The sequence below is a fragment of the Zunongwangia sp. genome (genome assembly GCF_048269745.1).
Classification (GTDB): domain Bacteria; phylum Bacteroidota; class Bacteroidia; order Flavobacteriales; family Flavobacteriaceae; genus Zunongwangia.
In genome coordinates this window covers 173,015-220,057 of sequence record NZ_JBLXIB010000005.1, presented here as the reverse complement: position 1 = coordinate 220,057, position 47,043 = coordinate 173,015, and the positions used below count along the sequence as shown (strand labels likewise).

At 31.6% G+C, this 47,043-nt stretch carries 53 protein-coding genes, 1 other RNA gene and 1 pseudogene (1 of these 55 running past the window's edge); 26 read left to right on the top strand and 29 right to left on the bottom strand.

All coding sequences use genetic code 11. The annotated features are described in order from the left end of the window. Positions 1-290, bottom strand: a 290-nt coding sequence (locus tag ACN0WI_RS08595; protein ID WP_417886283.1) for a hypothetical protein, incomplete at its 3' end; no start/stop codon positions are given. A gap of 159 nt (positions 291-449) precedes the next feature. Between ACN0WI_RS08595 and ACN0WI_RS08590 the strand changes: the two genes are divergently transcribed. Genes ACN0WI_RS08590 through ACN0WI_RS08580 form a run of 3 tightly spaced genes read left to right on the top strand, consistent with a single transcriptional unit; the run spans position 450 to position 2,970 of the window. Further along, on the top strand, positions 450-929 hold the full coding sequence (locus ACN0WI_RS08590) for an SRPBCC family protein (protein WP_417886282.1): 480 nt from the start codon (positions 450-452) through the stop codon (positions 927-929). A gap of 29 nt (positions 930-958) precedes the next feature. Then, on the top strand, positions 959-1,657 hold the full coding sequence (locus tag ACN0WI_RS08585) for an SDR family NAD(P)-dependent oxidoreductase (protein ID WP_417886281.1): 699 nt from the start codon (positions 959-961) through the stop codon (positions 1,655-1,657). Further along, the gene (locus tag ACN0WI_RS08580) at positions 1,657-2,970 is read left to right on the top strand and encodes a cryptochrome/photolyase family protein (RefSeq protein ID WP_417886280.1); all 1,314 of its coding nucleotides are present in this window, start codon (positions 1,657-1,659) and stop codon (positions 2,968-2,970) included. Before ACN0WI_RS08585 ends, ACN0WI_RS08580 begins: the two co-directional genes overlap by 1 nt. Positions 2,971-3,015: 45 nt before the next feature. On the opposite strand, the gene kdsB is transcribed toward ACN0WI_RS08580, so the two are convergent. After that, complete coding sequence (kdsB, locus tag ACN0WI_RS08575; RefSeq protein WP_417886279.1) at positions 3,016-3,771, bottom strand: 3-deoxy-manno-octulosonate cytidylyltransferase; 756 nt, start codon at positions 3,769-3,771, stop codon at positions 3,016-3,018. Positions 3,772-3,821: 50 nt separating this feature from the next. Next, on the bottom strand, positions 3,822-5,261 hold the full coding sequence (locus ACN0WI_RS08570) for an ATP-dependent DNA helicase (protein ID WP_417886278.1): 1,440 nt from the start codon (positions 5,259-5,261) through the stop codon (positions 3,822-3,824). Positions 5,262-5,381: 120 nt separating this feature from the next. Between ACN0WI_RS08570 and ACN0WI_RS08565 the strand changes: the two genes are divergently transcribed. The 4 genes and pseudogenes from ACN0WI_RS08565 to ACN0WI_RS08550 form a co-directional block, all read left to right on the top strand. Then, entirely contained in the window at positions 5,382-6,032 is a 651-nt protein-coding gene (locus tag ACN0WI_RS08565; protein WP_417886277.1) for a hypothetical protein, read from the top strand. After that, complete coding sequence (locus ACN0WI_RS08560; protein ID WP_417886276.1) at positions 6,019-6,837, top strand: DUF3822 family protein; 819 nt, start codon at positions 6,019-6,021, stop codon at positions 6,835-6,837. The genes ACN0WI_RS08565 and ACN0WI_RS08560 overlap by 14 nt, the downstream gene beginning before the upstream one ends. Then, on the top strand, positions 6,838-7,383 hold the full coding sequence (locus ACN0WI_RS08555) for an RsmD family RNA methyltransferase (RefSeq protein WP_417886275.1): 546 nt from the start codon (positions 6,838-6,840) through the stop codon (positions 7,381-7,383). After that, a pseudogene (locus tag ACN0WI_RS08550) lies at positions 7,286-8,128 on the top strand (glycoside hydrolase family 16 protein); the annotation flags it as partial. The gene ACN0WI_RS08555 and the pseudogene ACN0WI_RS08550, both read left to right, overlap by 98 nt. Before the next feature lie 68 nt (positions 8,129-8,196). On the opposite strand, the gene rnpB reads toward ACN0WI_RS08550, so the two are convergent. Beyond that, positions 8,197-8,520, bottom strand: an RNA gene (gene rnpB, locus ACN0WI_RS08545) — RNase P RNA component class A. A 136-nt stretch (positions 8,521-8,656) separates the two neighbouring features. On the opposite strand from rnpB, the gene ACN0WI_RS08540 reads away from it, so the two are divergent. Continuing rightward, entirely contained in the window at positions 8,657-10,501 is a 1,845-nt protein-coding gene (locus ACN0WI_RS08540) for a DNA polymerase III subunit gamma/tau (RefSeq protein WP_417886274.1), read from the top strand. Positions 10,502-10,503: 2 nt separating this feature from the next. After that, a complete protein-coding gene (locus ACN0WI_RS08535) occupies positions 10,504-11,085 on the top strand; it encodes a tRNA-(ms[2]io[6]A)-hydroxylase (protein ID WP_417886273.1) in 582 nt (193 codons plus the stop codon). Positions 11,086-11,195: 110 nt separating this feature from the next. Here the strand turns inward: ACN0WI_RS08535 and ACN0WI_RS08530 are convergent, their stop codons facing one another. The 8 genes from ACN0WI_RS08530 to pyrR all read right to left on the bottom strand — a co-directional run bounded on the left by ACN0WI_RS08530 (position 11,196) and on the right by pyrR (position 18,223). Next, positions 11,196-12,086 (bottom strand): exopolyphosphatase, encoded by an 891-nt coding sequence (locus ACN0WI_RS08530; protein WP_417886272.1) that lies wholly within the window; start codon positions 12,084-12,086, stop codon positions 11,196-11,198. A gap of 7 nt (positions 12,087-12,093) precedes the next feature. After that, positions 12,094-14,190, bottom strand: coding sequence for a polyphosphate kinase 1 (gene ppk1 / locus ACN0WI_RS08525; RefSeq protein ID WP_417886271.1), 2,097 nt, complete (start codon positions 14,188-14,190; stop codon positions 12,094-12,096). 5 nt (positions 14,191-14,195) lie between these two features. Continuing rightward, positions 14,196-14,690, bottom strand: a complete 495-nt coding sequence (locus tag ACN0WI_RS08520; RefSeq protein WP_417886270.1) for a SixA phosphatase family protein — start codon at positions 14,688-14,690, stop codon at positions 14,196-14,198. A 2-nt stretch (positions 14,691-14,692) separates the two neighbouring features. Beyond that, entirely contained in the window at positions 14,693-15,337 is a 645-nt protein-coding gene (pdxH, locus tag ACN0WI_RS08515) for a pyridoxamine 5'-phosphate oxidase (protein WP_417886269.1), read from the bottom strand. Positions 15,338-15,445: 108 nt separating this feature from the next. Next, positions 15,446-16,354, bottom strand: a complete 909-nt coding sequence (locus ACN0WI_RS08510; protein ID WP_417886268.1) for a ribonuclease Z — start codon at positions 16,352-16,354, stop codon at positions 15,446-15,448. Between the two features lie 26 nt (positions 16,355-16,380). Beyond that, the gene (locus ACN0WI_RS08505; protein WP_417886267.1) at positions 16,381-16,713 is read right to left on the bottom strand and encodes a ribonuclease Z; all 333 of its coding nucleotides are present in this window, start codon (positions 16,711-16,713) and stop codon (positions 16,381-16,383) included. 32 nt (positions 16,714-16,745) lie between these two features. Continuing rightward, complete coding sequence (locus ACN0WI_RS08500) at positions 16,746-17,675, bottom strand: aspartate carbamoyltransferase catalytic subunit (protein WP_417886266.1); 930 nt, start codon at positions 17,673-17,675, stop codon at positions 16,746-16,748. Positions 17,676-17,683: 8 nt separating this feature from the next. Next, complete coding sequence (pyrR, locus tag ACN0WI_RS08495; RefSeq protein ID WP_417886265.1) at positions 17,684-18,223, bottom strand: bifunctional pyr operon transcriptional regulator/uracil phosphoribosyltransferase PyrR; 540 nt, start codon at positions 18,221-18,223, stop codon at positions 17,684-17,686. A 252-nt stretch (positions 18,224-18,475) separates the two neighbouring features. On the opposite strand from pyrR, the gene ACN0WI_RS08490 reads away from it, so the two are divergent. Continuing rightward, the gene (locus tag ACN0WI_RS08490; protein ID WP_417886264.1) at positions 18,476-18,880 is read left to right on the top strand and encodes a hypothetical protein; all 405 of its coding nucleotides are present in this window, start codon (positions 18,476-18,478) and stop codon (positions 18,878-18,880) included. Between the two features lie 104 nt (positions 18,881-18,984). Next, on the top strand, positions 18,985-19,461 hold the full coding sequence (locus ACN0WI_RS08485; protein ID WP_417886262.1) for a nucleoside deaminase: 477 nt from the start codon (positions 18,985-18,987) through the stop codon (positions 19,459-19,461). Positions 19,462-19,482: 21 nt separating this feature from the next. Here the strand turns inward: ACN0WI_RS08485 and ACN0WI_RS08480 are convergent, their stop codons facing one another. From ACN0WI_RS08480 to ACN0WI_RS08455, 6 genes are all read right to left on the bottom strand, one after another. Beyond that, positions 19,483-20,289 carry a sugar phosphate isomerase/epimerase family protein gene (locus tag ACN0WI_RS08480; RefSeq protein WP_417886261.1) on the bottom strand — a complete coding sequence of 269 codons (807 nt, stop codon included), beginning with the start codon at positions 20,287-20,289 and terminating at the stop codon, positions 19,483-19,485. A gap of 109 nt (positions 20,290-20,398) precedes the next feature. After that, positions 20,399-20,833, bottom strand: a complete 435-nt coding sequence (locus ACN0WI_RS08475) for a MarR family winged helix-turn-helix transcriptional regulator (protein WP_417886260.1) — start codon at positions 20,831-20,833, stop codon at positions 20,399-20,401. Then, positions 20,833-21,312, bottom strand: a complete 480-nt coding sequence (locus ACN0WI_RS08470; RefSeq protein WP_417886259.1) for a glutathione peroxidase — start codon at positions 21,310-21,312, stop codon at positions 20,833-20,835. The genes ACN0WI_RS08475 and ACN0WI_RS08470 overlap by 1 nt, the downstream gene beginning before the upstream one ends. Positions 21,313-21,523: 211 nt before the next feature. Further along, complete coding sequence (locus tag ACN0WI_RS08465) at positions 21,524-21,940, bottom strand: organic hydroperoxide resistance protein (protein WP_417886258.1); 417 nt, start codon at positions 21,938-21,940, stop codon at positions 21,524-21,526. Between the two features lie 106 nt (positions 21,941-22,046). Further along, the gene (locus ACN0WI_RS08460) at positions 22,047-23,150 is read right to left on the bottom strand and encodes an L-dopachrome tautomerase-related protein (RefSeq protein ID WP_417886257.1); all 1,104 of its coding nucleotides are present in this window, start codon (positions 23,148-23,150) and stop codon (positions 22,047-22,049) included. A gap of 106 nt (positions 23,151-23,256) precedes the next feature. Then, complete coding sequence (locus ACN0WI_RS08455) at positions 23,257-24,762, bottom strand: transglycosylase SLT domain-containing protein (RefSeq protein ID WP_417886256.1); 1,506 nt, start codon at positions 24,760-24,762, stop codon at positions 23,257-23,259. A gap of 638 nt (positions 24,763-25,400) precedes the next feature. Between ACN0WI_RS08455 and ACN0WI_RS08450 the strand changes: the two genes are divergently transcribed. Both ACN0WI_RS08450 and ACN0WI_RS08445 read left to right on the top strand, forming a co-directional pair. Continuing rightward, positions 25,401-26,087: a hypothetical protein gene (locus ACN0WI_RS08450; protein ID WP_417886254.1), complete on the top strand. Its 687-nt coding sequence runs from the start codon at positions 25,401-25,403 to the stop codon at positions 26,085-26,087. Between the two features lie 12 nt (positions 26,088-26,099). Beyond that, positions 26,100-27,656 (top strand): hypothetical protein, encoded by a 1,557-nt coding sequence (locus ACN0WI_RS08445; RefSeq protein WP_417886253.1) that lies wholly within the window; start codon positions 26,100-26,102, stop codon positions 27,654-27,656. 183 nt (positions 27,657-27,839) lie between these two features. Here ACN0WI_RS08445 and ACN0WI_RS08440 read toward each other — a convergent pair whose 3' ends face one another. From ACN0WI_RS08440 to ACN0WI_RS08430, 3 genes are all read right to left on the bottom strand, one after another. Further along, positions 27,840-28,037: a hypothetical protein gene (locus ACN0WI_RS08440; RefSeq protein WP_417886252.1), complete on the bottom strand. Its 198-nt coding sequence runs from the start codon at positions 28,035-28,037 to the stop codon at positions 27,840-27,842. A 128-nt stretch (positions 28,038-28,165) separates the two neighbouring features. Next, on the bottom strand, positions 28,166-28,966 hold the full coding sequence (locus ACN0WI_RS08435) for a TIGR00266 family protein (protein WP_417886250.1): 801 nt from the start codon (positions 28,964-28,966) through the stop codon (positions 28,166-28,168). A 70-nt stretch (positions 28,967-29,036) separates the two neighbouring features. Further along, complete coding sequence (locus ACN0WI_RS08430) at positions 29,037-29,504, bottom strand: DUF4442 domain-containing protein (RefSeq protein ID WP_417886249.1); 468 nt, start codon at positions 29,502-29,504, stop codon at positions 29,037-29,039. 269 nt (positions 29,505-29,773) lie between these two features. On the opposite strand from ACN0WI_RS08430, the gene ACN0WI_RS08425 reads away from it, so the two are divergent. From ACN0WI_RS08425 to ACN0WI_RS08405, 5 genes are all read left to right on the top strand, one after another. Beyond that, the gene (locus tag ACN0WI_RS08425) at positions 29,774-30,238 is read left to right on the top strand and encodes a DUF4870 domain-containing protein (RefSeq protein WP_417886248.1); all 465 of its coding nucleotides are present in this window, start codon (positions 29,774-29,776) and stop codon (positions 30,236-30,238) included. 39 nt (positions 30,239-30,277) lie between these two features. Next, positions 30,278-31,150, top strand: coding sequence for a DUF5694 domain-containing protein (locus ACN0WI_RS08420; RefSeq protein WP_417886247.1), 873 nt, complete (start codon positions 30,278-30,280; stop codon positions 31,148-31,150). 71 nt (positions 31,151-31,221) lie between these two features. Then, positions 31,222-31,566, top strand: a complete 345-nt coding sequence (locus ACN0WI_RS08415) for a PadR family transcriptional regulator (RefSeq protein WP_417886246.1) — start codon at positions 31,222-31,224, stop codon at positions 31,564-31,566. After that, positions 31,559-33,238, top strand: coding sequence for a PspC domain-containing protein (locus ACN0WI_RS08410; protein WP_417886245.1), 1,680 nt, complete (start codon positions 31,559-31,561; stop codon positions 33,236-33,238). Before ACN0WI_RS08415 ends, ACN0WI_RS08410 begins: the two co-directional genes overlap by 8 nt. Positions 33,239-33,325: 87 nt before the next feature. Then, complete coding sequence (locus tag ACN0WI_RS08405; protein WP_417886244.1) at positions 33,326-34,147, top strand: GIN domain-containing protein; 822 nt, start codon at positions 33,326-33,328, stop codon at positions 34,145-34,147. A 74-nt stretch (positions 34,148-34,221) separates the two neighbouring features. On the opposite strand, the gene trxB is transcribed toward ACN0WI_RS08405, so the two are convergent. Further along, positions 34,222-35,199 carry a thioredoxin-disulfide reductase gene (trxB, locus tag ACN0WI_RS08400; protein ID WP_417886242.1) on the bottom strand — a complete coding sequence of 326 codons (978 nt, stop codon included), beginning with the start codon at positions 35,197-35,199 and terminating at the stop codon, positions 34,222-34,224. A gap of 165 nt (positions 35,200-35,364) precedes the next feature. On the opposite strand from trxB, the gene ACN0WI_RS08395 reads away from it, so the two are divergent. Continuing rightward, positions 35,365-35,997 (top strand): trimeric intracellular cation channel family protein, encoded by a 633-nt coding sequence (locus ACN0WI_RS08395; RefSeq protein ID WP_417886240.1) that lies wholly within the window; start codon positions 35,365-35,367, stop codon positions 35,995-35,997. Position 35,998: 1 nt separating this feature from the next. On the opposite strand, the gene ACN0WI_RS08390 is transcribed toward ACN0WI_RS08395, so the two are convergent. From ACN0WI_RS08390 to ACN0WI_RS08375, 4 genes are all read right to left on the bottom strand, one after another. Then, complete coding sequence (locus ACN0WI_RS08390; RefSeq protein ID WP_417886287.1) at positions 35,999-36,412, bottom strand: DUF6691 family protein; 414 nt, start codon at positions 36,410-36,412, stop codon at positions 35,999-36,001. A gap of 2 nt (positions 36,413-36,414) precedes the next feature. Further along, entirely contained in the window at positions 36,415-36,972 is a 558-nt protein-coding gene (locus tag ACN0WI_RS08385) for a YeeE/YedE family protein (protein ID WP_417886239.1), read from the bottom strand. A gap of 67 nt (positions 36,973-37,039) precedes the next feature. Next, on the bottom strand, positions 37,040-37,945 hold the full coding sequence (locus tag ACN0WI_RS08380) for an NAD(P)-dependent oxidoreductase (RefSeq protein WP_417886238.1): 906 nt from the start codon (positions 37,943-37,945) through the stop codon (positions 37,040-37,042). A gap of 87 nt (positions 37,946-38,032) precedes the next feature. Then, positions 38,033-39,340 (bottom strand): NAD(P)/FAD-dependent oxidoreductase, encoded by a 1,308-nt coding sequence (locus ACN0WI_RS08375; RefSeq protein ID WP_417886286.1) that lies wholly within the window; start codon positions 39,338-39,340, stop codon positions 38,033-38,035. A 129-nt stretch (positions 39,341-39,469) separates the two neighbouring features. Between ACN0WI_RS08375 and ACN0WI_RS08370 the strand changes: the two genes are divergently transcribed. Both ACN0WI_RS08370 and ACN0WI_RS08365 read left to right on the top strand, forming a co-directional pair. Beyond that, positions 39,470-39,964: an RNA polymerase sigma factor gene (locus tag ACN0WI_RS08370; protein ID WP_417886237.1), complete on the top strand. Its 495-nt coding sequence runs from the start codon at positions 39,470-39,472 to the stop codon at positions 39,962-39,964. Positions 39,965-39,968: 4 nt separating this feature from the next. Continuing rightward, positions 39,969-40,604, top strand: a complete 636-nt coding sequence (locus ACN0WI_RS08365) for a hypothetical protein (RefSeq protein WP_417886235.1) — start codon at positions 39,969-39,971, stop codon at positions 40,602-40,604. 11 nt (positions 40,605-40,615) lie between these two features. Here the strand turns inward: ACN0WI_RS08365 and ACN0WI_RS08360 are convergent, their stop codons facing one another. Further along, positions 40,616-41,428, bottom strand: a complete 813-nt coding sequence (locus ACN0WI_RS08360) for a lysophospholipid acyltransferase family protein (RefSeq protein ID WP_417886233.1) — start codon at positions 41,426-41,428, stop codon at positions 40,616-40,618. 90 nt (positions 41,429-41,518) lie between these two features. Then, positions 41,519-42,157 carry an NUDIX hydrolase gene (locus ACN0WI_RS08355; protein WP_417886231.1) on the bottom strand — a complete coding sequence of 213 codons (639 nt, stop codon included), beginning with the start codon at positions 42,155-42,157 and terminating at the stop codon, positions 41,519-41,521. Between ACN0WI_RS08355 and ACN0WI_RS08350 the strand changes: the two genes are divergently transcribed. Then, positions 42,156-42,908, top strand: coding sequence for a peptidylprolyl isomerase (locus ACN0WI_RS08350; protein ID WP_417886230.1), 753 nt, complete (start codon positions 42,156-42,158; stop codon positions 42,906-42,908). The two genes, ACN0WI_RS08355 and ACN0WI_RS08350, sit on opposite strands and share 2 nt — an antisense overlap. Positions 42,909-42,995: 87 nt before the next feature. On the opposite strand, the gene ACN0WI_RS08345 is transcribed toward ACN0WI_RS08350, so the two are convergent. Beyond that, positions 42,996-43,709 carry an RDD family protein gene (locus ACN0WI_RS08345; protein ID WP_417886229.1) on the bottom strand — a complete coding sequence of 238 codons (714 nt, stop codon included), beginning with the start codon at positions 43,707-43,709 and terminating at the stop codon, positions 42,996-42,998. Between the two features lie 38 nt (positions 43,710-43,747). On the opposite strand from ACN0WI_RS08345, the gene ACN0WI_RS08340 reads away from it, so the two are divergent. The 4 genes in view from ACN0WI_RS08340 to ACN0WI_RS08325 are tightly spaced (each overlapping or abutting the next) and all read left to right on the top strand, a layout consistent with a single transcriptional unit that may run on beyond the window. Continuing rightward, positions 43,748-44,710, top strand: a complete 963-nt coding sequence (locus tag ACN0WI_RS08340; protein ID WP_417886227.1) for a stage II sporulation protein M — start codon at positions 43,748-43,750, stop codon at positions 44,708-44,710. Next, positions 44,700-45,575 (top strand): glycerophosphoryl diester phosphodiesterase membrane domain-containing protein, encoded by an 876-nt coding sequence (locus tag ACN0WI_RS08335; protein ID WP_417886225.1) that lies wholly within the window; start codon positions 44,700-44,702, stop codon positions 45,573-45,575. The genes ACN0WI_RS08340 and ACN0WI_RS08335 overlap by 11 nt, the downstream gene beginning before the upstream one ends. Beyond that, positions 45,575-46,327, top strand: a complete 753-nt coding sequence (locus ACN0WI_RS08330) for a DUF4129 domain-containing protein (protein ID WP_417886224.1) — start codon at positions 45,575-45,577, stop codon at positions 46,325-46,327. The genes ACN0WI_RS08335 and ACN0WI_RS08330 overlap by 1 nt, the downstream gene beginning before the upstream one ends. Continuing rightward, positions 46,320-47,043: the 5' portion of a DUF4350 domain-containing protein gene (locus tag ACN0WI_RS08325; RefSeq protein WP_417886223.1), read on the top strand. The gene runs 503 nt beyond the window's last position; the window shows 724 of its 1,227 coding nt (coding positions 1-724); it begins with the start codon at positions 46,320-46,322; the stop codon falls past the right edge of the window. The genes ACN0WI_RS08330 and ACN0WI_RS08325 overlap by 8 nt, the downstream gene beginning before the upstream one ends.

Below are 47,043 nucleotides of genomic sequence, written 5' to 3'. Positions count from 1 at the left end.
TCATCTACAACATTATATTTTAAAAGTATGTTTTTAAAAAGATGATTTCTATATATGATATCTCCATTAGAAAAATCATTACTTTTTTTTAAAAACTTATTATTATCATTAATAGTAGCTTCTTTATCTAAGTATTCTTTACCATAAAACAATGCAGTATTTTCAAGACCAACTTCTTTATAATAAGATTGATAAATAGAATCTATTTTCTCTTGGCTATAAATTGAGTTTCTAGAGTAAAAAAACGTTATTAACACAAATATCAACAACACTTTACAATATTCATTCATAAAAAAATATGATTTAAGCCAAAATAACACTTTTTCATCAACAAAACATACAATTACTTAAAAGAATTAGCACATAATATTTTTTTACAACTTGTTTAACTATTTAAATTTTAAGCTAAACAAATATACTCGTAGTTTTAGCCTAATTAAATTACGGAAATGCATCAACTACACACGTTCCAAAAATTGCCCATTTCAAAAGAGAAAGCATGGGAATTCTTATCAGATCCTAAAAATTTAAAAATTATCACACCCGACTATATGGGTTTCGATATTACTTCTGGTGCTGACCGCCCTATGTTCGAGGGGCAAATTATTCAATATATTGTTACTCCACTTACAGGTATCAAAACAAAATGGGTTACCGAAATTACTCATGTAAGGGATGGAGAATATTTTGTAGATGAACAACGTTTCGGACCATATGCGCTATGGCATCATAAGCACTTTATTAAAGAAATTGAAGGTGGTGTAGAAATGGAAGATATTGTGGATTATAAACTTCCAATGGGAAAATTAGGTGATTTAGTGCATCCATTTATGGTTAAACCAAAACTCAAGGAAATTTTCGAATACAGAAAACAAAAACTGGAAGAACTCTTTGGAAGATACAAAGAACCTAATACTAACGCTTACTAGTCTTAAATAATATTTTTTAATTTTAAATTATGGGAAAAAATATCCTACTTATTGGTGGTTCTACCGGTATTGGTTTAGAAATTGCTAAAAACTTATCTTCTGAACATACTGTTTTTATAGCATCTAGAAATAGCACTAATTTGTCTGATTTATCGGTAACTCATTTAAAATTTAATGTATTAGAAGATGATATTTCCCAATTAGATTTACCAAACTGCATCGACGGATTAATATATTGCCCTGGAAGCATTAATCTAAAACCGTTTAAAATGCTTAAACCAAAAGATTTTGAAGAGGAAATGCGATTGAATTTCTTTGGTTTAGTTGACGTAGTAAATGCATTACTTCCAAATTTAAAACAATCAGAACAAGCTAGCTTAGTTTTTTTTAGTACTGTCGCTGTTAAAGTTGGCATGCCTTTTCACACTAGTGTTGCAGCGGCTAAAGGAGCTATTGAAGGTTTTGCAAAATCTTTAGCAGCAGAGTATTCGCCAAGCTTCAGGGTTAATGTTATCGCTCCGTCTTTAGTAGATACTCCTATGGCTGAAAAACTCCTAAACAACGATAAGAAAAAAGAAAAAATGAATGAAAGACATCCACTTAAACGAGTAGGAAATGTAACCGATATTGCTGCTATTACAGCCTTTTTATTAAATGATAAAAGCAGTTGGATTACCGGTCAGATTTTTGGTGTAGATGGCGGACTTTCAACTTTAAATATTTCCTAATGAGTAAACAAACTGTTACTGTTTTTTGGTTCCGAAGAGATTTACGCTTAGACGATAATGTAGGATTTCTAGAGGCTTTAAAAGGTAACCATCCAGTACTTCCCCTTTTCATATTTGATTCTGAAATATTAGATAGTTTAGCAGAAGACGATGCACGAGTAACTTTTATTTTTGAAACTTTACAAAAAATGAGAACCGAACTTCAAGACAACAACGGAAGTTCTCTGGCAATATATCATGGTAAACCGGAAGAAGTATTTAACGAGTTGCTTGATCAGTACACAATTAGCGCGGTTTTTACTAATCGCGATTACGAACCTTATGCTAAAGACCGTGATGAAAAAATTAAAGAGTTATTAGAAGAAAATAAAATAGGTTTCGAAACCTTCAAAGATCAGGTTATCTTCGAAAAAGATGAAGTCACAAAAAGTGATGGAGATCCTTACAAAGTATATACTCCTTACATGAGAACTTGGATGGATCAATTTAAAAATATTGATCTTAAAATTCATTATACCAGTCAACATATTGATAATCTTATTCAAAATACAAGATTACCAAATTTAAGTTTAAGCGATATCGGTTTTAAGAAATCTTCATTAAAAGTACCCGATTACGATGTTACGCCAACCTTAATCAGTAAATATGAAGATACCCGCAATATACCTTCTAAAGAAGGAACTAGCCGTTTAGGTGCACATTTGCGGTTCGGTACTGTTAGTGTTCGAAAAATGGTTAAGAAAGCCGATCAGGAAAAGAATAAAACTTTTTTGCAAGAATTAGTTTGGCGCGAATTTTTTATGCAAATTCTATATCATTTTCCGCACACAGTAACCGAAGCTTTTAAAAAGAAATACGATACTATTAATTGGCGAAATAACAAAGAAGAATTTGAAAAATGGAAACAAGGTAGAACAGGGTATCCGCTTGTTGATGCTGGGATGCGACAATTAAACCAATCCGGATTTATGCATAATCGAGTAAGAATGCTTGTTGGTAGTTTTTTATGCAAACATTTATTGATTGATTGGCGATGGGGTGAAGCATATTTTGCTGAAAAATTATTGGATTATGAAATGTCGTCGAATGTAGGGAATTGGCAATGGATAGCCGGTAGCGGTGTAGATGCTGTTCCGTATTTCAGAATTTTTAATCCAACCACCCAAATTGATAAATTCGATAAAGAAGAAAAATATATTAAAGAATGGATTGAAGAATATGGAACCGATAAGTATCCGGAAAAAATGGTAGATCATAAAGAAGCCCGAGAACGTGCATTATCGATTTATAAAAAAGCGGTAAGCAGTAACTAAACATAAAAAACGGACTACACTAAATCTAGTCCGTTTTTTATGTTACTATTTATTCTCTAAAGATTTTAAATACTTTCGAGCCTTTTCTAAATCTTCTTGAGTATCGATACCTATAGTTTGCACATCGGTTTCTACCATTTTTATATTTTTACCATACTCTAAATACCTAATACACTCAATTTTTTCAGCATCTTCCAATGGAAGCATCGGTAAATTATAAAAATCTAACAATGCTTGTTTTCTAAAAGCATAAATACCTATGTGCTTGTAATAAACAACCGTGGTATCTGTATTTCTTGGGTAAGGGACAGGAAATCTTGAAAAATATAAAGCAAAACCGCGATTATCAGTTATTACTTTTACATTATTCGGGTTGGTAATTTCATCACTATCACCAATCCCTACTTTTAAAGAAGCTAAATCTATACTAGCAGCATCATCCTCAGCAAAAACATTCAGCAATTTTATAAGGCTATTTTCATCAATAAAAGGCTCATCTCCTTGAACATTCACAACGATATCTATATCCATATCGTAAACGGCTTCCGCTAAACGATCGCTTCCGCAGTGATGTTCCTTTTTACTTTTTATGGCTTTTCCTCTAAATTTAGCGACTTCATTCATTATTTTATCGCTATCAGTCACCACGTAAACTTCTTGAAATAAATTTGTATTCTTTGCGGCTTCATAGGTACGTTGGATTACGGTTTTTCCATGCAAATCTTCCATTAATTTTCCAGGGAAACGCTGTGCCTCGTAACGCGCAGGAATCATAGCTATTATTTTTAGCGGTTCACTCATCAGATCGTTCAATTTATTTTTTCAAATCTAAGTTTTTATTATCGTATTTGTTATTCGTTCTCCAGAAAAAAACTATCCTTAAAACCAATTAAATATAATTTATCGGTAGCACGGGTAACGGCAGTATACAACCATCGTAAATACTCTTTACCTACTCCATCTGGTAAATAAGGTTGCTCTATAAAAACAGTATTCCACTGTCCACCCTGACTTTTGTGACAGGTTATCGCATACGAGAATTTCACCTGTAAAGCATTAAAATATTTATTATTCTTCACCTTTAAATACTTTTTATACTTCGCCGTTTCATCTTCGTAATCTTTCATAACTTCTTGATAGAGCATGTTCGATTCTTCAAAAGTTAATGAAGGTAAGTTGCTGGTTAAGGTATCTAGCATAATTACCGTTTCAAATGGTCTCATTTTAGGATAATCGACCATTTGCACCGAAACTTCAGCAAAACGGAAACCATATAATTCTTTTATTTTGAAAATCTCTAGTACTTTAACAATATCTCCGTTTGCGATAAATCCGGCTTCGGAGGCGGGTTTCACCCAAAAATAATTGTTCTTTACAACCATTAAATAATCCCCTACCGAAATTTCTTCTTCTTGAAATAAAATTCGATTTCGAATTTGTTGATTATATAAATTTGCCCGTTTATTAGAACGAACAATTATACTTGTTTCTTCGTTTCCTAAAGTACTATAAGCCTGCTCTATAGCTTCCATAATTTCGTAACCATCTACTAATCGAACAACATCAGCTTTTTTAGGGATTTCAAACTGGAAACTCTCGTAAAATTCATCCTGAAGACTTTCTCGTATTAAAGTAGCGTTATGTAAAATTGCACTTTCTTCTTTTTGACGCATCACTTCATCTAACAAAATATGTTGAATATCTTTAAAATATGCTCGACCTAATTTATCTTCTTCTAAAGCCGGACTAACATCCATTTTCACTGGTGGTAACTGGGCGGTATCTCCAATAAATATTAATTGGCAATTATGCCCACTATATACATATTCTATTAAATCGTCTAATAAAGATCCAGTATCAAAATTTTTAGAATCCGCAGGTCTATCGGCAATCATGGAAGCCTCATCCACTATAAAAATAGTATTCTTGTGTTTATTGGGTTGCAAAACAAATTGCACACCACCTCCACCCGACTTTTTAGGAAAATAAATTTTTTTATGAATAGTGAAAGCTTCACGTTTGGAATAATTAGCAATTACTTTAGCCGCACGGCCTGTTGGAGCCATTAGGACACCGGTTTTTTTAATCTTCCACAAATTTTTAACAAATGTACTAATGATAGTTGTCTTCCCTGTTCCGGCAAAACCTTTTAGCACAAATAACCCATCTCGATTATTTGAAACCGCAAAATTTGCTAATTGCTGAAGTGCAATATCCTGTTTATGACGGGGTTGAAATTCTAAATCGTCTACTAAAATTTTATGAAAGGCAGGTCCATTTACTGTTACCATAAGTTGAGCTTCAAAAAATCAAAGATAAACATGGATTTTTAGTGTAGAAACTTTTACGAATAAAAAAAAATCGTAGATTTGTCGTATAACTCTAATAACTTAAATAAAACTACTTAAAACATGAGACTTGTAATTCAATTACTCTTATGGGCGGTAATAGCTTTCTTGGCTTGGTTAACCTTTGATGCTGTATACCGACCAATTCAATTCAATCAGGTTAAAGATCAACGTTACCCCAAAGTAATTGAAAACTTAAAAGATATTCGTGATGCCGAAATGGCACACAAAGAAATTACTGGTAAATTCACAGGTGACTTTAACAATTTGGTGAAGTTTATAGATACTGCAGAATTTGCAATTACACAACGTAGAGATACAACTGTTCTTGATGAAGAGTACAAAAAAGCATATGGCGTAGATGAATATCTTGAAAAAGTAATTATCGATACTTTAGGCTTTGTTCCTGTTAAAGATTCTTTGTTTAAAGGAGATAAAGATTATTACACTAATCTTATCAATGTTCCTGTTGAAGGGTCTAATGCTAAGTATGAATTAGAAGCTGGCACTATTACAAAAGGAAAAAGTAAGATTCCGGTTTTTGAAGCTAAAGTTGCTAAAAAAGATGTTCTTTTTGATCAAGATAAGGAATTAATCATGAGAGAAAATCAAGCATTATCTGTAGATGAAGTAAACGGTGCTTACATTAGCGTTGGCTCTATGGAAGATGTGAAAACTACAGGAAACTGGCCAAAAACATATGGCGACGAATAAAAGTGAAAAAAATACATTTTTAGAACTGTCCATTCAGATAAATCTGGATGGACTTTCTTTTTGTATTCTAAACAGAACTGAAAATAAAATTGTTTTTTATCATCAAAAACAATTAAATTCTGCCTTAGATCCTGTAAATCTATTACAAGAAATAGAAACTATTTACCAAAAACAAACTGCGTTAGAAACTACACAAATAGATAAAGTAAATCTTTGTTTTTGTAACTCCTTTTTCACCTTAGTTCCCAGAAATTTATTTGTAGAGAGTGCAGCAGCTTCATATCTTAAATTTAATACTAAGATTCTTCAAACCGATGTTGTAGCACACGATGAATTACCAAATTCAGAGATTATAAATGTTTATATTCCCTTTACTAATATTATCAACTTCTTTTTTGACAAGTATGGTGAATTTGAGTATTCACACCACATGAGTATTCTATTGCATAAATTTATAAATAGAAAAACAGAAAATTCTATTACTGTATATGCCCATAACCAAAAAAATAGACTCGATTTAATCATTATTGAACACGGAGACTTATTACTCTGTAATAGTTTTAAAATCTTTGCTAAAGAAGATTATTTATACTATTTACTTTTTACTGCAGAGCAACTACAATTAAATCCGCAACAATTTCAATTATACTTAAGTGGTTTTATAACAAAAGATGATGAAATTTATACTCTATTGCAAGATTACATTCAAAATATTGCGTTTCTCCCTTTAGAAGATGATTTACAAATCGATGAAGGCTGGACTATTAATAAATCTGAAGAATATATTCTACTAAATACATTTTAAATGCGAATTATATCTGGAACTAATAAAGGAAAACGAATTATTGCGCCTAAAAAATTACCGGTACGCCCTACTACCGATATGGCTAAAGAAGGTTTGTTTAATATCTTAAATAATCAATATTATATTTCAGATTTAACGATTTTAGATTTATTTTCAGGAACTGGAAATATTGCTTACGAATTCAGTTCTCGTGGTGTTGAAAAAGTAACCGCAGTAGATGGCAACTTTGATTGTATTAAATTTATAAAAAAAACAGCATCAGAACTTAATTTTCCAATTACGGCAATTAAAAGTGATGTTTATAAATATTTAGAAAGAGCTCCAATTACAGCCGATATTATTTTTGCAGATCCGCCTTATGGATTTTCGACTGAAGATTTTTTAAAAATTGCTACGCTTGTTTTTGAAAAAGAGTTACTGACTGAAAATGGGACACTTATTATAGAACATGGAAAACACACCGACCTTTCAGCTCATTCCAATTTTGTGGAAAAACGCAATTACGGAAGCTCTGTGTTTTCATTTTTCGCTAAAGAAGAAGTTTAGTGCCAAACCAATTTATTGCTTTATTAGCGTATTATTACTAGTTATGTCTAATAAAAGTCATTCACAAGATTATAAACTTATTTGGAGCGATGAGTTTAATTACAAAGGCAAACCAGATCCTGAAAAGTGGACTCATGAAATAGGTTTTATTCGAAATTTAGAGGAACAATATTATACTTCTAGAAAGAAAAATGCTGTTGTAAAAAATGGAGTATTAAAAATAATTACGAGAAAAGAACAATACAGAAATCGCCGTTATAATCCAAAAATTCAAAATTACAGATATAATACCCATAAAGCACAATATACTTCTGCAAGTTTACATACTCATAAAAAATTTCATCTTCAATTTGGTAAAATAGAAGTACGCGCAAAACTTCCAAAAGGAAAAGGTGTATGGCCAGCTATCTGGATGCTTGGCACTAATTTTTTTACTACAAAATGGCCGTATAGTGGTGAAATTGATATTTTAGAATATGTAGGAAAATACCCGAAAAATATTCATGCTACTGTACATTATCCAAAAAAGAACACCTATCAAATTAAAAGTGAAGGTGCTAATTTAGCATTAAAAGAAGCTCCTTCTGAAAACTTTCATGTATACGAAATGAATTGGGACTCAGAAAAAATTGAATTTTCTATTGATGGAAAAATCTATTATAAATTTATAATTTCTGAAGCCGATACTATTAATAATCCATTTCGAAAACCTTTCTTTTTAATTATTAATTTAGCAATAGGTGGAACTTGGGGTGGCCCAGTTGATGAAGCGATATTTCCACAAGAATATCTAATAGACTATGTGAAAATCTATAAAAAAGCAGGTCTGTAAGCCGGATTCTGTTCATTCTGAAACAAATCAAAATGCCCTTGTCATTTATCTACGTGCATTGTTACCAATACACTTTAGCTGCCTACCCTCCGACGGCGAACGAGCAATTCGCAAATATCGGTTTACATGGCATTGCACCGCATAGAGTTTACCTGGTTTCACTACAGCACTACCTGTACATTCTTTCTGCTGCACTTGTCCTGACCTTACGGCCGGTGGGTATTACCCACTATGCTGCTCTACGGTGTCCGGACTTTCCTCTAAGCCAAAAAAATATGAGCTTAGCGACAGGGCCAACCTGCTTGCCTGCAAATGTAGATTTTTAATTAGATATTCGTACACCAATTTCGTTTCTTTTTAGGAAACAATGTTTATAAATACTATTTTCGATATTTAGAAGTTAGGCTGTGTATTTTTATATTTGCCTCTTAAACCAATTAAATGGAACATTTTGTAGTTTCGGCTCGTAAATACCGTCCACAAACCTTTAAGGATGTGGTTGGGCAACAAGCTATTACCAATACACTAGCAAATGCAATTACTAATAATCATTTAGCACAAGCTTTATTGTTTACCGGCCCTCGAGGTGTTGGAAAAACAACTTGCGCTCGTATTTTAGCTAAAATGATTAATCAAGACGATAATCAAAGTCCTGATGAAGATTTTGCATTTAATATTTTTGAGCTTGATGCTGCTTCCAATAATTCGGTAGACGATATTAGAAATCTAATCGATCAGGTTAGAATACCACCACAAGTTGGTAAATACAAAGTATATATTATAGATGAAGTACATATGCTATCGGCTTCAGCATTTAATGCTTTTCTTAAAACACTAGAAGAACCGCCAAAACATGCGATATTTATTTTAGCAACTACCGAAAAACATAAAATTATACCTACAATATTATCGCGTTGTCAAATTTTCGATTTTAAACGAATTACGGTAACCGATGCTAAGGAGTATCTAAAACACATTGCAGAACAAGAAGGAATTATTGCAGAAGACGATGCGCTACAAATTATTGCTCAAAAAGCAGATGGTGCCATGCGAGATGCCCTTTCTATTTACGACAGGGTAGTAAGTTTTAGTGGTAATAATCTTACTAGACAAGCAGTAACTGAAAATTTAAACGTGTTGGATTATGACACGTATATGAAAATAACCGATTTACTGCTAACACAAAACATCCCAGAACTTTTAGTACGCTATAATGATATTTTAGCTAGTGGTTTTGATGGACACCATTTTATTGCTGGTCTAGCTTCTCATTTTAGAGATTTATTGGTTTGTAAGGATCAACGCACAATTCAGCTTTTAGAAGTTGGTGAACAGACTAAAGCTAAATACTTTGAACAGTCTCAACAAGCCTCTCAAGAGTTTTTAATGGAAGCTATTCGTTTAGCTAACGATTGTGACTTAAATTATAAAACAAGTCGAAATCAACGTTTACTCGTCGAACTTTGCTTAATGCAAATGGCTTCAATACAATTAGGAGCACAAAAAAAAAACGAGCATAGCCAAATAATTTCACCTAAAGAATTTACACAACCGGCTAAACCAATTTCTTCTGAAGAGAAGAAAATAATTAGGGATAACGAACACGATGAGAATCCGGTTACTAAAAATGCTCAAGAAAAACCTTCTACTGAATCTGTAAAAAAAGAAGAAATTCTTACTCTTGAAAATAAAGTAGATACTTCAGACTATATCAGTAAAGAAATTCCTCAGAATACCGAAATAAAACAAGAGGTTAACAAGCAACAACCTAGCCATAACGAAGCGCCAAAAACCAACCCCGTAACCGACAATTCTATTGCGAAAAAGAAGGTTTCTGGTTTATCCTTAGCCAGTATTCGTAAAAAGAAGGAATTAGAAGCACAAGCAAAAACTAAAACTGTTGCTGAAGAAACGGTAATGACAAATGCTTTTACGGAAACTCAACTACAAGCTGCTTGGGATGATTATGTACATAAACTAAAAAAAAGAGGGGAAAAAATTCTAGCTTCTATTTTAGAAACTGATTTACCTAAATTGAAAAATGACCATGAGATTCATTTAGAATTGCCTGCAGAAAGTATGAAAATCGATATGAAGCGCGGGCAAAATAAATTAATGGCATTTTTAAAAAAACAATTAAAGAATACAACAATAAGCTTACATGTTGATGTAAATGAAAAATCAGCTAAAAAATTTGCTTTTACACCAATTGAAAAGTATAATAAGCTTAAAGAAAAAAATCCGCTTTTGGATAAATTACGAACTACTTTTGATTTAGATGTATAATTATGCTTGGTTTAAAACTTCCTACAGATCCGCGTTGGGCAGATATTGCAAATAAAAATATTTCAGAAATATTAATCGATCATGCTTGGTGCGAGCAAAAAGCAGCATCAACAGCAATTTCTTTAATTGTAAACTATCCGGAGTATCCGGAATTAGTAACTGCAATGACGGCTTTAGCTCGTGAAGAAATGGCTCATTTTAAAATGGTTCATGATAAAATTATTGAACGAAATATTGAAATGGGATGGGACAGAAAAGATGAATATGTAGTACAATTACTTCAGTTCTTCCCGAAAGGAGGAAAACGAGAAGATCGTTTAATTTATCGATTATTAATTGCCGGATTAATTGAAGCTAGAAGCTGTGAACGTTTCCGGTTATTGAGCGAAAAATTAGAAGATAAAGAATTGGCTGAATTTTATAAGAATTTAATGATAAGCGAAGCTAACCATTATACTATGTTCTTAAAATTCGCTCGCCAATATAGTGATCGTAAAAAAGTAGACAAACTTTGGAACGATTTATTAGAATTTGAAGGCAAAATGATTCAGAATTTAGGTAACAAAGAAACAATCCACGGATAAAAAAGTATAATTTTATAGATTTTTGATTCTAAAAAGACAAAAAAGTGATTGGCATTGTTCGCTAATCACTTTTTTTATACCTCTAAAACTTGTATCAGTTTTATAGATTATTAGTTATCGTTTTGATACATCGATTTAATGATACCATCGGCTAAACCTATTTTTGGAATATAGATTTTTGTGGCTCCGGACCACTTCATAGAATTTAGATAGATTCTTGATGCCGGAATAATAACATCTGCCCGATCACTCTTCATATCTAACTCTGTAATCCGTTCTTCGTACGTGTAGCTATTCAATAGCTCGTCATATTTTTTTAGATAAGATAAAGTCAAGGGTTTTCCATCTTTTTTTCCGCTAGTTTTAAAAATATTATTAATATTTCCACCGGAACCAATCATATCAATCTCTTCATAATCTTTGGTCACTTCTTTAATCCAAGTTTCCATCTCTTTCCAAGTAGAATGATCGACTAAATCATTCAATAAACGAACCGTCCCTACTTTAAAAGACCGTGATGTAACTGTTTTTCCGTTGCTATATACGGTATATTCTGTACTACCTCCCCCTACATCTACATAAATATAATTATAATCGTTTTGTATAAGTGCATACAAATCGGTAGCAGCTATCATAGCAGCTTCGTGATTTCCATCTATAATTTCAATTTCAACACCTGCTTGCTCTTTGATAAAATCTCTTACTGTATTGCCATTTTTAGCTTCTCGCATAGCAGAAGTAGCACAAGCTTTATATTTTTCAACACCATGCGCTTTCATTAACAAGCTAAAAGCATGCATAGCATCTACCATTCTATCTCTATTTTTGTCTGAAATTTTAGCTTTTAGAAAAACATCCGCCCCTAAACGAATAGGAACTCTAACTAAAGAAGATTTTCTAAATTTTGGCTCCATTCCTTTCTTTTCGGTAATAGTAGCTACCAATAATCGAATTGCATTGGAACCAATATCTATCGCTGCATACTTTTTTTGTACAATCATGCCGCCTTTAATTTTCAAGTTTATTCAAATAATAATCATATAAAGCTTCTTGAGAACGCAATCTTGGCAAACCATTTTTTCGGTGAGCATTATTTTGCTTCTCAGAAAATACCCTAGCCTTTACGTTATCTCCCCAGCTTATATTAAATCCGTCAATAACTTCTTGTTTAATATCTGCATCGTAAATTGGACAAGCTATCTCTACCCTATTGTTTAAGTTTCTCGTCATAATATCGGCTGAAGATATATACACTCTAGAATTGCCATCATTCTCAAAAATATACACTCTAGGATGTTCTAAAAACTTATCGACGATACTAATTGCTTCAATATTCTCACTCATTCCAGGAACTCCCGGAATTAAACAATTTAAACCTCTAACAATTAATTTAATTTTTACTCCAGCCCTACTTGCTTGGTATAATTTATCGATCATCGGATAATCGGATAAGCTATTTAGTTTTAATTTAATTCCTGCTGGTTTTCCTTCTAACTGATTGTCTATTTCTTTCTGTATAAGTTTGTATAATGAATTGCGAGTATAATGTGGAGATACTAATAAATGTCGGTATTTACTTACTTTATAATTGGTCTCGAAGAAATTGAAAACTTTATTTACTTCTTTTAAAATTTCCTGATTAGCCGTAAACAATGTATAATCGGTATAAGCTTTAGAGGTTGACTCGTTAAAATTACCGGTACTTACAAATCCGTATTTTTTTAATTCTCCATTCGGCTCCTCACGTTCAATTACACAACATTTACAATGTACTTTTAATCCTTTAACTCCAAAAATTAAGTGAACCCCTTCACGTTGCATTTGCTCAGCATACTTTATGTTTGCTGCTTCATCGAAACGTGCTCGTAATTCGATTTGAACTAAAACTTTTTTACCGTTTTTTACTGCATTAATTAATGAACTGGCAATGTGAGAAATTTTAGCTAATCGATAAATTGTAATTTTAATAGACTTTACACGAGGATCTAAAGCTGCTTCTCGAAGAAATTTTACAACATAAGAAAAGCTTTGATAAGGCGCATATAGAAGATGATCTTTCTCTCCTACTCCCTGAATTAAACTGGTTTGCAAAGCCAACCCATTAATTGGCAATGGTTCTTTAGATTCATACAATAATTCTTTTGCATCCAATCTAGGAAAATTCATGTAATCCCGTCGATTATGATAACGCCCGCCAGGAATTATACTATCGGCATGATCTATCCCCATTTTATCCATAAGGTAGGTTAACGTCTCATTATCGATGTTTTTATCATATACAAATCTTACCGGATCACCTTTGATTCGATCCTTTACACTTTCTGAAATTTTCTCGATAAAACTTTTACTCAAATCATTATCGATATCAAGTTCGGCATCTCGAGTAATTTTAATCATATGTGCAGAAATACTATCGTATTCGAAAATATTAAAAATACTCTTTAAATTATAACGAATTAAATCATCTAAAATAATGATATATGTTTTTTCATCTTCAGAAGGAAGCATCACAAACCGATCTACGCTTTTTGGTATCTCGATTAGTACATATTTCTTCTCAATGTCATTACTTACAGAACCTGAATTAGTTGTTTTGCCCGAGTTCGGACTCATTTCCATTTTCACTGCTAAATAAGCTGCGCTGTCTTTTAACATTGGTAACTCTTCCAAATCGTTAAGCACAATAGTGACTAAAGCAGGACTTACTTGAGAAAGAAAATAATCTTTTACAAATTTCTGTTGGTAAGAATTGATTTCCTTTTCATTAATCACACAAATATCATGTTCATCTCTTAATTTTTTTTGAATTCGATCTAAAATTTTGAGACTCTCAGTTTGTTGTGTTCTAACAATATCGGTTATTTGCTCTAATAGTTTATTCGCTTTTATGCCACCAAGTACATTTTTACCTGTTTTCCCAGCTAAATCGATGCGCTTTACTGTTGCGTAACGAACTTTAAAAAACTCGTCTAGATTATTACTGAAAATACCTAAAAATCGAAGTCTTTCTATAAGCGGGACACTTTCATCTTCTGCCTCTTGTAAAACTCGAGCATTAAATTGAAGCCAACTAATCTCCCTATTTATGTACTTATTTTCTTGCATGGTGGTTAACGTATATTTTTAGGGAATAAAGTTAATAATGTTTTTCCTTCTGAAATAGTTTGCCACTGATTTTGAGAGAATTCGACAACTACTAAACCTGTAGTTGGGATATTACCAAAGTTTTTGTCTCCTAATAGATTTGCCAAACCGGTAAGTCCTGGATTGTGAGAAAAAATCATCAAATTCTCTATAGTTTCGGGGGTGTTTTTTATAATAGTTTTAAGTGCTCGTTTATCGAATGTATAGAGCTCTTCTTTTATTTCAAAATCTTTATCAGAAATATCTAAACCTTCTTTAAAAAGAATTGCGGTTTCTTTTGCTCTTGTAGCGTAGCTAGTCCATAAACAAACCTCATCTATATTCTGCTTAAAGAATACTTTAAATGTGTTTAAAACTACTTTAGCATCTTTATAAGCCCTTTTTTTTAAAGGTCGCTGGTCATCGGGAACATCGTATTTCCAAGAAGATTTACCATGTCTAACCAAAATTAATCGTTTCATGATTAAGGTGCTAAACGTTTGGTTACCCAGCTGTCTTTTTCTTTATTAAACTCTATTCTATCATGTAATCGATTTTGGCGACCTTGCCAAAACTCTATAGCTAGTGGTTTTACAACGTAACCACCCCAATAATCTGGTTTTGGAACTACTTCACCTTGATATTTTTCTTCTGCTTTTTCTAAATTACTTTCTAACTCTTCTCTAGAAGCAACTTTACTACTTTGGTGAGAAGCCCAAGCTCCTAATTGGCTGCCGCGCGGACGAGAATGATAATACTCTGTTGCTTCCTCTTCACTAACTTTTTCCGCTATACCACGAATTACAACTTGACGTTCCATTGATGGCCAAAAAAAGGAAAGACAAACATTTGGATTTTCTGCTATTGCTTGTCCTTTATCTGATTTGAAATTAGTGTAAAAAACAAATCCTTCTTCATCGAAAGATTTTAATAGAACTACTCTGTTTTTTGGAAAATTATCTAACCCTATGGTAGAAAGCGTCATTGCATTCACTTCTCCTGCTGCACCTATTTTCTCGACTTCATTAAACCATATTTCGAATAATTGAAAAGGATTTTCAGGAACCATTTGTTCTAACAGTTCGCTCTTTTCGTAAGACTGCCTGTAATCGTGAAGGTCTTTACTCATTTTTTTAAGCTTTCCCGCAATTTACAAGTTTTAAAGCTAAGGCAGAAAAAAACATAGTTAGAATTGCATTGAAAAGGCAAAAATATTTTTTCTTTTTAAAGCTAAATATTAGTCAAAATCAAAGCTTTTTCCATCTTCTGCAAGCGATACATTAGGGAATACCTCTAAGGCTTCTTCTTTAAATACACTAATATCTTTATAACGAGTAGAGTAATGCCCTAACACTAATTGTTCCGCATTAGCTTGCTTTGCAATTGTAGCTGCTTGTTTTGCTGTACTATGTTTTGTATGATCGGTTAATGACTTTTGTTGTTCTAAAAATGTAGATTCATGATATAAAACGGTAACATTTTTAATTTGAGGAACAATAGCTTCATTATATAAAGTATCGCTACAAAAAGCATAGCTTTTAGAAGCTTCAGGTTCTTCGGTTACCCATTTATTAGGAATTATTTCCCCCGTTTCTGCAACAACATCTTTTCCTTTTTTTAAACTTTTAAATAAAGTTACATCTATTTGGTACTCGTGAGCTTTTTCAATTACTAATTTTCGATCCTTAGGTTTTTCTTTAAATAAAAATCCATTGGTATATACTCGATGTATTAATGGAATAGTTTCTACAGTTACCGAATCATCTTCAAAAATTACTTCAGATTGCTCACTTTCTAATTCATGAAAATATAGTGGATAGCTCGTCCAAGCATTACTTAATTTAAGTTGTAATAAAATAACTTCTTTAATTCCCTTAGGTCCGTAAACATGAAGTGGTTTTTCTCTTCCTAAAAGCATAAAGGTAGAAATTAAGCCTATTAAGCCGTAAAAATGATCGCCATGAAGATGCGAAATAAAAATATGCTCTATTTTGGCAAATTTAACTTTATTTTTCCGAAGTTGAACTTGTGTACCTTCTCCACAATCAATCAAAAACATATGATTATTGATTGTTAGTACTTGAGAAGTTGGGTTTGTAAGGGAACGAGGTGTGGCTGCATAACAACCAAGAATGGTAAGCTTCATGAAGCATTTTTAGTGAATAAGAATTATTAAAAACCTAAATTGCGTTCTAGCTCCTCCATCTGAATTATATCTTCAGCTTCACGAAGGCTTGGTGCAATTGTTAATTCATCAGGTAGTGTATCGATATCAAAAACATCTGTCGCAATAACAAATGATTTTTTGTTGTTATAATGAACACTCGATAGCTCTAAAAACCCTAATAATTCTTGTTCTTGAATTTCTTTATATTTTAAAATATCAATCACCACATTTTCATTTTCAAATTGATGATGATTTTTTGTAAGTCGAGAAGCAAAATCTGTAATTGACTCTTGAGTATCTTCGATGAGTAAATAATTCTTCCTTTTCGTTATTTCCATTATCATTTATTTTTACAACTCAAATTCTAAAATTATTGCTTAATTTTTGCCGCTAACAAATAAATAACTGCCATTCTAACAGCTACCCCATTTTGTACTTGATCCAAAATAATTGCTTGATCGCTATCGGCTACATCACTAGTAATTTCTACACCACGATTTATAGGTCCGGGATGCATAATCACAATTTCTTTATTTAATTGGTCTAATATTTTATTAGTAACCCCAAATTGTTGCGTGTATTCTCTGGTAGTAGGAAAATAACTAATATCTAAACGTTCATTTTGGATTCGCAACATATTAGCAACATCACACCATTTTAAAGCCTCAACTAAATTGGTTTCTACTTGTACTCCTAAAGATTCGATATATTTAGGTAATAATGTTTTAGGACCGCAAACTTTAACATTTGCTCCTAATAATTTCAATGCAAAAATATTAGAGAGTGCTACTCTACTATGTAATATATCTCCAACTATTACTACATTTTTTCCGGCAACCTCTCCAAAACGTTCACGGATAGAATAGGCATCTAAAAGTGCTTGTGTTGGATGTTCATGTGCTCCATCCCCCGCATTAACGATACTAGCATTTACATTTTTTGACAGAAAAATTCCTGCTCCCGGATTAGGGTGTCTCATTACAACCATATCTACCTTCATCGATAATATATTATTTACAGTATCTACTAAGGTTTCCCCTTTTTTTACGGAAGAAGAAGCTGCTGAAAAGTTCACAACATCAGCGCTTAATCGTTTTTCAGCAAGTTCGAACGATAATCGGGTACGAGTACTATTCTCAAAAAATAGATTTGCAATAGTTATGTCTCGTAATGAGGGAACTTTTTTGATGGGACGATTAATAACCTCTTTAAAATGATCGGCTGTATTAAAAATTAACTCAATATCTGTTTTTTTCAGGTATTTAATTCCAAGTAAGTGGTTTACACTTAGTTCACTCATTCTACTAATTATTTTGAAATAAGATATACAATGTCTTCTCCTTCATTTTCAGACCAATCTACTCTTACACGTTCTTCATTAATAGCATCTACTTTACGCCCATTATAATCTGGCTGAATTGGTAAATGACGACTAAAACGACGATCGATAAAGGTTAACAATTCAATAGTTTTTGGTCTTCCAAAAGATTGAATTGCTGTTAAAGCAGCACGAATACTTCGTCCTGTATACAAAACATCGTCAATAAATACGACGCGTTTATCTTCAACCACAAAATCTATTTTTGTTTTATTGGCTTCTAATGGTTTTTCACCTCTTCTAAAATCATCTCTGAAAAAAGTAATATCTAACTGGCCGGTTTGCAAGTTATTTATACCATGATCCTTTTCCAGAATTAATGATAACCTATTGAGTAAATAAATACCTCGAGGTTGAATACCTACTAAAACGGTGTTAGAAAAATCGTTATGATTTTCGGATAATTGGCAGGCAAGCCTCTGTAAGGTAATAGCTACTTCTTTAGGCTCTAACAACACTCTTTGACTCATAAAAATCTTACAATGAAGGTTCGTTCAACAAAAATACATGAAATTTTATTTCTGAAAGCCTATTTTACTAAAAAGGATAAGTTGATTACTATTACAAGTATATGGTAAAAGAAAGCAATTAATTTCTCAATCATCGTGAATAAGTTGCCATACGTCGAAAAAAATAAAAAACATCTTAAAAAATACCTAAAAATATCTAATTTTAAAAAAACCGAAAAACCGTTAATCTAAATTAACAAAATCCCCCAACCAATGAAATTTTACTATAATGGAAAAAACCCTAAAATTACTAGAGTTATTAAAAGAGCTAATGAAGTATTCATAAGTTCCTTTTTTTACAGAGATATTGAAAATTATCTAAGTGATATTGTAGAACCTGAAAATGCTATCAATTTAGTTCAGTTAATAGAAAAATCTAATCAAAAATTCGAAATTGTTTCTTTTTGGAATCCAATAGCAAACCAAATCATAAAAGATAACAATACTCTGAAACTAAATACAGCTAAACTAAAATTATCACATCATAATTTACTTAGCTTGATAAGTTCTGAATATTACCTGATTCTAGATAAATCCAACTTTCTAGAAAATTTTTCTAAAACTCAGCATGAAAAAATAGCTACAACCATAGGTGAAAGAGCTAAACACTTTATGTAAACCATAAAACAATATTTGAGGGTGCATTATTAACTACTAGCATAATTTAAGTTCTCTTGATTTAATTTTAAATAGTAAATTGCATTCTAAAATTTTGAATTATAATGACTGAAGAAGATAAAAAATTCATGAGACGTGCAATTAAACTTGCCGAAGAAGGAATGAATACTGGTGCTGGTGGACCTTTTGGAGCTGTAGTGGTTAAAGATGGGAAAATTATTGCAGAAGGCTGGAATGTAGTAACTTCTACCAACGATCCAACTGGCCATGCTGAAATAACTGCTATCCGTAGAGCTTGCGAAAATCTAAACACTTTTCAACTTGAAGATTGTGTTTTATATACTAGTTGCGAACCATGCCCTATGTGCCTGGGAGCCATATATTGGGCTCGACCTAAAAAAGTTTATTATGCATTAAATCATAACGATGCTGCTAAAATAGGTTTCGATGATGGGTTTATTTATAAAGAATTGGATAAAGAAATGAAAGAACGTGAAATTCCTTTTGAAAATATTATTAGGGATGAAGCATTACCTGTTTTCGAAAAATGGGATGAAAAAGAAAACCGAATCGATTACTAAGATTCGGTTTTCTTTTCCATTTTATAAATTTCTCCATACTCTTATACTTCTTCTTATTTCTTCATCTAAACGCTCCCTTTCTTCTTCTTTTGTTGGTGTATCAGCAGGTGCGAGTTCTGGTAATACAATCTCTATCATTACAGGACCTTCAAACCCTATTTCTTTTAAGACTTCGTGATGCCTTACAAAATCTACTTGTGCACTACCAATACCTGATCGATTAGAATCGGATATATGATAACTATATAAAATTTTACTTGATTTTTTTAGCGCTTCTAATGGATCTGGCTCTTCTATGTGCATATGAAAACTATCCAAAATCAACTCTATATTTCCGTGCCCTACAGCGTTAATTAACTCCATACCTTCTTGAGCAGTATGGATCATTTTAGATTCATATCTATTTAGACATTCATAGACAAGCTTTATTTTTTTTAGCTGTGCATACGAATCTAATATTTTACAACAATGCACAAGCATTATCCAACATTCTTGATGATTGTCGCAATTTACAGTCCATTTTGGTAAACCATGTAATGTAACTCTAGGAACTTTAGCTTCAACAGCAAAATCTATAATTTGTTTATAAAATTCGATTGCAGATTCAGCATTGGCTTCTTCAGGATTAGGAGGTTTACAATCAAACGGATCTATAGCAAAAATTTCCAACTGAAATTGATCTGCTAAAGCTCTCAATTCTTCAGGATCATATTTTCTAAAGTCTCCACTAAATTGAACACCATCTAAACCGAGTACCTTTACTTTCTCCATCAGTTTAGGTAATCTATCTATACCCAAGGTCCAAGAAGTTATCCCTATTTTATTCATTTCTACATTTATTTAACTATTTCAATATAATAGCTAATCGTAGAAATTGATGTTAGCTTCTAGTTAATATTTTAGACTCTTTTAAGATTTTTTTTATAATAAGATGAATTTAAATCATTCTCCTTATCATTTTGTAAAGTAGTCGATATAATTCTTTAGCCTCATCAATGGATAACGGAAGCTGCTCTGCCAATAATGAAGGAACATCGCAGGCTTTATTTTTCAAGGCTCTTCCTTTTGAGGTAAGTGTAATTACAATATTGCGTTCATCAGTTTCAGAACGTTTTCGCTCTATAAAACCACGCTGCTGCAGTCGTTTTAATAATGGCGTTAACGTGTTGGATTGCAATTGAAGTTTTTCAGCTACGGTTCGTAAATTTACTTGATCTTCTTCCCAAAGTACCATTAACACCAAATATTGCGGGTAGGTAAGATCTAATTCTTTAAGCATGGGTTGATAGGCTTGAATCACTAATCGCGAAGCCGTATACAGCGGAAAACATAATTGATTTTCTAGTTTTAAAGAATCAAATTTATCGCTCATTATAGTAACGCTTTTAAGTCTTTTTCAATAGCTTCGGGTTTGGTTATAGGTACATAACGCTCCACAACATTACCTTTTTTATCTATTAAAAATTTAGTAAAATTCCATTTAATTTTAGACCCTAAAAATCCACCTTTTTGATTTTTTAGAAATTGAAATATTGGATGAGTATTTTCTCCATTAACATCGCACTTCTCGGTTAATTGAAACGTAACTCCATGATTTATTTGACAAGCTTCAGTAATTGTTTCATTACTCTCAGGTTCTTGCCCTGCGAATTGATTACATGGAAAACCTAAAACAACCAAGCCTTTGTCCTTATAAACTTTATGTAATTTTTCTAATCCTTCAAACTGCGGAGCCAATCCGCATTTAGTGGCAGTATTTACAATTAATACAACCTTTCCTTTGTAGGCACTCATAGGTAATACATCACCACTTGGAGTTTTCGCTGATAATTGATAAAAATCAGATTTCATGCTAAATAAATATTATAATACAATTTGAAAGGTGTTCAGGTATTTCGACTGTTTTGTAGTCGTACAAAACTATAATTTAAGGTAAAGTTAATTAAAAAATACTAGTCTTAACTTAGGGTAAAAATTAGTTCAAATCATTAAACACTTTTATAATTTTTAAGCAAAAACTATAAAAGTGTTTAATTAAAGTAAGTCAACTATTTTTGACTATTTAAATTACTTCTAATTCTACTTCAATATTTCCACGAGTAGCATTAGAATAAGGACAAATTTTATGAGCTTGTTCTACCAATTCTTGCGCTTTCTCCTTATCTACTCCAGGAATTTCAACGCTAAGTTTTACCGCTAATTGAAAACCACCTTCATCATTAGGACCTATCCCTACTGTAGCTTTTACAACTGTTGGGTTTTCTGGTTTTACTTTAGCTTTACCTACAACAAGATTTAAAGCACTATCAAAGCAAGCTGCGTAACCTGCTGCAAATAATTGCTCTGGATTGGTAGCTCCGCCATTTCCACCTAATTCTTTTGGCATTAATACGTTAAAATCTACAAATCCGTCTTCACTTTTTACATGTCCGTTTCTTCCTCCTGTGGCTGAAACTGTTGTTTGATATTGAGTTTTCATGATAAATTATTTTAAATCCCATACGATTATATCGTTTACGATTCAAATATATAAAAATAGGATTGATCCAATTGTTAAGCTTATCCCAAAGTTTATAGTATACTTTCTATGGAAGTTTTACTCGAAATACTTGATATGGAAATTGAACTTTAGATTCTCCATTATTCCAAACCGGCTGTCGTTGTAATTGCGAACATGAAAAATATAAATATCCATCACTACCAATGCCTAAAGAATCTGGCCAAAGCAACCCAGAGTCTTGAACTAAGGTATGCACTTTGCCATCTTTAGGGCTGAAATATTTTACCGCATAATCTACAGAGTTTGTAAGATACACATTACCTTTTTTATCGGCTATTAGTCCATGCGTTATTCCAACTTCACCCATATCCTCTACTTTTTTTACTAGTTCTGTTGGTGTAAATGAGGTGTCTGCTAAAAATTTAGTTTCAATTCTATACAAATTCAATTTATTTATAGGCTTAAAGTAGAAATATTTATTATCCGAAGTTAAAGCTATTCCGTTTACATTCGAGCTAAACGGCTTTCCTTCTTTGTTACGCATTTCTTTTCCATGATAACTCAAAACAACATCAGGATTAGCAGTAGTAGCCTCTACATTCTTTAAAACTGTTCGTGTTTTTCCAGTTTTTAAATCAAGAATTACCAAAGCTGCTTGACCAGGATCTGAAAGATATCCAAGTTGCTTATCCGTATCTATCCGAATATCATTTAAACCGGAAGCTGCTTTATCTAAAGCACCAAAATGATATACTCTTTCAACCTCATCGGTAGCAAGATTAATCTTCAATAATTTAAATTTCCCGTCTTCTGATTTATCACTATCTCCAAATATAGAACCTCTCGGTGAGGGTTTAGAATCTAAAACCCAAAGAAAATCATCAGCATCTACGAATAAATCCTGAACTTTTACAAATCGTTTACTTTCGTCTCCAGCATGTATATTCCATTTTTTATTTGGATACGGGACAGTCTCACCATCAATCACTTCTGTTAAGCCGTATTTATAAGGTTGGCCTTCAGCATAAGGAAACGAAACAAAAACTCGATTATCAGACGATACACTTAAGCCAATGGCCATATATTCGCCGAGATCTGCTACTGTCTCGAAATAATCACTATGATATTCTTGTGCTAAAATTGGTTGAAAAAAGAGTCCTAAAATTATAAAACATAAGCTATTTTTCATAATTAGTTGGGTTCTGTTGCATTTTGAGCTATTTAGCTTTTGTTCAACTATTTTCAAAATTATCAAGATACAATGCAACAGAATACTTTAAAGTGTTAAAATCTAGTTAATTTGAAACTACTTTAGTAGCAGGAGTTTCAAACGGAATTAGTTTCTGATAATGCTCGTAACGTAGAAAGATTTCTTTTACATATAAAAAAGGCTCACGTCCTCTTACGAAACCATATTTTACTTCCGGTCGACTAAAAAATTCGCGCGAACTTAATTTCAGCATATAATCTTCAACATTATCATCCCATTCATATGGATTTTCATCAAAAGCTTTGGCTAATCGCTGCGCATCACGAACATGGCCTAAACCACAATTATAAGCCGCAAGAGTAAATTTTATTTTCTGAATACTATCTTTTACGTTTGTAAATTTTTCACGTAACTGCTCTAAATATTTTGTTCCGCCTCGAATATTTTGTGCAGGATTTGTAATATCTGAAATTCCTAAATCTTTCGCTGTGGCCGGCATAATTTGCATTAAACCTCCTGCCCCAGCCCAAGAGTTTTCATTTGGTTTAAAACGAGATTCTTGAAAAATTTGTGAACTCAGCAATCGCCAGTCCCAACCTAAACTTTCTACATTGGCTTTTACAATTTCATCGTACTGACTAATTTTCCCTTCATTTTTACTATAAAATTTACTTTTAATTCGGCGTCTATAGGATTTTTTATTCTTAAAATATTTATTGTAAACCACGTAATAAAAATCTTTCTTTTTGATGGTTTTTAACCAAGAATTAATAGCTACTAAAAGCTCAGGTGAATTTTTACGAACTGCCCAAGCTATACGCTGTGAAAAACTGATCTCAGTATCGATATCTAAAATAGGATTATAAGTTTGATTAATAGCCGCAATATTGTAATCAGCAATCGTATAATCAATTTCTTTATTCACCACCATTTTGATAATATCTTCGGTAGTTTTATTACCTGGGACTAATTGAATATCGATCTGTCCTCCAATCTCATCTTCTAGATTTTCTAACCGTTCAAAATACGAAGAGTTTTTTCGTACATGTACCGTTTTACCTATCATTTCTATGGGATCGTTTATGGTTCGTCTTTTTATTTTATACATAGGTAGCCTTCGCCAATCTTCCGGGCGGCGTTGCACCAGAACCTGATGTGTGAGGTAATGATAATCGGTAAAATTAACAATCTCTTTTCGGTCTTCAGTTACTGAGAGTCCAAAGGCAATTAAATCACCCTCACCAGCATTCAACATATCAAATAAATGGTCGATATCTTCTGCAACTTTTATATCTAATTCAAGATCTAGATGATCCGCCAGTTTTTTTACCAACTCATACTCAAACCCCATAGGTTTTCCTCGATATAAAAAATAACTGGTGGAATTATAAATTGTAATTACGCTAAGCTTCCCGTCTTTTTTAATTTCTGAGAGAGATTTAGAATAATCGTCAAGTACCAGATCTGGAGATTTTTCAAGCTTTTCATTTGTTTTTTCTGAACAATACAAAAGCGTACCCAGAATAAGAAAAGATAAACTGAATTTTAAAATACTAATATGTGAAATAAAAGAACGTAAAGTTTTAATCATTAAATAACTGATTTTCTTAAATATAGCTATTTATTTTTAAATAAAAAATTTATCACTAAATTCACAAATAATCTTATTTAGTTAACTCTTAATTTCATAAAATACTAATTTAAATACAACATTATTAAAAATATAATCCGAATATTTTAATTAATTTTATTTAAATATTTAGCTATCTTAGTTTTTGTAACTTACTGAAAAATAAATTTCTATGAGTTATAATTTCGGCACCCTATAACTTTAAAAATTTAAAATGATAGCTGACAAAAGCTAGTCCTAACTACCCTGTAGATATTCTTGCCAGTTTTTCTAATGCTAATAAAGAGAATCTTCATCAACAAAAATTTATCATACACTGCTCTCTTTTACTGAAAAAATTATGCTAAAGCTCCAAAAACATATCAAAAATGATTTTTTTGTAAATACTGTTTTGGCTGATTTAGATTTTAACAGTACAGAAATTTCTTACATTTATAAAAAATTAAAAATCTAACCTTACACGATCCTTTACACCACAAAGGTTTATAGTACAGAATATTATTTTCAATAATCGGAAATTTTTATGATATATTTAACCCGTGTTTTATCTTGTTTATTTGCACTTAAACGATTTTTTTAATTAACTTATAAAGAAAAGTATGACAAAAAAAACTACTCTCTTAATGTTATTTCTTGCTTTCAGTACCCTTTTTTATGGTCAAAAAGAAAATGACCTAGAAAAACCTACTTATGAAAACAGGTATGCTATTGCTATTAACGGCTCTACTCTTGGTGGCGGATTGGAAGTTGCACGTAATATGTCTCCAAAACTTAATCTTCGATTTCGCGCTAATACATTAAGTATTGAAAATTATGTTCAAGATATTGATGTGGATGATGCAAGTTTAAATGTAACTGCTGATACACGATTTCTTGAATTCGATTTAAGTTTAGAGTACCTACCATTTCTAAAAAGTAGTTTTAAGTTAGTTGGAGGCGCTAGTTATTTCACCGATGGAAAAACTAATGCGCTAGGTACGTACAATGGTGAAATAACATATGGTGAAATTATATTAGGACCTGAAGATATTGGGGATCTAGAGGTTACTTTAGATTATAATGGATTTGCTCCTTATATAGGCTTCGGTTTCGGAAGAGCTGTTCCTAAAAAAAGAATTGGTGTTGCTTTTGAAGCAGGTACATTCTATTTACCTAAACCAGAAGTTGGAATTATTGCAACAGGTATGCTTGAACCTACTTCAAAGCAAGCAGCTTCGTTAGAAGAGGATATTAAAGATTATAGATGGTTTCCCTATTTAAACCTTCGAATTTCTGTAAAAATTTAAAAAAAAGAAACTATGAAAAGAACTAAATTATTAATCGTATTAATACTGGCTAGCTTTTTTACAGCCTGTGAAAATTCTCCGTCGGAAGTTGCAGACAACTTCAAATTAGGATTAGATGTAAATTTCTTAGAATATACTACACAATTTGATTTTGTAGATATAGCCACAGGAAATCCACCTGATAATGTTACACTAACTCCGGTACAGGATTATGGAACAAAAATTTTAAATTCTGCTGGAAAAAAGAATTTCGATATTAGCGAAGGAAGCCTTACCATATTATTAAATCCTGCTAATAAGCCGGCTTCAGGTAATAGCGAAACCTTCGAGTTTTTAGCTACAGCTCCTAATTATAGCGAAAAGATTGTATCTGTTACTTTTTCGGAAGAAAATAAAACACAATCCAAAAAGGTAAACATGGTTAATCAAAACAATACGCCTTCAGGAGTTTCTGCAAAAAAAGAATCTGCTTCTATGAGTGGAGATGTTACAACCGAACCAAAAACTGTAGAGTTTGATTCTGGAACTAGCAATAAAAAAACAGGTGGAAACTTAGTAGTAGATAGTGGGACAGAATTCTACAATAAAGAGAATCAAAAAATTTCAGGTCAAAATGTTGAAATTAGTGTTGTTGATTTCGACGCTGAAAGTGAATCGTTAGTGAAATCTTTCCCAGGTGGATTAGCAAATAAGACTGTTAATAAAAATGGTTCAGAAGTAAAAAAATCTTTCATTCCTATGTCTTATACAACAATAAATATGACAGTTGGCGGAACTGAAGTTAGAACATTCAACAAGCCTATTAATGTTTCTATGGAAATATCTCCTGATTTGTTTAACCCTATCACTGGTAAAAAAGTTGCCGTAGGAGATGAATTATCTATCTACAGCTATCAAATAGATAAAGATATTTGGGAATTTGAAAAATCTGGAACTATACAAAGTAAAAATAATAAATTGTATGTTTCATTTACTACAAACCACTTAACAGAATATAGCGTAGTAGCTGATTTAGATAATTGTGAACAAAACGATTTTATAATTCAAAATCCAACAAGTTCTCCTATAAACGCACAAGTAGAACTTATACTTAGCGGAACTGATGTTACAAGAACATACAATATTGTGACTGATTTAAGTCTAAAACCTGGAGATAATACAATTGATTTACCACTTATATCGGTAACAAATGCAACTACAACTTTTAAATTGAAAACAATTGGTAACACCATAGAACAAACAAATATTTCTTGTGGAGACCAACAAGTGGTTGTAGTGCCTACACCGCAAGATGATGCAGTAGTTGTAAGCGTAGATATACCTTGTGATAATGTGGATATCAATATAGATTCTTACCCCCTAAAATATAGAAAAGTTGGAGATACAGATTGGATACCAGGAAAGGTTATAAATTTAATGCTTACATCTTATGAGATTGAAGTAGGTAATGAATATGAATTTAAAGTAGAGTTTGATGGAAAAACGTATACTTATAATGAAATGATTACTTCTAAAGATCATACTATTCTTGTAGACAATACAAGTATTTGTGATGAAATAGACTTCTAAAATTAAATTTTAATATTGTTTGTTTAGATTGAAAAACGACATTAATTCATAATGTCGTTTTTCTTGTTTTGGAGAAAACTATTACTTTTTGAAATATCAATATATTACAATTTAATAAATATAAAAAGCGATCTAATTAGATCGCTTTTTTTAATTCTAAATTTTAAAAATTATAAAATACCTTTAAGGATTTAAGTACACCAAGCATCCTAATAATTCAGGATTATTGTCGGTTTTACCTTCAAGCCATATTCTTAACTCCTGAACTTCATGAGGTAATAGTCTGGAAATTGCTTTTTGTACTTCTCTACAGAATAAATTTGCATCAAAACTTACTTTCTCTAGTATAGTTTTGGTATAATCAAACATCGCTCTCGCCATAATTTGAAATTTTAAATTAGTTGGAACAGTTAAAAAAAAGTAAAACTTTAACCATAAACAGCGAATTCGTTTTCGTAAATATAAGAAAAATTCACATTTCTACGTTTTCTATAAGATAACTTTAACAACTAAAATCTATTGTCTCCATCTAATATATCTCCTAATCCACCTAAAATACTGCCTTCTCCTTTATTTTTACCTCCACTTTGCGGAGCTGCTTGTAGTATTCGATCTGCCAAACGGCTAAACGGTAACGATTGTACATATACAACCCCAGGACCTGTTAAAGTTGCAAAAAATAAACCTTCTCCTCCAAAAATTGTGTTCCGTATTCCTCCTATAAATTCAATATCATAATTTACAGTTTGGGTAAAACCTATAATACAACCCGTGTCTACTTTAAGTTTTTCACCAGGTGCTAATTCTTTTTTACCCATTGTCCCTCCTGCATGTACAAAAGCCATCCCATCACCTTCAATCCGTTGCATTATAAAACCTTCTCCTCCAAAAAATCCTCGTCCTAATTTTCGACTAAATTCTATTCCTATGGAAACACCTTTTGCTGCACACAAAAAAGCATCTTTCTGGCAAATAAATTTCCCTCCAAATTGTGTCAGATCAATTGGAATTATTTTTCCGGGATACGGAGATGCAAAACTAATTTTCTTTTTACCCATTATTATGTTAGAAAATATCGTCATGAACATGCTTTCCCCAGTTAGTAATCGTTTTCCGGCACCTAAAACTTTTCCTAAAAAGCCTTCATTTTTTTTACTTCCATCTCCAAAAATTGTTTCCATTTTAATACCATCCTCCATCATCATAAAATTACCAGCCTCTGCAATAACAGCCTCTTGTGGATCTAATTCTATTTCCACATATTGCATTTCTTCTCCAAATATTTCGTAATCTATTTCGTGCGCATTCATAATTTTTACTTTAGTGATTTTCTTTATAAGAAGTAAAACTTCAACAATTGTTACAAAGGAAAAAATATATTTATTTAGCGATTCTTGTTTTACTTTTTAATGTCCACTGAAATTCAAATACAGAAACTTCAAGACCATCTTGATTTCTACCAATAGATTTCATCCAAAAGGTTTGTCCTTCTCCGGTTTCAATAGTTTTTCGTATTGCTTTATTGATTACTTCACCATCAGTACATTCAAAAATAATTTTTCCAGTAGCTTTTTTATTAAATACTGATTTATTTTGAGCAACTAACATTGATATTGACTGTTTTTCTGCTTTAATTTTAGACATCACTAGTGCGCCTGTACTTAGTTCAGCTGCCATTGCCTGTACGGCAAAATACATACTATTAAATGGATTTTGATTAATCCATCTATGTTTTACACCAACGCTACAATCAGTTTTAGTAATAGTTTTAACCCGTACTCCACAAAGCCAAGCACTCGGTAATTTAAAAAATAAAAACTGATTTAATTTTTTGACAGTTAGCTGCATATAGAAAGTATTTATATAAATATATTTAAAATACTTGACATACTAAATGACACTTAAGTCTTAAATTTAAGTTAAATTTAAGTACTATGCTTTGCAAAATACCTTCTTTTAGATATATATTTGTAATAGAAATTAACTGGTATAAAACTAATAATCAATTTCATCAATCAAAAAATTAATGTTCCACATCGGGAAAGCAATCAAAATCAGGCTTAAAGACTTCATCAAAAAACCATCATCTTGAGTCTGATTTTTTTAACATCAAACAAATGGAAACAACATCAATCAAAGAAGACCAATTAACTCTTGCAAGTATTACGCACCTATCCGTATTATCGAAATTCTTTATTCCTTTAGGTAATTTTATTATCCCTTTAGTTATTTGGGTTATAAATAAAGAAAAAAGTTTTATTGATAAACATGCACGTGCTGCGCTAAATTTCCAAATTAGCTTATTGATTTACTATATAAGTATACTATTTATATTAGTGGCTATTTTTATTGTAACCGCAATTTCGTATTCTAGTAATTACTTTTTAATTACTAAAGATTATTTGGAATTTAACCCTTTTGATAATCCAACTTATTTTCCTTTTATAATTTTAGTATTTGTAGGCTTAACTATTTTTTTTGGCTTATTTATTTTAGAACTGTACGCTGTTATTAAAGCTGCTAAACATGCAAGTGAAGGATTAGAATATAAGTATCCGTTATGTATCAATTTTATAAGATAATCTACAGCTAAAAACAAATTTCTTACAAATTCATTAAATATGAATCGATCAATCAAAATTTCAAAATTCATTATAATCATTTTTCTTGTTCTTCTATCAAATTATGGTTTGGCGCAGCAAAATGAAAAAATAAAAATTATGCTAGTTGGCTATGCTCATCTAAATAAAATGCAAAATGGTACGGAAGCTGCAAGCATGTTTAATTCTAAAAAGCAAAAGGAACTTGAAAAAATAGCCTCCAAAATTGCAAAATTTAAACCAGATGCTGTAATGGTTGAATTAACGCCTGAAGAGCAACAGTGGACAGATAGTCTTTACAAACTCTACCAAAATAATAAATTAGATCTTAAAAATTTTGAATATGGTGCAAGCGAAATTTATCAGGTTGGCTTCAGACTAGCCAATAAACTGCATTTAGATAGAGTGTACGGAATCGATTTTTATAATTCTACTTCTCAAAATTTACTAAAAGAAGGAAATCATTTTGAATATTTTCAAAATCAATTAAAAAAACTTCAACAAACTTCTAGACCTTTAGGAAAGCAGGTAATGGAAAATTCATTATCAATTTATGATTTCACAAGAAAAATCAACGAGCCGGAAATGCTGAATCTTTCTTATCGAGCTATTTTCAATTTTCCGGCCTATGTGCAAAATGGGAATTTTGATAAAGAAGGTAATAATTACAGAGATTTAAATTCGGAAGAAAAGAAATATGCAGGCGCCGAATATATTAGTCTATTTTTCGATCGAAATATCAAGATTTATTCAAACATATTAAATACACAATTAAAAACAGGAAGCAAAAAAATATATGTTATGATGGGACAAGCTCATATTGGAATCTTAAAAGATCTTTTAGACGACAACCCAAATTATGAAATTGTAGATACCCTTACTTATTTAGATTAGTCATCAAAATTTATCACACATAATCATCAATTAAAAAATGAACATTTTAACAACATTCAAATTTAAGCGCTATGAAGATAGAGAACACCAAAGCACAGATGCGTAAAGGTGTACTGGAGTATTGTATACTCTCAGTTTTAAAAGATGAAGATGCTTACGTAGCTGAAATCTTAGATACACTAAAAAATGCTAAATTATTAGTAGTAGAAGGAACTATATATCCACTATTAACTCGACTTAAAAACGCAGGACTTCTATCCTATCGTTGGGAAGAATCTACTAGCGGACCACCTCGTAAATATTATGGTCTAACAGACAAAGGAAAATTATTTTTAGAAGAATTATCATCAACCTGGAACGAATTACAAACTGCGGTTAATATTGTAACCCATCAAAAAAAATCACATCATGAATAAGACCGTTAATATAAATCTTGCTGGTATTTTCTTCCACATTGATGAAGATGCCTTTAAAAAATTACAATATTATCTTGATGCTATAAAACGCTCTTTAACCAATAAAGAAGGTCAAGATGAGATTATTGCAGATATCGAAGCTAGAATTGCTGAACTTTTTACCGAAAAAAGAGCCGATACAAGTAAAGTAATAAGCAGTAAAGAAGTTGATGAAGTAATAGCTATAATGGGGCAACCTGAAGATTACCGAGTGGATGAAGATATTTTTGAAGACGAAACAACTTCTGCTTCCACTACTTCAAAAAAATCAGGTACAAAAAAACTATACCGTGATACCGAGAATTCTTATATAGGTGGAGTAAGTAGTGGTTTGGGACATTACTTAGAAATCGATGCCGTGTGGATTCGGTTAATTTGGATTGTACTCACATTTGCATCAAGCGGAGGCTTCCTGTTAATATACATCGCTTTCTGGATTTTTACTCCAGAAGCCAAAACTACCGCTGAGAAATTAGCAATGCGTGGAGAAGAAGTGACAATCTCTAATATCGAGAAAAAAATTAGAGAAGGGTTCGACAGTGTTTCAGAAAAAGTAAAAAATGTAGATTATCAAAAATTTAGTGATAAAGCAAAAACAAGTGCTAAATCTGCAGGAAATAACTTTACTCGACTTGTACACACACTATTAAAAATCATAATTGCTTTTGTAGGTATTTTACTGCTAATTGTATCTGGCTTAACCATTATTGGTATTTTTATTGGTGTATTTACCATTGGAACATTTGGTATTATAGAAGCTCCTGGGATAGATCAAATTTCTATGAATTTGTATTGGGCGCCACTATGGCTATCTACACTATTAGTATTCTTTTTATTGATTATTCCGTTCTTCTTTTTATTTATTTTAGGATTGAAAATTTTAATGGAAAAACCTAAATCTATAGGAAAACCAGCAAAATTCACTCTTTTAGGAATTTGGATTTTAGCCTTTATTGGTATTACAATAATTGGTGTTGGAGAAATAAGTGGTAGAGCTTTTGATGAAGAAACAGTAACCACTGAAAATTTACCTATTACTAAAACAGACACTCTTTTCGTTGCTATGAAAAATAACCCACAGTATAGCACAAGTATCGATAAAAGAGATGATGATTTAGCCATAAAATTCAATGAAAATGAGGAAAAAATTCTATATGGTACCGATATTCGAATAGTTTTTAAATCAACTAAAGATTCTCTTGCTAAAATTGAAATATTAAAATCTGCCGAAGGTAGAGATGTTAAAGATGCTAGAAAACGTGCTGAAAACATAAATTATCAATATTCAATGACTAAAAATAATTTATATCTAAACAGTTATTTTACCATTACAGATAATCTTAAAATACGCGACCAAGAACTAGTAGTAACCGTATGGTTACCCGAAGGCACTGTTTTATATATTGATAAGAATATTAAAGAATTCCATAGAAACAGTTATTCATGGAAAGATATATTGCAGAATGGAGATGAAAAACATTTCTTAAAAGTAGAAGAAGATCAAACCACTTGTTTAGACTGTCCTACTTTAAAAAAAGAAAATGATTTTTTTGAAGAAGAGTTTAAAGAAGAGTCAGAAGATACTATTACTTCTGAAAAAAATTCAAAAATTGATTTAACAGATGATTTTTAGAATTAAGAAAAAAGCTATTAAAAGCTCTAAGTTTATTTTAACGACATTAGCACCTTTATTTTATTATGTTTGTGTAAAATAATGATTATGAAAAAATGCACAAGTTTAGTCATTCTTTTATTCATTGCAGTAACCGCTACTGCTCAAATAAAAGGAAATAGAAATGTAGTAAACAAACAACGAAATCTTGAAAGTTTCTCCTCTGTAGAAATAAGCGGAAGTTTTGAAGTTATTATTAAACGTGGAGAAGTTGCTTTGGCTGAGATTGAAGCTGATGAAAATTTACAGGATTTAATCCGAACAGATGTAGTAAACAATGTTCTAATTGTTCGTTCAGAAAAAAATATCAAACGAGCAAAAAGAGAACGTATTATGTTAAAAGTTCCCAGTAACCTTGAAAAAATCACTTTGAAAGATGAAGTAGAATTAGATCTTTCTGATGGTATTAATTTTCCTGACTTAGAAATTCAAACATTAGATGATTCTAAGTTATATGCTACATTAACTACTTCTAATTTCAAATTAATAGCTGGAAATGACAGTAAAATTGAATTGAATTTAACAACTAAAAAACAGGCTTATATCCAGTTGAATGGGAAAAGTTATTTAAAAGCGTTGATTAATGGACCTTCTTTAAAAATTGATACTTATGAAGATGCTAAAGCTAGAATTGAAGGAACTGTAGAAGATTTTAGATTGAGAACCGACCATTCTACAGAATTTGAAGGCGAAAAATTAACTGCTACAAATGCAAGTGTTACTGCTGAAGGTCGTTCTAAAAATGAAATTTCTGTCATAAAAAATCTAAGACTTATCGCAAAAAACAGAAGCGAAACAAGAATCTACAACAATCCAAAAATTGAATTGATAGAATTTTCAGATCAAGCAGTATTACGAAAAGAAAAGTAAGATTATATAAAAAACTTTATAAAAAATGCCGGATTAAAATCCGGCATTTTTTATGAGTAAGGTACTGATTAAATTTAAGCAGTAACTTCTTTCTCTGTTTCTTTAGTTTCAATTTCAGCTAAATAGCGTTCCGCATCCATTGCAGCCATACACCCTGAACCGGCTGCTGTAATTGCTTGTCGGTAATCTTTATCTTGTACATCTCCAGAAGCAAATACACCAGGTAAATTGGTTTTAGTAGATTTGGCATCAGTTATTAAATAACCTGTTTCATCCATATCTAACTGACCTTTAAATATATCAGTATTCGGTTTATGTCCAATTGCAATAAATAAACCAGTAATTGCTATTTCTTCCTTTTCTCCAGTTTGATTATTTAATATCCGTAACCCTTCTACAACTTGATCCCCTAGAACCTCATCAATTTCACTATAATAACGCACCTCAAGATTCTTGGTTGTATTAACACGATGTTGCATCGCCATAGAGGCTCTCATTTCTCCTTTACGAACTAACATTGTTACTTTATTACAAATATTAGCCAAATAAGTTGCTTCTTCAGCAGCTGTATCTCCTCCACCAACAATAGCAACATCCTGATTTTTATAGAAAAATCCGTCGCAAACTGCACACGCAGAAACACCTCCACCACGTAAACGCTGCTCACTAGGTAAGCCTAAATATTTAGCGGTAGCACCGGTAGATATTATTACCGTTTCAGCTTCAATCCATTTAGCGTTATCTATACAAACTTTATGAATTCCACCAACTTTTTCATTAAACTTCACTTCAGTAGCCATACCAATTCGAACCTCTGTTCCAAATCTTTCAGCTTGCTTTTGAAGATCCATCATCATTTGAGGCCCATCAATTCCTTCAGGATATCCTGGGAAATTATCCACTTCAGTTGTTGTAGTTAATTGCCCACCTGGTTCCATTCCTGTATACATTACAGGTTTTAAATCTGCTCTAGAAGCATAAATTGCCGCTGTATACCCTGCAGGACCAGATCCTATAATCAAACACTTTATTTGTTCTATATTTTCGCTCATTATTATCTTAAATTTTTGTAAATGTAATAACTTAACTGCTATTTACATAAATAATAGTATTGCTAATAATTATTCTTGAATAAGAAGTATAAATAATATACAAATTGTTGAATTTATCCCTTCAAAATTTTCAACAAAAATAAGTATTCCAATTATATTTGCTAAATGGAGTTTAGCATATTTAACCTATTTGATATTCTTGGCACTGCTGCTTTTGCTATTTCTGGTGCTCTTTCGGCTATGAATAAAAGGCTCGATTTATTCGGGATTTTTATCATTGCTTTTGTAACTGCAATTGGTGGTGGAACCGTTCGAGATGTTGTTGTAGGTAATACCCCTGTAACCTGGATGGAAAATATTATGTATGTCTACTTAATCAGTGGTATAACTCTTCTTGCAATAATTTTTAGAAATCAATTAAATTATTTAAAAAAATCGCTCTTCTTATTCGATACTATAGGATTAGGGGTTTTTACAATAACAGGTGTAGAAATTGGTATACAAAATAATTTAGCTCCTATTATTTCTATTGCACTTGGAGGTATGTCAGGTGCTTTTGGAGGGGTTATTCGAGATATATTATGTAATGAAATTCCTATAATTTTTAGAAAAGAAGAAATATACGCTACTGCTTGTTTGGCAGGAGGACTTATTTTTGTGTTAATGGATCAATATGAAATAAATATTGATATAATTTACATTGTAACAAGTCTTACTGTAATCGGAATCCGATTAGTTGCTGTAAAGTATCATATCACATTACCTGATTTTTACCCAAAGGCAAATTCAGAAAAATAATTTAATGGGGCAATTTATCTCGTAAAATCCCATATACAAATGTTCCCAATATTGCACTACCAAAAACTACCAATATTGGTAAATAACCGGCTCCGAGTAATACATAAATTGGTCCGGGGCAAGCCCCTACTAAGCCCCAACCTAACCCGAAAAGTATTCCTCCATACATATAACGGCTAAAACTTTTCTGTTTAGGTATAAAAGTTATTGGTGTTCCAAAAAATGATTTTATTTTTTTTCGTTTTATAATCTGTACGCCTACTAATCCAACAGCCAATGCAGATCCCATTATACCGTACATATGAAATGATTGAAATTTAAACATTTCATAAATCCGAAACCAAGAAGCGGCTTCTGATTTAAACATAACGATTCCGAAAAAAATTCCTATTGTTAAATATCCTAGATATCTCATCATTAAAATAATAGTGGGTATATAAAATGAACCATAATTAAACCGCCAATAAAAAAGCCAACAACAGCTAATAAAGATGACTGTTGCAAATTGCTTAATCCGGAAATAGCGTGTCCAGAAGTACATCCTCCGGCATAGCGAGTACCAAATCCAATTAAAAAGCCTCCAATCACCAATAAAACCAAGGTTAAAGGTTTAGTAAAAACATCATTAGAAAATAATTCCGTTGGTAGATAGGCTTTTCCGGCACTTATAAAACCTAACTGATTCAGATCTTTTATTGTATTATCTGAAATAGCTACTTTAGGAGAGTCTGTTAAATAAAAGCGTGCTATAAAACCGCCAATAGCTGCACCTAGAATTACTACTAAATTCCAACGTTGCGCTTTCCAATTAAAATCAAAAAAATTTGCTTTCTTATCAGCTCCGCAAAGCGTACAAAGCGTACGAAGGTTAGATGACATTCCAAACTCCTTTCCCATAAATAGCAATAAAAACATAGTAATTGCTATTAAAGGACCTGAAATATACCAAGGCCAAGGCTCAAAAATCCAATTCATTACTTAAAATTTATTGCAAATAAACTGGAAATCTACAACTATTGATGTAACAAGAGTTACATAATGATTAGTTTGACAGAAAGTCTTTGAAATTCTTCACCACTTTTTGTGATAAACGTTCTTTTGTTTTCTGCGACCAACCAGCACTTTTATTTCCAATTAAAACATTTTCTTGTTGCTGAAATTCTTCTGGTAAATTCTTTTTAGCATCACCATCAAAAATGGCAAAATTCCCTTCTTTTTTTATCCAATTTCGAAAAGCAGGCATTTCAAAAGGAAAACCAATAGATGTATTTACAATAATTTTACCATTTCCAAAATGCTGAAATTCTTTATCGGCTAAAATTTTCACATGTTTTGGAAGATGGATCGAAATAATCTCACAAGTTTCTAACAACTCATTTAACTCTAAATACGAAACTCCTTTATCTTCCCATTCCGGTTTTCGAGTTCTGCTATAATAATATACTTCTACTCCAAAAGGCAATAAACAAGAAGCTAAAATTTTGCCAGTTGCTCCCAGCCCAATAATTCCTATTTTTCGATCGGTTAACTCTTGCGGCATTTCTTGCCATTGGTACTCTCCAAAACCGTGTAATAAACGTATTAAATCTGCTATTATAAATTCAGCTACACCAGGATCACCATAATCGAAAATCCCTTTTACCACAATTCCTTTTTCTCGTGCAAAATTAACTGCTACATTTGCCGAGTCTGCATCATAAAGGCTACAGCACATTCCGATATATTTCAAATTGGGACATTGAGCTATTATTTCTTCTGAAATTTGTGTTTTCCACGAAACAAAAATTACTTCTGCATTACCAATTCTAGATAATATCTCTTCATCAGACTTAGGTAAATCTTCTATATTGGGATGAATGATTTCTTCTTCTGAATATTTTTGAAGCTCTTTAATGGCTTCTGTATTCATTTTAGTATAATCTATGCAAGTAATCTTATGAAATTTCATAAATAGCTAAAGTTCTAAATTGGATAAAAATATAGAGCAAGAAATACTATTTCTTGCTCTATAGAATAAAATATTTATTTTAAAAAATTATATTTTTTTCTGATTGAATTCAAGTTGTTTCTTATTCCCCTTAAAAGGCCTGGTAATAACACGCGATGCCTTATCGAAATTTAAATAATTATAAATCCAGGTAAAAAATGTCAAAATTCGGTTTCTAAAACCAACTAAGAAATATAGGTGAACTACCATCCACATTAACCAAGCAAAAAATCCACCGAATTTAAAATTCTTAATATCGACGACAGCTTTATTTCTTCCCACAGTTGCCATACTTCCTTTATCGAAATAATTAAAAGGCTCTAATGGTTTACCTTCCAAAGTTCTCATAAGGTTTTTCGCTAAATGCTTCCCTTGCTGAATTGCTGGCTGCGCTACCATAGGATGGCCTTTTGGATAGTTTTTACTTACCATAGAAGCAATATCCCCTATTGCAAAAATATTTTCGTATCCTTCTACTTGGTTAAAAGTATTTACTTTATATCGATTAGCTCTTTCTACAATTGCAGAAGCATTTAAACCATCTACAGGAGCTCCTGTAACTCCAGCAGACCAAATAAATGTTTCGGTTCTTAACTCTAAATCGGTATTTGTTTTTACTAAATATCCATCGTAATCTTTTACCATGGTATTTACATGAATTTGAACACCTAGACGCTTCAAAAATTTAGTAGCTTTCTCGGAAGCCTTCTCACTCATAGGAGGTAAAACACGCCCCAAGCCTTCTAATAAATGAATTTGCATCTCGTTTTTATCGATATCCGGATAATCTCGAGGTACAATATTGTTCCGTAATTCAGCAATGGCACCACTTAGCTCTACACCTGTTGGCCCTGCTCCTACTAACACAAAATTTAATAAACTTTTACGTTTTTCTGCATCACTTGTAATTGTAGCTTGCTCTAAGTTTTCTAAAATAAGACTTCGAATATTTAATGCTTGCGGAATAGTTTTCATCCACATCCCGTTCTCCTCAACACTTTTATTTCCGAAGAAATTAGTTTTAGATCCGGTTGCAATTACTAAATAATCGTATGTTAATTCCCCAATATTGGTATAAATAGTATTTTTATCGGTATCTATAGAATCTACTTCAGCAAGCCTAAAAAAACAATCTTTACTAGTTCGCGTTAATTTACGTAACGGATACGCAATAGAGTCTGCCACCAAACCCGAGGTAGAAACTTGATACAGTAATGGCTGAAAAGTATGATAGTTATTACGGTCTATCAAAACCATCTGCACATTTTTTTTTATTAATTTTTTTGCTAGATTCATGCCGGCAAAACCGCCGCCAATAATTACAACTCTAGGTAACTCTGTTGTGGGGATATTCATCATCTCGAAACTGGTTTACCACAAAGTTAAAGGTATTCCCTCAAAACTGGGGGGTATTAACGCTATTTTAAAATAAATTGTAACTTTTTATATAAGATTTATACTTATAGTGTTAGCAAATTAATGTGTGTGGACAAAAACATCGAACATCAATTCGTTAAAGAATTAGAGAAAAATCAGAATATTGCGCATAAAATTTGTCGTTTATACACACATGACAGAGAGTCTCATAACGATTTATTTCAAGAAATAACAATTCAACTTTGGAAGGCATATCCTAAATTTCGAGGAGAAGCTAAATTTAGTACATGGATGTATCGGATAGCTTTAAATACGGCAATTACGCTATATCGTAAGAAAAAACGTACTATTAAAACGCAAGATTATGACAGTGTCCATTTTAAAATAAAAGCTGATGAATATGATGATGAACAAGAACAACAACTTAAATTAATGTATGATGCATTAAAAGAGTTAAGCGATATAAATAAAGCATTGGTATTTCTTTATTTAGAAGATAAAAATTATAAAGAGATATCTGAAACGTTAGGAATAAGCGAGGTAAACGCGCGAGTGAAGATGAATAGAGTAAAAACCAAGCTGAGAAGCATTTTAAATCCGTAAAAAGATGGATGGATTAGAGTTATTAAAAAAACAATGGAAAAAGCAGGAAGCAGAGCTGCCTAAACTTTCCTACGAGGATATTTATAAAATGATCTGGAAACGATCATCTTCTATAGTAAAATGGATATTTGTAATTAGTATTTTAGAATTTGTAATAGGTTCAGGTTTATCGCTTTTTGTAATGGGTCAGGATTATTGGGAAAAAGTTGCCGCTATTCATTTAACCAATTTCACAATTATAAACCATATTATAAATATAATTGCTGTAGTTTTCTTTATTTATAAGTTTTATTCGAATTATCGTAGAATTTCTACCACTACAGATACTAAACGTTTAATGAATAACATTTTAAAAGCACGAAAATCAGTAAAATATTACATCAATTACATGCTTATTCATTCAGGAATTATTCTTGTTTGCTATAGCTATTTTTCTGCTTATTATCATTTACAAGCCGCACGAATAAATAACCCGAAAATTCATGAGTTTGATACTTTAGATTGGTTAAAATTTACTGGAATAATCTTATTAGTCTTAACTGTATTTATTGTAGCTTTTTGGTTATTTTACCGGCTGATTTACGGTATTTTATTGAAAAGGCTTAATAAAAATTATAAAGAACTAAAAAACTTAGAATAAGTTAGGGTTACTTATTCCTCTTTATAAGAATACCGGCGTTTTTCGTTCAAATTTTCTATTTCTTTTAGTTCATCACAAGGAATTACTTTTAGGAATGAAGAATGCTGTTCGATTGCGTATTCAATTTTATGTACAATATCTTCAACAGAATCATTTTTATAATCAATTTCCAGAGGTTCTTTTATTTGAAAAGATTGTAGAATTCCTCGTTTTTTAATTCGCAATCCTTTTTTATCGAAAGAGCGTCGAAAACCATCAATAACAATAGGAACAACAATTGGCTTATATTGTTTAATAATATGTGCCGTTCCTTTTCGGATAGGTTTAAAGGGAGTAGTTGTTCCTTGCGGAAACGTAATAACCCAACCATCTTCTAACGCAATACCAACATTTTTACTATCGTCTAAATTCACTTTTCGTTTAACACTCTGGCCTTTAGAACGCCAAGTACGAGCAACTTTAATAGCTCCGGCATAAGCTAAAATTCGAGCTAACAAGCCCGACTTCATAGTTTCTTTAGCTGCTACGTAATAAATATTCATTTTTGGTTGCCATATATAACCTACATTTTTAATACTGTCTATACGTCCGCTTAAGCTTGCATTAAACACATGGAACATTGCTACCACATCCGCAAAATATGTTTGGTGATTAGAAACAAATAATACTCCGGTTTCTGGTAACTCTTTAATAATACCAGATCCTTCTATTTGTAATTCATTAAAACCACGATATCGGCGATGTGTAATTAGACCAAAAATTCTGATTAACCACTTTTTAAGGAATAGTATATGTCCGAATGGATTCTTTTTAAATAACCCCATAAATTTTTCTTTATATCAATTAGTTTGTGGTGTTAAGAATAACAATTATCACACCCTAAAACCCATCAAATATACGGTAATCTTTAAAATTTATAAGGTTTCAAGCAGCATTTCCCGTAATTCACTAAGCATCATACCGGTAGCTCCCCAAACTACATAGTTATTTAATAAAAAAGCAGGAACCTCTATATTTTCCATGTAGGAAGTACTTAATTTTCGACTTACTAAACTTTCTGAGGCTAAAAACTGAGAAAGCGGAACTTCTAATATTGCTTCTACTTCCGATTCTTGAGGAATTAATATAGGTTTGGTCTCTAAAATTCCTACAAAAGGATATACCCAAAAATTACTTGGTGGAATATATAGTTTCGATAATTCTCGAATTACTTTAATAGAATTTTTAGCTATGCCTACTTCTTCTTCAGTTTCACGAAGCGCTGTTTCTTCTAAACTAGTATCTTCAGGTTCTACTCGACCACCAGGAAAACCGATTTGATTAGAATGAACACCTTTATAAGTCTTCCGCAATATTAATACAAAATATGTTTGCGATTTTTTAGGGTAAAAAACCACCATTACACCTGCTTTATTAGGTTGTTTAGCTTCGATATTTAAATTCTGAAGCTTGCTTTTTCGGATAGAAGGTGCTAATTTATCGTGAGCCGTTTCTCCGGGAAGCGGTATTTTTTTTAAATTTGAAATTCTATTTTTAAATTCCTGAAAATCCATGTGTAAACGCCTTTCTATATTGGTTTTGTTGGTTGTTGTATTTTTTACAAGTTGTCAAGATAAACAAAGTTCAACTAAAAATAATTCAGAAGAGACACACAAAGTCGTTAAAAATAGTCAAAAAGACACTTTAGACTCTCAAGATTCTGTTAAAGAGGTTTCTTCAGAAGAAAAAAATTCTGAAACAGAAAAAGAAAGTGATTTTCCTATACAGCAGGAAAAATTAATTCCTTTTCTAACAAAATATGGCAAAGAAAATCCGGAAAATCATGTAAAAATAACAACCCAGTTTGGCTCTTTTGAAATTACACTATTTAAAGACACCCCATTACATCGAGCTAATTTTATAATGCTAGTTAAAAAAGGATATTTTAACGATACTTATTTTTATCGAGTTGCTCCAAATTTTGTAATTCAAGGAGGCAATTCCGATAATGTTTCAACCGGAGAAAAAAGGCACGAAATCGGGAATTATTTAATTCCTAATGAATTTGGAGCTGGGCATAAACATGTTCGCGGAGCTGTTTCTGCAGCAAAATATGCAGAACAAAATACCAGTAAAGCATCTTCTCCGTTTGAATTTTTTGTAGTTCTAAATAAAAATGGTGCGCATCATTTAGATAACGAGCATACTGTTTTTGGGTATGTATCGAAAGGAATGGATGTGGTCGATGAAATTTCTAAAGTAAAAACCAGCGATGCTGAGTGGCCTATTGATAATGTATATATTGATGCTGAAATTATAGAATAAACATCTCTATTTTTTATATTCCCGATTATTTATCAGTTTTTTAAATTTCATAAATTCAAACAGGCTTAATTTCAAATATTGATTATTTTATTGTGTATAGTAATTATAGTCATCGATTACACGTTGTAAAAAAACAATTGGTTTTTCTTCATATTCCGATAATCCTAACAATGAAGCAACTTTATCGGCCAAAGCTATAATAATACCATGATTACCTTTTCTTTTTGCTCTAAAATATATTTGTTTCACTTCTTGGATATCTTTATCGGTAAGTAAGGTGACTTGTGAATATTTTGGCGTATAATTTTCCGGTAAATCGGCTAATAAATTACTACGTAAATTAACTTTTCGTTTTTCAGAAATTACTGTTGTTTTTGCAGCCATATCTCCTAAACGTTGCCCTCTACCACCCACTAAAATACTAACAATTGCTACTGCCCCACTAGACATGCTTATATCTATAAAACGTAATAACCAACGGATTAAATATGATGAAAAATTAGGACGAGAGCCATCTAAATTAACTACTCGCAATTTCATAGCAGCTTTACCAAGCGTTTGCCCATTCATGAAAGTTTCAAATAACAAAAAATACAAAAATATTGGTAGTATTAAAAGCATCATAATAGAAACTGAAGCGAATCCATCTACCCCCATTCCGGACATTAAAAGTGTAATTATTAATATATAAAAAAACATAATAATTGCATCTATCACATAAGCGACTATTCGATCTAGAAGAGGAGCTGCTTTTTGCTCAATATTTATATTTTGAGCGGTTTCAATTTGAAAATTATCCATTTAATCTGTTTCTTTGAAAATCAAATTCAAAATTAGTTATGCGCGAAGCTGCATTTGTAAAGCAAAATAAAGATAAATGGCTTACGTATGAAAGTCAATTAAACAATAAAATTTCCTCCCCAGAAAAACTTTCGAATTTATATATAGAAATTACCGATCATTTAAGCTATTCGAAAACATTTTATCCTAACAGCAGTACTACCCAGTATTTAAATGAGTTAGCTTCCTCTGCACATCAAAAAATTTATAAGAATAAAAAAGAATCCAGAAATAAATTAGTTCTATTTTATACTAAAGAGTTTCCGCTATTTTTTTATCAATATCAGAAACAACTCTTAATTAGTTTTTTACTGTTTTTGTTCTTTGCCTTAATTGGTGTTTATTCTGCTTCTCAAGAAGATGCATTTATTAGAGCTGTTTTAGGAGACGGATATGTAAACATGACCTTAGAGAATATAAAAAATAACGATCCTATGGCTGTTTATAAACAAGCCGCAGAAACCGATATGTTTTTGGGTATTACTATTAATAATATACGTGTAGGTTTAATGGCTTTTAGTTTAGGTATTTTAGCTGGCATAGGTACCGTTTTAATAATTATGCAAAATGCTTTAATGCTAGGCTCTTTTCAATATTTCTTTTACGACCAAGGATTATTATGGGAATCGGTTCGTACTATTTGGATACATGGAACTATAGAAATTTCGGTAATTATAATTTCAGGGTGTGCAGGCTTAGTAGTCGGAAAAGGTATTTTATTCCCAAAAACGTATACTAGAATGCATGCATTTGTAAAAGCGGTAAAAGATGGTTTAAAAATAGTAATGAGCACCATTCCGTTTTTTATTGTTGCCGGTTTTTTAGAAGGATTTGTAACAAGACATACCGAAATGCCCGATTTCATTGCAATTTTTATTATTCTTGCTTCTTTAAGTTTAATCATTTGGTATTACGTAATACTACCACACCAACTCTATAAAAAAACCAATAATGAATTCTAATTTAAATTTTAAAAAAACAAGAGATTTCGGAGAAGTTCTTAGTGATACTTTTAAGTTTATTCGAGAGAACTTTAAACATTTTTTCACCACTATACTAAAAATAGTTAGCCCTTTTTTAATTGCTTTAATTCTTACTAATGCATACTATACTTTTACGTCGGTTTCCTTCGCTACAAGCGGTGCAAATGCTCTAGAGATTATTTCTTCATCAGGTGAATCTTTTACTGCTTTATCTCTTAACGTACTTACTGTTGTGGTTTATATTATTGCTATTTGGGTTGTTGTATTTCAGTATATCCAGTCATATATAAAAAATAATGGAGTAGTAAATACTGAAGAAGTTTCCGCAGGGCTAAAAAGAAACTTAGGTAAAGGAATTGCATTACAAATTTTAGTAGGAATTACCTGTTTTGTAGCTATATTTTTTATGATTATCCCTGCATTTTATTTAGGTGTGGTATTAACACTTGCTTTGCCTATTTTGGTATTCGAAAATAAAGGAATCTCTGAAAGTTTTACAGATGCTTTTTCGCTTATTAAAAACAACTGGTGGTTTACTTTTGGGTTATTATTTGTTTTTGGACTTATTGTTTCTTTTGCAACTGCAATTTTCCAAATGCCTCTTATAATTTATACTGCTATAAAAACTATAGTAGGGGCCGATAGTGATCCTTCAACTATTGTGAATATGGCACAGCAAAAAGATTATGTGTTGATAATTTTAAGCATATTAAGCTCCATTATTCAGTATATATTTTATGCGTTTACTCCTGTTTTAGTTGCCGTAATTTATTTTAGTCTTAATGAAGAGAAAAATGCGACAGGTACCTTCGAAAATATTGAAAATTTAGGAAAAGATAATTAATGAAACTGCTCCAAATATTTGTAGTATTATTTATTGGGTTTTCAAGTTGGGGGCAACAACCATTGGTCTCCTCCGATTCTATTAGATATGACCATTCAGAATTAGTTACCCCTAAAAACTTAGATAAACAGCAAATAAAAAACTATCAAAAAGATAAAGAATTTCAATATATACAAGAGAAGCAAGAGAAAAACTGGTGGCAACGATTTAAGGAATGGCTAATACAAAAATTAAATCAGCTTGCCTCTTACCTTTTTGAGGATTATGAAACTTCCGGTTTAATTGCAACCATTTTAAAGATTATACCTTATATAATTTTAGGGTTTGTTTTATGGCTAATAGTTTGGCTTTTTATGCGCTTATCGCCTTCTGTAGCCGGTTTAGATTCTGTAAAAAAATCTACGGTTAATTTAAATGCTGATGAAGATATTATAAAAAATGCCGATATCCAGCAGCTTATAAAAAATGCTGTTGAAAATAAACAATATCGATTAGCTGTACGGTATTATTATTTACAAGTATTGAAAGAACTTGATAACTTACATTTTATAAATTACGAAAATCAAAAAACAAACGAAGAATATTCTTCAGAATTAAAAAACGAACAATTAAACACACATTTTAAAAAAACCACGAGGATTTATAATTTTATCTGGTATGGTGATTTTAGTGTTTCTGAAACCGATTTTAAGCTCGCTCAGAAAAATTTTAATGAGTTAAAAAGTATTCTAAAAACCACCAGTAATGAGTAGATTTTATAAAATAGCACTTGGGGTTTTAGTACTTCTTATTATTGGGCTTACGTATTTGGAGACTAATACACCACAACCCTTAAATTGGTTCCCAACCTATTCAAAACAAGATAAAGTACCTTTGGGAACTTATATTTTATTTGAAACTTGGCAAGATTTAAATAAAAATAACTTTGGTGAAGTAGATATTCCTCCTTTCGAATACCTCAACGAACCGCAAACAGATACAGTACAAAAATCGACCTATTTTTTTATAAATAATTCGGTTAATTTTGATGATACTGAATTAAATACGTTACTCAAATGGGTTGCTAAAGGAAACGATGTTTTTATTGCTTCTAACAACTTTAGCAAAAATTTACTAGATACATTACAACTCAACATTAAACCGTATCAATTACAATTAGATTCCAATTTAGATTATGAACCTAAAACAGAAGTATCGTTAGTAAACCCAAATTTGGGCCGAGATACTTTCTCGATTCCGCATGAATTCCATTCATTTTATTTCTCTAAAATAGACACTATAAATAGTACTGTTTTAGGAACGATGGCTACCAGCAGTAGTAAAAAAAATAAAAATAACATCAACTTTATAGAAACTACATTTGGCGACGGAAATATATTTATGCATACCACCCCAGAGGCATTCAGTAACTATTTTATACTTCAAAATAAAAACTATAAGTATATCGAGAATGTGTTAGGCTATATAA

Excerpts from the sequence above, each read along its gene's own strand:
- ACN0WI_RS08590 (WP_417886282.1), top strand. The coding sequence starts at position 450 with ATGCATCAACTACACACGTTCCAAAAATTGCCCATTTCAAAAGAGAAA.
- ACN0WI_RS08585 (WP_417886281.1), top strand. The coding sequence starts at position 959 with ATGGGAAAAAATATCCTACTTATTGGTGGTTCTACCGGTATTGGTTTA.
- ACN0WI_RS08580 (WP_417886280.1), top strand. The coding sequence starts at position 1,657 with ATGAGTAAACAAACTGTTACTGTTTTTTGGTTCCGAAGAGATTTACGC.
- kdsB (WP_417886279.1), bottom strand. The coding sequence starts at position 3,771 with ATGAGTGAACCGCTAAAAATAATAGCTATGATTCCTGCGCGTTACGAG.
- ACN0WI_RS08570 (WP_417886278.1), bottom strand. The coding sequence starts at position 5,261 with ATGGTAACAGTAAATGGACCTGCCTTTCATAAAATTTTAGTAGACGAT.
- ACN0WI_RS08565 (WP_417886277.1), top strand. The coding sequence starts at position 5,382 with ATGAGACTTGTAATTCAATTACTCTTATGGGCGGTAATAGCTTTCTTG.
- ACN0WI_RS08560 (WP_417886276.1), top strand. The coding sequence starts at position 6,019 with ATGGCGACGAATAAAAGTGAAAAAAATACATTTTTAGAACTGTCCATT.
- ACN0WI_RS08555 (WP_417886275.1), top strand. The coding sequence starts at position 6,838 with ATGCGAATTATATCTGGAACTAATAAAGGAAAACGAATTATTGCGCCT.
- ACN0WI_RS08540 (WP_417886274.1), top strand. The coding sequence starts at position 8,657 with ATGGAACATTTTGTAGTTTCGGCTCGTAAATACCGTCCACAAACCTTT.
- ACN0WI_RS08535 (WP_417886273.1), top strand. The coding sequence starts at position 10,504 with ATGCTTGGTTTAAAACTTCCTACAGATCCGCGTTGGGCAGATATTGCA.
- ACN0WI_RS08530 (WP_417886272.1), bottom strand. The coding sequence starts at position 12,086 with ATGATTGTACAAAAAAAGTATGCAGCGATAGATATTGGTTCCAATGCA.
- ppk1 (WP_417886271.1), bottom strand. The coding sequence starts at position 14,190 with ATGCAAGAAAATAAGTACATAAATAGGGAGATTAGTTGGCTTCAATTT.
- ACN0WI_RS08520 (WP_417886270.1), bottom strand. The coding sequence starts at position 14,690 with ATGAAACGATTAATTTTGGTTAGACATGGTAAATCTTCTTGGAAATAC.
- pdxH (WP_417886269.1), bottom strand. The coding sequence starts at position 15,337 with ATGAGTAAAGACCTTCACGATTACAGGCAGTCTTACGAAAAGAGCGAA.
- ACN0WI_RS08510 (WP_417886268.1), bottom strand. The coding sequence starts at position 16,354 with ATGAAGCTTACCATTCTTGGTTGTTATGCAGCCACACCTCGTTCCCTT.
- ACN0WI_RS08505 (WP_417886267.1), bottom strand. The coding sequence starts at position 16,713 with ATGGAAATAACGAAAAGGAAGAATTATTTACTCATCGAAGATACTCAA.
- ACN0WI_RS08500 (WP_417886266.1), bottom strand. The coding sequence starts at position 17,675 with ATGAGTGAACTAAGTGTAAACCACTTACTTGGAATTAAATACCTGAAA.
- pyrR (WP_417886265.1), bottom strand. The coding sequence starts at position 18,223 with ATGAGTCAAAGAGTGTTGTTAGAGCCTAAAGAAGTAGCTATTACCTTA.
- ACN0WI_RS08490 (WP_417886264.1), top strand. The coding sequence starts at position 18,476 with ATGAAATTTTACTATAATGGAAAAAACCCTAAAATTACTAGAGTTATT.
- ACN0WI_RS08485 (WP_417886262.1), top strand. The coding sequence starts at position 18,985 with ATGACTGAAGAAGATAAAAAATTCATGAGACGTGCAATTAAACTTGCC.
- ACN0WI_RS08480 (WP_417886261.1), bottom strand. The coding sequence starts at position 20,289 with ATGAATAAAATAGGGATAACTTCTTGGACCTTGGGTATAGATAGATTA.
- ACN0WI_RS08475 (WP_417886260.1), bottom strand. The coding sequence starts at position 20,833 with ATGAGCGATAAATTTGATTCTTTAAAACTAGAAAATCAATTATGTTTT.
- ACN0WI_RS08470 (WP_417886259.1), bottom strand. The coding sequence starts at position 21,312 with ATGAAATCTGATTTTTATCAATTATCAGCGAAAACTCCAAGTGGTGAT.
- ACN0WI_RS08465 (WP_417886258.1), bottom strand. The coding sequence starts at position 21,940 with ATGAAAACTCAATATCAAACAACAGTTTCAGCCACAGGAGGAAGAAAC.
- ACN0WI_RS08460 (WP_417886257.1), bottom strand. The coding sequence starts at position 23,150 with ATGAAAAATAGCTTATGTTTTATAATTTTAGGACTCTTTTTTCAACCA.
- ACN0WI_RS08455 (WP_417886256.1), bottom strand. The coding sequence starts at position 24,762 with ATGATTAAAACTTTACGTTCTTTTATTTCACATATTAGTATTTTAAAA.
- ACN0WI_RS08450 (WP_417886254.1), top strand. The coding sequence starts at position 25,401 with ATGACAAAAAAAACTACTCTCTTAATGTTATTTCTTGCTTTCAGTACC.
- ACN0WI_RS08445 (WP_417886253.1), top strand. The coding sequence starts at position 26,100 with ATGAAAAGAACTAAATTATTAATCGTATTAATACTGGCTAGCTTTTTT.
- ACN0WI_RS08440 (WP_417886252.1), bottom strand. The coding sequence starts at position 28,037 with ATGGCGAGAGCGATGTTTGATTATACCAAAACTATACTAGAGAAAGTA.
- ACN0WI_RS08435 (WP_417886250.1), bottom strand. The coding sequence starts at position 28,966 with ATGAATGCGCACGAAATAGATTACGAAATATTTGGAGAAGAAATGCAA.
- ACN0WI_RS08430 (WP_417886249.1), bottom strand. The coding sequence starts at position 29,504 with ATGCAGCTAACTGTCAAAAAATTAAATCAGTTTTTATTTTTTAAATTA.
- ACN0WI_RS08425 (WP_417886248.1), top strand. The coding sequence starts at position 29,774 with ATGGAAACAACATCAATCAAAGAAGACCAATTAACTCTTGCAAGTATT.
- ACN0WI_RS08420 (WP_417886247.1), top strand. The coding sequence starts at position 30,278 with ATGAATCGATCAATCAAAATTTCAAAATTCATTATAATCATTTTTCTT.
- ACN0WI_RS08415 (WP_417886246.1), top strand. The coding sequence starts at position 31,222 with ATGAAGATAGAGAACACCAAAGCACAGATGCGTAAAGGTGTACTGGAG.
- ACN0WI_RS08410 (WP_417886245.1), top strand. The coding sequence starts at position 31,559 with ATGAATAAGACCGTTAATATAAATCTTGCTGGTATTTTCTTCCACATT.
- ACN0WI_RS08405 (WP_417886244.1), top strand. The coding sequence starts at position 33,326 with ATGAAAAAATGCACAAGTTTAGTCATTCTTTTATTCATTGCAGTAACC.
- trxB (WP_417886242.1), bottom strand. The coding sequence starts at position 35,199 with ATGAGCGAAAATATAGAACAAATAAAGTGTTTGATTATAGGATCTGGT.
- ACN0WI_RS08395 (WP_417886240.1), top strand. The coding sequence starts at position 35,365 with ATGGAGTTTAGCATATTTAACCTATTTGATATTCTTGGCACTGCTGCT.
- ACN0WI_RS08390 (WP_417886287.1), bottom strand. The coding sequence starts at position 36,412 with ATGAGATATCTAGGATATTTAACAATAGGAATTTTTTTCGGAATCGTT.
- ACN0WI_RS08385 (WP_417886239.1), bottom strand. The coding sequence starts at position 36,972 with ATGAATTGGATTTTTGAGCCTTGGCCTTGGTATATTTCAGGTCCTTTA.
- ACN0WI_RS08380 (WP_417886238.1), bottom strand. The coding sequence starts at position 37,945 with ATGAAATTTCATAAGATTACTTGCATAGATTATACTAAAATGAATACA.
- ACN0WI_RS08375 (WP_417886286.1), bottom strand. The coding sequence starts at position 39,340 with ATGAATATCCCCACAACAGAGTTACCTAGAGTTGTAATTATTGGCGGC.
- ACN0WI_RS08365 (WP_417886235.1), top strand. The coding sequence starts at position 39,969 with ATGGATGGATTAGAGTTATTAAAAAAACAATGGAAAAAGCAGGAAGCA.
- ACN0WI_RS08360 (WP_417886233.1), bottom strand. The coding sequence starts at position 41,428 with ATGGGGTTATTTAAAAAGAATCCATTCGGACATATACTATTCCTTAAA.
- ACN0WI_RS08350 (WP_417886230.1), top strand. The coding sequence starts at position 42,156 with ATGTGTAAACGCCTTTCTATATTGGTTTTGTTGGTTGTTGTATTTTTT.
- ACN0WI_RS08355 (WP_417886231.1), bottom strand. The coding sequence starts at position 42,157 with ATGGATTTTCAGGAATTTAAAAATAGAATTTCAAATTTAAAAAAAATA.
- ACN0WI_RS08345 (WP_417886229.1), bottom strand. The coding sequence starts at position 43,709 with ATGGATAATTTTCAAATTGAAACCGCTCAAAATATAAATATTGAGCAA.
- ACN0WI_RS08340 (WP_417886227.1), top strand. The coding sequence starts at position 43,748 with ATGCGCGAAGCTGCATTTGTAAAGCAAAATAAAGATAAATGGCTTACG.
- ACN0WI_RS08335 (WP_417886225.1), top strand. The coding sequence starts at position 44,700 with ATGAATTCTAATTTAAATTTTAAAAAAACAAGAGATTTCGGAGAAGTT.
- ACN0WI_RS08330 (WP_417886224.1), top strand. The coding sequence starts at position 45,575 with ATGAAACTGCTCCAAATATTTGTAGTATTATTTATTGGGTTTTCAAGT.